This is a genomic window from Fictibacillus sp. WQ 8-8 (assembly GCF_024494405.1).
Taxonomy (GTDB): domain Bacteria; phylum Bacillota; class Bacilli; order Bacillales; family Fictibacillaceae; genus Fictibacillus_C; species Fictibacillus_C marinisediminis.
Genome location: NZ_JAMXKG010000007.1, coordinates 171,606 through 229,276, shown reverse-complemented (window position 1 = coordinate 229,276; position 57,671 = coordinate 171,606). Strand labels below are relative to the sequence as shown.

Below are 57,671 nucleotides of genomic sequence, written 5' to 3'. Positions count from 1 at the left end.
AGGCTCCTCTAAATCGAGGATTTCGATCGTAGAGGAGTAGTTTCCTTTTATGGCCGCGATCCCAATGGACAGCTCGGCCTCATATTTGTTGTCCTCCACCAGGACGAGTTTTTTGCAGCCCATGATACATTTTTCAAGAACGTTGGGATCGAGCAGCACTTCATAAGCTCTTTCCACTCCTGCATCTAAAACTAGCTTTCCTTTGCCTTCCATCAGATGGTCACCTCTTTATGTTTGTTTTTTTTCGCTTGATTCAGCAGAGTCCATATTCGATTTGGACTGAGCGGCAGGGTATCAATCGCCACATTATACGGAGAAAGGGCATCACTTACCGCATTGGCGACAGCAACTGGAGCGCTCATTGTGTTACCTTCTCCAAGTCCTTTTGCACCGAGCGGAGTCATAGGTGATGGCGTTTCAATATGCTTGATCGTGACATTTGGAATTTCAGGAGCGGTCGGGCACAAATAGTCCATGAATGAACCGGTAAGCAGCTGCCCTTTATTGTCATACACGAGCTCTTCAAAGAGCGCTCCACCCAAGCCATGCGCGAGTCCGCCAAATATCTGTCCATCCACGATGAGCGGATTGAGCAGTTTTCCGGCATCATGGATTGTTATATAGTCCAGAATGTTTACCTCCCCTGTCTCGGGGTCAATCTCTACCGTTACCAGATCGGCGACAAATCCATAGGTCACCGATGAGTTGATGAGGTCATTTTCATCAGGAGGCTCTGCCGCTTTTACAGAATAATAGTAAGTTTCATAGATTCCCGGCTCCATTCCCTCCGGAAGGGATAACGGATTCCAGTGCGCGGATCCTGCAGCCCTCTTCAATGCATATTTTTTTGCAGGATCTGCCTTTACATAAAAAGCACCATCCCTTAGTTCGAGTTCATCAGGATTTACATTCAGCTGGTGAGAAGCAATCTTGATCAACTTTTCCTTCACCTTGTGTGCCGCATAAAAGACGGCACTGGATCCTAATGAGGCAAAGCGGCTGGAATAGCTTCCGGATGCAATAGACCATGCGCTTGTGGATGTATCCAGCTCCGCGACAACCTTGATTTTATCCGTTGGGATGCTTAAAACCTCTGAAACAATTTGTGCTGCAACGGTTTCATGCCCCTGCCCGGACGGAGTCGTGCTGATCCTCACATTAACGCTTCCCATCGGATCCATTGAAACAGTAGCAGCCTCCGAACAACCTGATTTGGGCAGGGATTTTGCTCTTTCTTCAGGAGTTAGGGCAACCGTGATATATCCCATGTTGGAACCCGACGGCTCGACGATACAGGCAAGGCCGACACCGAAAATTTTTCCGTTCTTTCTTGCTTCCTCCTGTTTTTTGCGGAATTCCCCATATTTTCCGGTCTCAAGTGCAAGCTCGAACCCCTTGATATAATCGCCGCTGTCGTACAGGCCGCCCGAAGCTGTCTTGTAAGGAAACTGATCCTTTTGGATAAGATTCCTGCGGATCACATCCGCCGGATCCAAGTTCAGCTCGAATGCAACCTTCTGCATGATTCGCTCTAGAGGAAAATACAGCTCCTGGCCTCCATAGCCTCTGATTAATCCTGTGGGAAGCTTGTTGGTCATGATCGCGTACGCATCAATATGAAGATTCGGAATATCATAGGCACCGGTTGAATTGGCATGAGTACGATACAAACAGGCGGGTTCCGGAGCCCGGATGTAGGCACCGACATTGTCAATCATCTTCATGCGTAAGCCGGTAACCTTTCCGTTATTCTTTACCGCCGCTTCAATATAGGTGACCCTGTCCGTCCCGCTGGAGCTTGCCGACAAATGCTCCTGCCGATCTTCAATCCACTTTACCGGACAACCGGCAATTCGGCTCGCTACAGACAGAAGAACCATATATGGAAATGTTCCCGCTTTTATTCCGTAGCTTCCGCCAATATCCTTTGGAACAATGATTCTTAGCTTATTGCTTGGAATTTTCAGCGCTTGAGCCATAATGGCCTGGATTACAAAAGGTCCGTGAAAATTGGCGTGAACTGTATATTGATTTTCACTTGATTCATAATGAGCGATAATACCGTATGTTTCCACAGGTGTAGCGGTATATTTAGGAAAAAGATATTTATGTTTAATGATGGTATCCGCTTCTTCAAAAGCCTGGTCCACTTTTCCGTAATGAAACGTCCGGTGATTGGCTATATTGGATCCCACGTTTTCATGAAGCACCGGTGCATCCTTCTCAAGTGATCCTTCGATATCAACGACAGGCGGAAGGGATTCATACTTCACTTTAATGAGCTCCATCGCATCCTCCGCTAAGTAACGGCTTTTTGCAATCACAACCGCTACAGGCTCTCCTACATATCTGACTTTGTCGATGGCAATAGGATAGTAATGAACTGGAGCACTGACACCTACACTAAATGGTTCGAGATACTCCTTCACCTGTTCTCCGGTAATTACCGCCTTTACTCCGGTTATTCTTTCAGCCTCTGTCGTATCAATCGAGACAATTTTCGCATGCGGACTTGAGCTTCTTAGAATGGCGGCCTGAAACGTCTGGGCCGGTGTACCGATGTCATCGATATATTTGCCCTGTCCGGTTAAAAGTCTCATGTCTTCTACCCTGGTTATCGCTTTACCAATAACCTTGTTCATTTAAGAGACCTCCTTTCTTAAAAGCTTTTTGTAATCGGCAATTGTATCAATATCAAACGGATAGTTTTTCCCCATTTCAATAATCTTTACTTGATCGGTATATTTCTTCACTAAATCTCGGCCGCCTTTGTCACCTTTTATTTCTAGCAGCCTGTTAAACATCCTCCGGTGAAACAAGACAGGATGTCCTCTTTTCCCTATATAAGATGATTGATAAATAAAATGTTCATGGTCAGCATGGAACTCTTCCAGCAGAAGATTGATCTCTCGTGAAGATATCAAAGGCTGATCCCCTAGGAGAAAAATGGCAGCTTCCACCTCAGCAGGCAAAACATAAAGCCCTGATTTTACGGAAGATGATAATCCTTTGTTTGAGTGGTTATTCAAAAAAATCGTATTCACTCCCGCCACCGTAGCCTCGGCAAGCAAACCTTCCACTTCAGGGTTAATAACGACCACAACATCATCTACATCTGAGTCGAGTGCTGCATCGATCACATGGCGTATGAGTGTTTTTTCCTGATAGCGGAGCATCATTTTAGGTGTGCCCATACGCTCAGACTTGCCGGCTCCCAGTATGATGGCCCAGGTCTCCCTCTTTTCAGTTAAAATGCCAGTTCACCCACTTTCTTATGCAGGTACTTAGTGAAGCTTGTCTCTTTCATAACATGAAGGGGTTTTCCGCTCCCCTTCCCTCGATGGACCATTACCATTTCTGCAAGAATACTGAGTGCAATTTCTTCAGGAGTCTGTGATCCAATGTCAAGCCCTATTGGACTATAAAGCCGTGAGAGACATTCCTCATGAAATTCTCTTCCAAGCCTATCCATCAGCTGGTAAGTACGTTTGTTGGGTCCAAGCACTCCAATATAGGGAACATCTGTTTCAAGAATTTGCTCAAGCAACAGAAGGTCCTGATCAAAATGATGGGTCATGATAACAACAAAAGAACAGCTTTCTAACTCCAGTTTTGGCCATTTTCCTTTAGGGATGCAAAGCAGTTGATCAGCCTCAGGAAAATTCTGTTTGTTTACAAAAGACGGGCGATAATCAATTACGGATACGTGCCAATTCAATTGTTTTGCACCATTTACGAGTGGAACAGCATCCGGACCTGCTCCGAATAGCGTTAGTCTGGGAGTGGGTGTAATAGTGTCTGTAAACACAAGGACCTTTTCTTTTTCATAGGTAACAGAATGAAGTCCTGATTTCACGGGATCAGAACTATTATTTTTTACCATCCATTTTTTTCCTATAAGTGATGGAGTTTCTGCTTCGACGATTGTCGCCAAGCTTGTTTCATAGTTGTCGGCTTTTTGATAGATTTCTAAGCTGCGTTCTGTGCTTTCTCGAAGGTGTACAGGGTCAAACGGTTCCAAAAAAATATCAATCGATCCGTTGCAACCAAGCCCAAGCCCCCACAAATCATCGCCTTTGTCTCGAAAATCATAAGCTAGCGTTTTGCAGGAAAAGTGATTCAGAACTTCCCGGGCATGTTCGGCCAAATCTCCTTCCACACAGCCTCCGCTCAATAAGCCTGTCAGCTTTCCGTCTTCTGCCCAAAAACATTTGCTGCCTTCCTTTTGATAGGTTGACCCTTCAGTACGAATAATCGTTCCGAGAACTCCCCGGATGCCATTTTCAGCACACCGCTTCATTTCAAGATAAATGGGAAGCATTTATGCACCTCCTGCTGATATAGTTAATCCCGGCTCTGATTGTAAATGAAATTGCTCACGGTATTCGCTCGGTGTAATACCAAGCAGCTTTTTAAATGTAGTGGCAAAGTATCCTGAATTAGCAAATCCAGAATTATTGGCGATGACTTCGATGGGCAGTGAAGACATTCGCAATAGTCCTTTTGCTTTTTGAACTCTGACAAAAGACAGATATTCAACAAAAGTCATTCCAGTATCTTCTTTAAACATTTTGCTGAAATACGAGGGGCTTAAGTAAACTTTGTCCGCCAGACTCTTTAAGGTTAGCGGCTCACCGTAATAGATTTGCATATATTGGATGGCGCTGCCGATAGGATTTTTTAGATCTGCTGTGAAATGATCTTCCCCCGTTTTCATCACACGGTTCACACTTTTGCCGAGAACCGGGATTAAAACCCTGTCCAGCGTTTCAATTAGTTCATGTTTAGAAAGCGGTTTCAATAAATACCCTAAAAATCCGGAATTAATAGATGACTGAACAAGTTCAAACATCTTTAACTGGGTAATCACGATGATGGGGAGATCTGGATACAATTGAAGGGCTGTTTTGCCAAAAGCCATACCATCCATATCGGGTAAAGAAAGATCAATCATCAGCGCACTCGGTTTACTTTGTTTCAGCAGCAGCATACCCCGGTTAGCCGTGCTCGATTCATAGATCGATAGAAAGCTGTATTTGCTTTCTTCAATTAATGAGCAGACTTCCTTGCGGCTTTGTTTATCATTATCGACAATGAGTAACTCGGACACTTGTGCCCCCCCTCACATATTTAGGTTAACGCGATTGAGTAATAAGCAGTTTTAAAATCTGATAATCATTTTTATAAAATCATGTTATAATTTTCTGATTATTTCCATACTAATTGACAAGGTAAATGCCTGGTTCTAATTTCTTGCTTTGGGACTTATAAAATCTTCTTTTTTTAACCTGAAAATATTATGTAAAGATATAAATAAGCTTGTACTATTCCCCGTAGTATACAATAAAATGACTATTTCAAGGCTGCATTAAAAAAGTATCCCAGGAATATTCCGGGACACTTTGAATGAATTTTCAGTATTAATGGACTGGATTCCACTTCTACAACATCAACCTATGATTTTCTTGATCAATCCATCTAGAAACTGAAGCCCTTTCGACAAACTCTTTCTTACTTGCATAAATTCGGATCACGTCTTTTATTTCTTCAGCCAGGAACGTTTGATTTCTGTTGTTAGCAAGTGATTCATACCCTGAACCCCGATGAAGGTAATCAGATGTAGCCACTGTATACCATTTTTCTTTCTGTATTGATTTTTCTCCAATTAATATATCAATAACTCTTTTTCCATCATGAATGATTTTAGCACCCGCAATATGCAAGCTCCCCGTATACTTACCTCTGAATCCCGGGCCTCTTCCGTCTGACAAACAGTGCTGCGCATCCAAAGATAGTTCTAAAGCGGTTATGATATGTTTCCCATGGACTTCAAATGAAGTTGCATTTAGGGGGGATGGGCATATTTCAATTAGCCTTTTATCAGATACGTGAACGTTCCCGCTCTTGAAAAATTTTCAAAATGGACTGTGAAGGTCGTTCGTATGTATATTGTCTAATCTCATTGCTTCCCCCATTCGTTCGCAAACTCCCTTTTCACTTGCTGCACATTTTCTTCGTGGCAGCTTGAAGTAAAACTTGATTCATACGGCATCTCCTGCCTTAACTGGCTTAATGTTTGTTCATCTTCATTTTCAACAGCCTCTATTAACCGGGAAAGATAGGTTTGGGATGCTTCAATTCTTTGCTTCATCTCTTCTTTACTTTCAGTTGTTTTGCCATGGCCGGGTACCAAAACACTTGGATGATGTTTATCCAATATTGTATTTGCTTTTAGTAGTGTTGACTGATAAGCCTTTACACTATCAAATACAAAAGGAAGTTCAAAATCCGAAAGGGTAATCCCCGGCAATCCAAATCCCCTGAGGCTCAATGATTGTAAATATTCCATCATGAGTATGACCAGGCGATAAATAAAAGGTTAACGTTGTGCTTCCTAATGCAAGCTGCTGGCCATCTTTGTTGATCTCAATATCAACAACTGGAAATTTAGGCTGATAAGGCCTGTCTATGTAATATTTACGATCAAAATCCTTTATAAGACCAAGTTTATAATCTTTAGCAGGATGATTACTCACACCTTCGCTTGCAATGACCTTAGCATTTAAGAACGCTGAGTAACCAATAATATGGTCAAAATCTCCATGGGTAAATAAAAGATATACTTCTTTATTTCGATTAAGCTCCTCAACGTGTTCTTGAATGGCTTTAATTTCATGGGGGAGCCAAGAAGGATCGACAATAAGGACAAACTCATCTTCCTCTACTACTGTACTTGTTGTTTGCCAAAGCGCACTTTGAAAAACGGTCAAACCATTTTTTTGATAGTGAATCATGAATATTCCCCTTACCTATTTAAGAATTTTTTCTTTTTACATTCAATAACAGGAAACTATATCCTATCTCCAATAATATCAAAGTAAGAGATAATTTCAGTCGAAAATTTCCGATGCAACCCCGGGTTTGGTGGAATTGAAGTGCATCATGACAGCAGCTAAATGAAGATGAATCTTAAATGAAAAAAACAGTAACCATAAATTTTGATGGATACTGTTTTAATGTTTTTATTGTTTTACTGCACTTGGCTTCGGCAGAATTCTCTAAGCTCATCTACTTCGTCGTCTTCTAATTCAAAATCAAGAGGATTGTTTGTTGTGTCTTCGTATAAGTGGTATTGAACAATTCGGGGCTCTTGAGGCAGAGCAGCATAAATCAGTTTAATATATACGCCATTTTCCATATACAGTTCATCGTCTTCTTCAACCTCTATATGTATGATAAATTCGTATCGATCCCCTTCGAGAATATTGGTAGGATCCCGAAGCTTATCAAGTGTATGTCTAATTACATTCATAAATACATGTACCTCCTTATAGTGTATTCCTTATTATACCCTTCAAAAAGTATATAACAACAAACAAAAGCAGCGGATATCCGCTGCTCGGTTTCACAACGTCACTTCCTATTCCCGTATCTGTCCGTTTCCTCTGATCACATATTTGCTTGAGGTTAAGGCGGGCAAGCCCATCGGCCCACGAGCGTGAAGCTTTTGTGTACTGATGCCGATTTCAGCGCCAAAGCCGAATTCATGGCCATCGGTGAAACGGGTTGAGGCGTTATGATAAAGCGCGGCGGCATCTACCAATTGAAAAAATGAACGAACGTTATCTTCAGCTTCCGTGATGATGGCTTCGGAATGTTTAGAACCATAGCGGTTAATATGTTCAATGGCCTCCGATGTGCCCGACACGGTTTTTATCGCTAAAATATGATCTAAGTACTCTGTTTGCCAGTCTTCCTCGGTTGCTAATACAATGGCTGGAAAGAGCTCATGAATGTTCTGGTCGACTCGCAGCTCGACCCCTCTCTCTATGAGGTTTTCGACCATCTCATTCATATGTTTTTTCGCCCAGGTTTCATGAACGAGCACGGTTTCTATAGAATTACAAACCGACGGACGTTGGGTTTTGGCGTTGAGAACGATGTCAATCGCCATTTTCTTATCAGCACTTTTATCGATATAAACGTGGCAGTTTCCGGCACCTGTTTCTAAAACAGGAACAGAAGCGTTTTCGACGACGGCCTGAATTAACGCCTTCCCGCCTCTCGGAATCAAAACATCAAGATAGTCGTTCATTTTAAACAGCTTTACAGCTGTCTCACGGCTCGTATCTTCGATTAACTGAACAGAATCTACTGGGAGATCACTAAGTTCCAGTGCACGGTGGATCACAGAAACTAACGCTTTGTTTGAATGGATAGCTGAAGAACTTCCTCGAAGCAGGACTACGTTTCCAGTCTTTAAACACAGACTGGCGGCATCTACAGTGACATTGGGCCTTGCTTCATAAATCATCCCAATGGCTCCTAGCGGGACAGCTACCTTTTCAATAATGAGCCCATTGGGACGTTCAAATCTCTCTAGCACGTTTCCTGTTGGATCGGGTAAAGACGCTAGCTGCACCAGTGCCTTTGACATATCCTTTATTCTTTGCTCATTCAGCATCAGTCGGTCAATTAAGGACTCATGCACACCAGTGTTTCGAGCATGCTCTATATCTCTATTATTTTCCTGCAAGATGTAGGGTATCTCTTGGATCAACTGGTCCTCAATGCGCAGCAACGCTTCGTTTTTTTGTGAAGTCGTTTTTGTGATGAGTTCAGTGACCGCTTTTTTTGCTTTTTTTGCTTTGGTGATTAATTCTTTCATACGATTCTCTCCTTTATCATGGACAGCCATCTGTTGCGATGAACTACTTCAGGGTGAGTATTCTTGGTCTTTTCCATCGCTTCTTGACTCGTTAATCCTTTAATGATTTGTAAGTCTTCAGAGGAATACTGAACCTGGCCTTTACCGATGACTTCTTTTGCGGAATTGATGATTTCTACCACTTCCCCGGTTGAAAACACACCACTGACAGCACGAATTCCCGCTGGCAACAAACTTTTTCCGTCGAACAGAATAGCCTTTGCTGCTCCATCATCAATTTCAATGATTCCGCTGATCGGTGAATGAAAAGCCAACCATTGTTTCTGTGTTTTTAATGGAGTGGCAGGCGAATTGCCGATATATGTTCCGTCGCCCATGCCATCTAAAATATGAAGGAGTTTTTCCTGATGGGAGCCTGTACCGACAAAGACGTTTACCCCCAGCGAGAGAGCGGTTTTTGAGGCCAGGAGTTTTGATTTCATACCTCCTGTACCAAATTTTGATGCCGACGCCAAGTTCGTCATCTGAATATGGTCATCTGTAATGTCGGAAAGAAAATCATACCGGTGAGCTGTTGGAACCGTTCGAGGATCTTGATCATACAGTCCATTGATATCCGTCAATATCATCAAAAAATCTGCATGCACGAGGCCGCTGACAAGGGCGGAGAGCATATCATTATCTCCAAAGGTCAATTCATCTATCGAAACGGAATCATTCTCATTAATGATCGGAAGAACGGAACGTTTTAACAGTTCGGATAACGTCGCATAGGCATTGCTGTACTGCTCTTTTTTATAAAAGTCATTCCGTGTTAACAGCAGTTGGGCAGCAACAATTCCATGTTGTTTAAAGATTTCAGTATAAGCTTGAATTAATAACCCTTGCCCCACAGCTGCAGCGGCTTGTTTCCCGGCTGTTGTTACAGGACGCGCGGGATACCCTAAATCGGCAAACCCCGCTGACACCGCGCCAGAAGAGATCAAGATAACTTCATGTCCCTGTTTTCTTAATTGGACGATTGCTTCCACATGTTCGGTAAGTTTACTCTTACTTAGTCCGCCGTTCTTGTTGGTTAGGGAACTGCTCCCGATTTTTACAACGATTCGTCTTTTGCTCATGTATCCGCCACTCCTTTTGTTTACTAAAAAAGACCCTTCCCATCCTTAAAAAAAGGACGGAAAGAGTCTGTCATCCGCGGTACCACCTTTATTAGTATCATCTAGGCAGATGATACTCTCTTAAAACCCGTAACGAGGGAAACGGCCAGGTTATTCGCCTAGCAGCTCAAGGGGTAGGTTCAATAGTTTCTTCAGCGATGGAATCTCTCAGCCTGATGAATTCCACTCTCTTTCGCCTGATAACATATTTACTGGCCCCTATTAACGCACCAGATAATTTTAAAGAATATTATGCATTACTTCATCAACAAATGTCAAGAAAATTCAGGTAATATTACCGTAAGTAATAAAATCGGGGTTCGCAGCCTTCTATTTTTGCTGGATTTCATACCTTCTGCCCACCTGTTGGTTATAAATATGATTAATGTAAATAAAAAACAACCCACCTGCAACGTAAAATGAAGGTGGGTATGTTCCTTTGGTTCAATATTCATTCTATTAATCATCATCTTTATGATGGAGGTAATTACTTTCGTATTTGATAAACTCTTGTTCCTGAAAAGCGGCTACCATACCGTGGTAGCTAATATCTAATCCAACCTCTTCCTCTTCTTCAGTCGAGCGGACAGGTATCCACAATTGAATCAATTTAAGTCCCATCCAGGTTAAGACAAAACCCCATATGCACAAGACGAGTAATCCTAAAAGCTGAACGCTTAACAGGTGCCAGTTACCTGTCGTAATAAGACCTTTATCTGTTGCAAACAACCCTACCGCTATGGTTCCCCATATTCCTGAAACCGCGTGAACGGGAAACGCGCCTACAGGATCATCAATCCTTTTGATCTCTAACCAATAAGTGGCGAAAAGCATAAGCAGACCAGATACAGCTCCAATAAGGATAGCAAAAGGATCACTGACAAAAGCACATCCTGCTGTGATCCCTACCAACCCAGCCAATGATCCATTAATAACCGAAGGGGCATCAGAGCGCTTATAACGAAAAAGGGTATAAAGCATTGTTGCTGCACCGCCTGATGCTGCTGACAGCATGGTTACAATGGCAATATGTCCAATTCTGGCATCAGTGGCACTTAACGTACTTCCCGCATTAAAACCAAACCATCCAAACCAAAGTAAGAAGGCGCCTACAGATGCTAAGGGAAGATTACTTGGCAAGGAGACTGTACTAACTCCTTGAGGAGTGAATTTTCCTTTTCGAGGACCGATAAATATTGCTGCGGCTAAAGCAGAAAAACCACCTAGTGCATGAATAACCGCAGAACCTGCAAAGTCCTGCATTCCAAGCTTTCCGAGCCATCCTTCGCCCCAGACCCAGTGGCCTGCAACCGGGTAAATAAAGGTTGTCATGATAACGGCATAAAGAATGTAGGCACGGAAATTAATACGCTCAGCAACAGCGCCAGATACAATGGAAATGACGGCAATAACAAACGCTGCTTGGAATAACCAAAAGGTATCAACAGAAATTAAAAAGTGTAAATGTGAGAGATCTCCTTTTATCATAAATCCGTTACTTCCAATTAAGCCCGACAAATCCTTTCCATACATTAAACCAAACCCAATAAGGTAAAAACAAAGGGTACCGATTGTAATGTCTGCAAATACCTTCATGAGAATATTTACGTTATTCTTATGTCTGACGAATCCGGCTTCTAATAGAGCGAAACCACCCTCCATTAGTATAATCATAGCTGCAGTCAAGACAACCCAAATGGTATCTAACCCTGTATTTAGTGTGTGAATGGTCATGTTGTTTCCTTCCCCGATTTCCGATTCATCTTTATTTCCCCAATAATAGAGCGTGAAAGGATAATCTCATCTTTTGATGGTTCTTCTTTTAGACCGTGGATGGAATGATCCAGCTCAAATAAACCTTGTTTTAATTTATCAATTTGTTTAAGTGGTTCTTTTACATGTGCAATGTATTCAACTGCTTGATGATGGCTGGGAGAACGGCCTGTAAATAATTTTCGAAAAGGGGATAGTGATTGATAAAAGGCATCTTCGGCATTTTTCTTTTGGACGTATTTATTAATCTTGTTTTTAATCCGTTCAATTTCTTGTTCTTTTTTTGTTTTCATGAATTGCAGCATTTTTAAAAGTTCTGATGGTGAAATTCGAATGTTAATATTTGGATTTACTTCATCACGTACTAACATGTAAATACCCCTTACAATTCAATGTTATATTTTCTGACATTATATCGATAAGTTACTTGCGAGTCAATGATGGAATGTTGAAAAATATCGATGTAATTGTCAAAATAGGTAGATTTTGAGTTTAGATCTTTAAATATTATTTTTATTTTTTAAATAATTAAAATACGGTACGTGAAATTGTTAAATTTATCTGATTGCCGGAATGTTGGTTTTTACGCATGAAAAAAGAGCATTTCATATACAATGAAAATGCTCTTCGTACAATAATTAAAAATTTGATTAATCCCCAACCCCCAGCACATCTGTATTCGGCGGTTCATAACCCATATGTCTGGCCATCGCCATAATTTGGCCTTTATGATGGTATTCGTGTGTTACCACATGCAGAAGAAGCTGTGCAGCTGAAATAGAAATAGGTTCTCCATGCTCTCTCCAAGGGATGGCTCTTATGATAAGCTCATCCATCTGCCCATCCAAATCATTAAGGACATCATCAACATAGGCATCAGCCTGGATAAATCTCTGTTTAATTTCTTCTAAACTTGTTTTTGAAATGTTTTCTTTTGGTGTCAGAGGCGTTTTCGTCTGCAATAAAATATAGGAACCGAGCCATCCATGATAGCAGTTTGCAACATGAAGCAGTGAATCCCGCACACTTTGGAAGCCGAACCCATCAATGTGTCTTGTGAAATCTTCAGGTTGAAGCTCATCACAAAATTTCAAAAGAATTTCTCTCGTCTGTTTGACCCATTCATATTCGATCCGATTCATTATTATCCCCCTTCATCTTTCATAAAAAAAGAGCCGCTGAAACAGCTCCTCTCACTATATTCTAATTCGCATTCCCATTTACCTTCTCTGCCTTCCAGTAAAAGCTGCTGAACACATCTGCAAAAGCATCTGCGGTTCTGTACAGTTCACGGAAGTCGTTATCGATTCCTCCCATTTCAATCAGCATGGCGTTGTTCGAAAGATCCTGGTTGTAGATGCCGTTGCCTTGGGATTTATTCTTAATAATGACCCCCCGGCTGAGATGAGGATACTTTTTATTTACAAGACTGTTCAGTTCTTCTGCGATCTGAAGGTTCTTTTCAAAAGACGGATGTTCCCTTCCAACGATAAAACATAATCGCGCATAAGGCTGGTTGTTGATAGAGATCGTTGTCATTTTCCTAGGCTGAGAATCACGATGGATGTCAATTAGGTAAGATAGATCACGGTCTTGTGAGACGGCATGCTGGACGGTTTCTCGTGACAGTGCATACGCTCGATTGGTAGTCCACTTTCTGGCATTTAACTTTTCCCCTACGTTAGTGGTGTCATGGTCTACGCCAATCCCTCTGCTCTCCAGATCCTGTTTTAACCGGTCACCTACCGCTATAATGTTGGTCTTTGGATTGGAACTTGTAACTTTGCCTCCTTGCAGGATCGGCCTGAATGATTCATAGCTGTGTGAATGGTAAATATAAACGACCTGTCCTTTTGTTTTAAGTTTTGGCGGAGGAATCTCTTCATTCGGGTTATCGATATTTACATTCTTTTTATTTGGTTCGTTCGGCTTTAGAATTTCCTGAAGGGGCAATGTCGGTTCAATCGGCAATGTAGAATAGGTTGTCCCTTTTCCGGCAATATAAATCTCTGAATCATAGATCGCAAAGCCCGGCAGTTCCGTTCCGATCAAACTTCGCGGGTCCCCTGGCCTCAGGTTGGTCATAAGCTGCAGCATGATGGAAGAAGCGGCTGGCGGTTTGCTCTCTTTTGGAAGTACCTGCGTATAATAAGGATTCTCTGATCCGATGGCATATACCAAGGCTTCCGTTGTAAAGTTATTAAACCACTTTTTAACAAGGGACGAAGATACCTCGAACTTAATTTCTGCGGATGATATAAATCCCGCTACAAAGAATAGAAGAATGCTAAGGAGAGAAACCTTTATACCCGTTGAAAACAAGCCGTTATTGCTGTCTCTCATCCCATTCCTCCTCCTCTTTAAGATCAATGGCAATGTAGGCTAAACACACCATGATGAGCCCGGTAACAAGGAACCCAACAGTAAATAGCGATGATAAATAAAGATAACTGAACCCTGTCGTAGAGATCATGATGAGAATCCAAAAGTACACTGCTTGAAGTCTCATAGAATTCACCTTCTTCCGTCCGTTTCTAGTAAACTATATTCAATCTGAGAGATTTTATTCTGAAAAAGATGGAAGAATGCAAAGAAAAGCGAAAGCGGGCCTGGAACGAAAAAGCAGCTATTCATGCGGCCGGACAATTTTTATTACTTCATAAAATGGTTCTTCTTAACTAAGCAGAGAGTATAGTAATGAAACTATTTTCGCATTGACCAAGTTAAAATTTGATGTGAAAATGATAATCGTTATCATTTGTTGTTTAGGAGGAATTCTATGTTTATTCAATGGTTAAGAGAAAATCGTTTAGCCTCTTATGTGCTTACACTTCTTCGGTTGTATCTTGGAGTTAAGTGGGTTCAGGCAGGATGGGAAAAAATCAGCGGCGGACATTTTGATGCCAGTGGTTTTATGCTGGGGGCTCTTAAGCAAGTTTCTGGTGATCATCCTGCTGTTCAGCCCTGGTGGGGTGATTTCTTGCGGCAAGTCGCTCTGCCGAATGCTGAAATCTTTAATGCGCTCATTCCCTGGGGAGAATTTTTGGTAGGTCTTGGGCTCCTGTTAGGTATGTTTACTAGTTTAGCGGTTCTCATGGGGCTTACAATGAACTTTGCATATTTATTCTCCGGTACAACATCTGTCAACCCGCAAATGGTTCTAGCAGGTATGATCGTTCTGGCTGCAGGAGCAAATGCTGGGCGAATCGGTATGGACCGCTGGGTTGTTCACTATCTGGGATTGAAATTCAAGAAAAGGAAATTATCGAATACTCCTTGTCTAAAAGTGCATAGTTGAATACTTAACAATTACAAAAAAGCAGACCTTGCAATTGAAGGTCTGCTTTTTCTTTTTATTCACTAAGGTCTACGTTGTGGTAAACCTGCTGAACATCTTCCAAGTCTTCGATCGCATCGATCATTTTCTCAAATTGATTCTGTGCATCTTCAGGAAGGGACAGGTCATTTTGTGCCAGCATGGTAAGCTCGGCTACTGCAAATTCGGTAATCCCGACATTCTTGAATGCTTCTTGTATAGCATGGAATTGGTCAGGCTCTGCATACACGATGACAGAACCGTCTTCTTCAATAATGTCACGGGCGTCAACATCCGCTTCCATTAAGATTTCCAGTACTTCCTCTTCCGTTTTATCTTCGATGCCAAATACGGCTGTCGCATCAAACATATAGGCCACTGAGCCGGAAACACCCATGTTCCCGCCATTTTTCGTGAAGGCTGCACGCACATCCGCAGCCGTCCGGTTCACATTATTTGTTAGCGCGTCAACGATGACCATTGAACCATTTGGGCCGAATCCTTCGTAACGAAGCTCGTCATACGTTTCATCCGATCCGCCCTTCGCCTTTTCAATGGCACGATCGATGATATTTTTAGGCACACTGTATGTTTTTGCACGTTCAAGAACGACTTTTAATGCCTGGTTGGATTCAGGATCAGGTTCTCCCTGCTTTGCCGCCACGTAGATCTCACGGCCGAATTTAGCGTAGATGCGGCTCGTATTGGCATCTTTTGACGCTTTTTTCTCTTTAATGTTGTTCCACTTACGTCCCATTATGTTCCACTCTCTTTCAACTTCATTTTCAATAACACAACTTACCGTTCAACACCTCTTATTATACATAAAATGGACTTTTTTCTCTATTCAATGATTCGGTTATAATAGAAATGGATCAACCAAGTAAAGGATGCTGAAAAAATGCAAAGATATGTTATCGTCGGTGCAGGAATCCTCGGGGCGTCTGCCGCTTATCTTTTAAGCAAAAAAGGTGCTGAGGTCATCGTTGTCGACCGGAAACACCAAGGGCAAGCTACAGATGCTGCAGCAGGCATCATCTGCCCATGGCTGTCTCAGAGGCGGAATAAAGCATGGTATGCACTGGCTAAAAACGGCGCAGCCTTTTATCCGGCTTTAATTGAACAGCTGCGAGCAGATGGTGAAACAGAAACGGGCTATGCTCGTGTAGGTGCCGTCAGCCTGCATCATGACCATGAAAAACTGAGGAAGATGGAAGAACGTGCGTTGAAACGGAAAGAAGAAGCACCTGAAATGGGAGAAATAAAAATCCTGACTCCTGAGGCAGCTCAAGCTCTGTTCCCTGCTCTAAAAGAAGACTATGGTGCCGTGCATGTGAGCGGCGCGGCACGGGTTGATGGACGTGCTCTTCGTGATGCTTTGCTTCGCGGCGCACAAAAAAATGGAGCTCTCTTGGTGAAGGAAGATGCCTCTCTCCTATTCAGCGGAAATAGAGTAACCGGTGTTAAAGCCGGTGGCGAATTGATAGAAGCGGACAAGGTTATCGTATGTGCAGGGGCGTGGGCGAATGTGCTGTTTGAACCATTGGGAATCCATATGAACGTAACGTATCAAAAAGCGCAGATCGTTCATCTGCAGTTTCGTGATACTGACACGAGTCATTGGCCTGTTGTGATGCCGCCAAGTGATCAATACGTGCTGGCGCTCGAGGATGGCCGCATCATTATCGGGGCGACTCATGAAAACGATCCTGATGGCTATGACCATCGTATTACAGCCGGAGGTCTGCATGAAGTATTTAATAAAGGATTGGAAACCGCCCCGGGTCTGTCTGATGCCTCATTCACCGAGGCTCGAGCAGGCTTTCGCCCATTCACTCCAGGATTTCTGCCTGTGATTGGGAAACTGCCTGGCTGGGAAGGAATTCTGTTTGCCAACGGACTCGGTGCTTCAGGGCTAACGATGGGTCCTTTTATCGGAGAGCAGCTTGCTAAACTGGCGTTAGAAATGGAACTGGATATTGATCTATCCCTCTATCCTGTTGAAGATGCCATTCAATTATCATAAAAAAGACAGCGGATATCCGCTGTCTTTTCGCATGCTGTTATCAAGAAATGACTTTCTCTGTCACCCCGCTGAAAAGACCTTTGGCATTCTCATTAAACATTTTTTCAAATTGCATAATGGTCACTCCTCTTTCCTTTAATTCAGGCAGGATGTTGAGGAAAAGATGAGCAGGTGTCCAATTCTCCATGAGCAGTGCCTCTTCTTCATTAAATCTCCCCAGAGTTACGTCTCCGTTAAGCCGGGATAGCCAAATATGAAATGCTCATGAATCAATGTCTAACAGAGATAGGACCTGTCACCGTTTCCACCATTGAATTCATCGTCCAGACACTGCCTCATCTTACAATTTTTCTTCTTCCTGAAGCTTTCTTCACAATATCTTTCCGCTGGCCGTTGTTGGGAACGACTCTCTGAATTCAATCTGCCTCGGGGTTAAAATAACAAGATCCCTTATTTGGTTAGTATTAAATATTAGAAGTTGAAACCAGCTCAAACTGGTTATAAACATCCTTAATAGCAGCTTGAATGGCTTGGCTTGCTTTCCCACGGTAATGCTTTTGAATCCTTTCTATAAACTGATCAACACCATCATCCAGACTATAGCCACGGAGCAATTGACGAATATATTCCCTCCCGTGCTCTGTTGCGAGTGTACAAGATGCATCAATGATGACCCCATATTTAAAGTCAAGTTCCAATGTGATCGTTACTGAATCATATAAACTCCTTGCCGCCATACCTTGAGGAAGTTTCGCATGCCCTGCTATAAAATAGGTATTCATAAAACCAGTCCCTTCTTGTTTCGCTGGATTTTACACTAAATTATAGCAGTTTAAGCGTTGTGCAGGTGATTTTTCGTTTTCTTCAAATGATTAATGTACTGAAACTTGCTCGAAAGGCCATGCAGGCAGCTTTTGACGAAGCGGCTTATCATTTCTATAACCTAGGGCGTATTCACCCTGCATGATTGTATGAATTTCTCTTGTCCCTTCATAAATGACGGGAGCTTTGGAATTTCTCAAGTAACGCTCAACAGGGTATTCATCAGAGTAACCATATGCGCCATGGATTTGCACTGCATCATTTGCTGCGTCGAAAGCAGCATCACAAGCAAACCATTTGGCTAGAGAGGTCTCTCTTGTATTACGTTCTCCTTCGTTTTTCAACCAGCCAGCTTTATAAACAAGGAGCCTGGAAATTTCAAGATTCGAGCTCATTTTTGCAATCATTTGCTGTACCAGTTGATGCTTGCCGATTTCCTTTCCAAATGTTTTCCTTTCATGGCAGTATTTTAGACTGGCCTCCAAACTTGCGTTAATGAGTCCACAAGCACCAGCCGCTACCGTAAACCGTCCATTGTCCAACGCAGACATTGCAATTTTAAATCCTTCTCCTTCTTCTCCCAGTCTGTTGGAAACAGGAACTTTAACATCATTTAAAATCACTTCTCCGGTATTTCCGGCTCGAATGCCTAATTTTCCTTTAATTGCTTTTGTTTCTACTCCTTCAAATGTCCGTTCCACAATAAATGGAGTGATTCCTTGGTGCCCCATACTGGAATCAGTTTTGGCGAAAATAAGAAAATGGTCTGCGATGTCACAAAGAGAGATCCAAGTTTTAGCACCATTTAATATATAATGATCTCCATTTCGAACAGCAGTAGAATTCATTGCCGCCACATCAGAACCTGCATTCGGTTCTGTGAGCCCAAATGCGCCAATTTTTCTTCCTTGTGCTTGAGGAACAAGATATTTTTGTTTTTGTTCTTCTGTTCCCCATTGCAATAAAGTCATACTATTCAACCCAGTGTGTACAGAAACAGCCGTCCGATATGCTGTATCTCCGCGCTCCAATTCATCACAAACAATGGCTAAGGTATTATAGTCCATTCCGACTCCGCCGTATTCCTCAGGTATACAGACACCCATAAGCTGTAAATCCGCTAATCTCTTTAATATAGATGGCTGAAACTCACCATTTTTATCCCATTCCCGAATATAGGGGGAGATTTCTTTGTCAACAAATTTCCTAACTACTTTCTGAACACTTCTTTGTTCCTCTGTCAGTTCAAAATTCATCATGTTTTGGTTCCTCCTAAATGATTTTATTTAGTTTAAAATCCGCTATTTCTTCTTTACTGTATCCCATCTGGAGCAGAACAGAGTCAGTATGCTCCCCATATAATGGGGGATATTTTCTCATCGTAACCGGTGTTTTTGAAAGTTTTAAAGGAGAACCAGTTAATCTTAGATTCTTAACTGATGGGTGATCCATCTCTATCACCATATCTCGCTCCTTTACCTGGGGATTCTCAAACATTTCTTTAATGGTGTTAATAGGGCCGCTTGGAATCCCTTCTCTATCAAACTGTTCTTTCCATTCTTTTCTTGTCTTCATCATCAACAGCTCTTCGCATATGGTGATCAACTGTTTTTTATTGCGAATCCGTGCTTCATTAGTTGAAAATTCCTTCATATTCGCTAAATCCGGCCGTTCCAATATTTTAGTGAACCTGCGAAACTGATTGTCGTTACCAACCGCAACTACAAGTTCACCGTCCTTTGCAGGAAACACTTGATACGGCACAATATTTGGATGTTGATTTCCCATTCTCACAGGATCAACTCCGCTGCATAAATAATTACTTGCAACATTAATTAATGAAGAGACCTGGCAATCCATTAAAGAAATATCAATTTCTTGACCCTCACCAGTTCTTTCACGATGGTACACAGCTGTTAAAATCCCTATGCAGGTATATAAACCCGTTAACACATCCGCAATTGCAACTCCTACCTTGACTGGACTGCCCTCCGTTTCACCAGTGATGCTCATTAGTCCGCTCATTGCCTGAATAATGTAATCATACCCAGGTAAATCCTTGTAAGGACCGTTTAAACCAAAACCTGTAATAGAGGCCATAATTAATTTAGGATTACTGGCTTTCAGTTGCTCGAAACCCAGACCCATCTTGTCTAACGTTCCTGTTTTGAAATTTTGTACGACTACATCTCCAGAAGATACTAGATTAGTAAAAATTTCTTTTCCTTTTTCAGATTTTAAATTAAGTGTGATGCTTTGTTTATTTCTGTTCGCACACAGATAGTACGCACTCTCCCCGCTCGTAAACGGGGGACCCCATGACCTGGTTTCATCGCCCGATTCATGGTGTTCAATTTTGATGATTTCTGCTCCCAAATCACCAAGAATCATCGTACAAAAAGGACCTGCTAATACACGGGATAAATCAATGATTTTAATGCCTTCCAGAGCCATTCCCATTGAATCACCTCTTTCTTGTCTTTTGGGTACATAAAAAGAGAGTCAGCAAAAACAAACAATGTCTCTATACATTGAAGGTTTTACTGACTCTTATCCAAGGCTTGTCTTCCTGCAAAAGAAGATCAAGTGAACAAAGTCAATTCTCTGATTTTCACTATAAAACAAACCGGTTATGCAGCAGGGCTTATTACTGTCATCGGATTGATATTATTATCATAGTTAAATATTCAGAATTTTTCAATCTTTCTTGGAATTTTTATTAATTACAATTAAAGGCTAATAATAGAACTGACCGTTTTATTGCACATAATTTCTATAACATATTGGCTTATACTTGCATTTTAATTTCTCTGACACCTACATTTAAAGCAGATAACATCCCCTCATAGGTGGCTTCTTCCAAGGTACGGGGTGCCAGGCAATCCCCTATCTGTTCTACAAACGGGGTTATGCCTTTAACTTGTTCATATAGCTCAATATTGGGGACACGACCTAATGATAAGATAACGTTATCCCAGTCTTCTATCTCTTCTGTATCATGCGTAAATAGATTTCGGATGATTACATGGTCGTTACGAATTCCCCCAAAATCAAAATGTGGCCGGAGATGTACTTTTAGTTGATACAGTTTCTTCAAATATTCATTTCGAAGATACTGATGAACCTCTTGCCCGATATGAAGCTTAGAGGTGATCAGTGTTACTTTATGACCTTTTTCTGCTAAGAATATAGCCGCTTCAATTGCCGGCCAGTCTCCACCAAAATCAAATACGAACAATCGAGATCCAATCGCTTCAGGTTTCCCGCTAAAAAGATTGTCAACCAATATGACACGGGAATCATTGATACCTTCTACGTGCGGCAGATAAGGTCTGGAACCCACTGCACAAATAATAGCTTCAGGTTTAAGCTCAGTTAGATTCTCTGTGGTAACTCTTTGCCCCAGCCGGATATCTACATTACTTGCTGATAACTTTCGTAAATAATTATCCAGCATGGTTTCCGCCAATTCCCGGCGCATGGGAGCTCGACGCATTATGCGCAATAGTCCACCAATCTCCTTGTGTTGATCTACCAGAGTAACATCATGTCCCTGCGCATCGGCCGTGAGAGCGGCTTGCAGCCCTGCCGGTCCTGCTCCTATGACGACGACACGCTGTTTTGATCTTGAACGCTCGATAAGCGGAAGTAACTCCTCCTCTTTACCAGCGATCGGATTTTGTACGCATCCAATAGTAAGCCCTTTATGATAATGGCCGATACATGCCTGAAGACAACCTATACAAGCGTCAATGGCTTGAACGTCCCCCCTGACGGCCTTATTCGGCATATCGGGATCAACAATCAACGCCCGAGTCATCCCTATGACATCAGCTTTTCCGGTTGCCACAATTTTCTCCGCTTCCACAGGGTCAATAATACGCGATCCAATGAAGACAGGAACTGCACCTGCCATTCGAATTTTAAACCCATGAGAGGACAGATAGGCATGCTTTACAGGGGATGGGGGTGCAATATGAGTGGAACCAGAATACGTACTTGAGTCCCCAGCTGTAACATTGATGAAGTCAAGTCGAACCCGATCCACCAAATATTCCACAATCTTTACAGCATCTGTTATTGTCGTTCCGTCCATGGTCATTTCGTCGGAGCTCATCCGGATTCCCACCGTGTAGTCTTCTCCTACTGCCAGCCACACGCGTTCCAATACTTCTATAATAAAGCGCATGCGATTCTCAAAGGATCCGCCATATTGGTCCGTTCGATAATTGGTATGACTAGACCAAAATTGTGATGGTAGGTAGCCGTGGGAACAGCAAACTTCCACCCCATCAAGCCCACCGTCTTTGGCTAATTTGGCCGATATTGCAAATCCATTAATAACTTCCTCGATTTCCTCAAGGCTCATTGGCTTGGGCATAGCCCCAAAACGCAAACTAGGTTCAGCAGAAGGAGACCATGCAGCATTACGGTATTCGCTCGATATCACTTCTCTTCCCCCGTGAAACAACTGGGCGAATACTTTTGCCCCGTATTGTTGTACTTGCTTGGAGATTTTGGAATATGCAGCTACTACGTGTGGATCGTAACCCGCAATTGTTTTAGTGGTCAGCATGCCTGACGTGTGCACAGCAGCTGCCTCAAGAATAATAAGACCCGCTCCTCCTTTAGCACGTGCTTCATGGTAGGCTCCCATTTCCGAAGTTGGGATGCCATTTTTCACATGATTTGTTTGGTGAGCTGTAGTCATAACTCTGTTTTTAAGTTCTAAGTTCCCAATTTCAACACGACTAAATAGGTTCTTGAAATTTGTCATCACAAATTCCTCCTTCGTGTATAACCACGGATAGGTGGTAACAAATACTTCACTTTGATGCAGCAAACAAAAACTAAGCTGGTAGCCAATGAATGAAAAAGGAAGTAGGCTGTGATCCCACTCCCTCAATCTTTTTTGATATTCCATTCTCTATCAGTCGATCCATTAGCTATTGTTTATTACGTGCTTCTGTACGTTTTGCTCTAGTTGCCACCTGATCGAGTTTAAGATCGTCGGTAAGCACCACACCGTAGAGATTACTTGCTTGTGCCCTTGAAACGATCTCTTCACGAACATCTTGCGCCACAAGTTCCGGGTCACGGCTCAGGGGATCGCCCCAGCCGCCACCACCAGTGCTCTCGAAGACAAACGATTCACCTGGTTGAAATTGAATGCCCCCTAGCATTTGAGGATGCCATGTCCCGTCATCTGCTAATCCACCAATCGTTTCTAACTCACCTTGGCGAGTTTTCCGCAGCTGTCTTTGCTGTGCTGAGTGTAGTCCCCCGTTAACTCCTGGCGAGCCTTTGCGGGTTCGGGAGCACTCCATCCAGATCATCTCGCCACGCCCAAGGAACTCTACTTCAACATGTACGCCTACACCACCACGATAGCGTCCGGCCCCAGCTGAGTCAGTCCGCATTTCAAACGAATTGTATCGTATAGGAAATAGGAGTTCAGCTATCTCAGCAGGGAGATTCTGACAGTTTCCGAGAGGGTCCATTGTTACATGCATTCCGTCGTGAGTGGGTGTTCCACCCCATCCCCCGGCAGGCAAATCAGTAAAGATATGCAAATCACCTGTCGCCGGATCAGCGGCACTTGCCACATACCAGTTCGCATCAGAACAAGTTGGAGCCACAATGCGTTCAGGAATCGCCTTGGCCAGTGCCATCCAGATGGCTGCGGTGATCTTTGAAGAGGCTACGGTTGTGCATCCAAGTGTCGGTGATGGCCAGTGGGGATTGAGCCAGGTATTCTCAGGAATAGTCAAATCGATCTGTCTGTACATCCCTGCATTTGCTGGTGCCTCAGGATTGAGAAAGAACTTTAAAGAATAGTAAACCGCCGAGGCCGTGTTAGCGTAAGGAGAGTTAATTGGACCAATTGCGATGGGATCACTTCCTGTAAAATCAACCCCGATCCGATCTCCAGCAACAGTGATTTTGACACGTAGTTGGACAGGATTATCGGTGAATCCATCGCTGTCGATATAATCGCTCGCCTCGTACTCACCATCGGGAATTCGGTTAATTGCTTCTTTGGTCATCTCCTGAGTGTAGTCGAGAACTTCTCGCATCCCTTGCCTTAAAACATCCGTTCCGTACTTGTCTGCGAGTCGCATAAATTCATCGCGGGCGGCCCGCAGAGCACCTAGTTGCGCCTGGATGTCACCCTCAATGTACTGAGGTGTCCGTGTGCTATTCTTGATAATTTCAATAAGTTCTGTATTAGGTTTGCCTTCCTTGTAGAGCATCAACGGAGGCAGACGTAGACCTTCCCCGGCAATGTGGGTGTCAAAACCACCACCGACATCAGTCCAGTGGGCTCGGCTGACTGCAAAGCCAAGCAAAATGCCGTCATAGAACACAGGCATAGTCATGGTGACATCAGGAGTATGAGTGCCTCCATCATAAGGATCGTTCAGGATGATGACATCATCGGGACCTAGCTCTTCTATTGGATATCGTTTGAGTGAGGCACGTGCGCTAAAGTGCATGGCGGCAATATGAACCGGACAGTTAGCTGTCTGACCAATTAAATTGACGTCCGGGTCAAAAATAGCGTTGGAGTAATCCACCATGTCATAAATAATTGGCGAGAATGATGCCTTTTGCAACACCAGGCTCATTCGTTCACAGGTGTATTCAAACGATCGCCGCAGAACTTCAAAGGTAATGGGATCTAGCTGACGCTTTACGGTGTCTGTTTTGATAGTGGTCATTTTACACCCTCCTCTGTAGTAACAAGGATTTTGCCATACTGGTCTACTTTCTCGTCGTTAGTGATAATAATGTTGCCAAACTTGTCGACCTTAGCCAATGCATGATGTGGAAGTACGATCTCACTGTCAGGCTGTTCAATAATGGCTGGTCCTTGAATTAGCTGGCCACTACTGAGATGGGCTGGATCGTAAACTTCCACCATATAGTACTGTCCTCCAAAGTAGACCTTGCGTTGTTCTTTGACTTCGTCACCTTTTTGATTGTTCGTCCCCAATGATGCTTCGAGATCACTGGCCTCTGGTTTGGCTATTTGTCCATATCCCGTAACTCGTAAGGTGACAAAAGCAACGGGGAAGGATTCTGAAGAGACTCCATATTCACGCTTGTGCTCCCTGTGGAAGGCATCAACTACATCGGCCACTATAGCCTCATCAATATCACCGCTTGGAACAGGTGTAGTCACTTCATAGGATTGTCCAATATAGCGCATCAGGGCGTTACGCTCAAACGTCATCTGCTCAGATTTAATTCCGTCATTCTCGAGCAATTCGTTACACTCTTGTTCGAGCTTGTTGAAGGCAAGTGTCAATTTACTCGAATCAAGACCTGCGGCCGGCGCATAAAAGGTCGCTTCAAGGTCGTGGCGTACCTCCATTGTTGTGGCTCCAAAGGCGCACGCAACTCCAGCAAACGGGGGTACCAGGATACGATTAATACCTGCTGCACGAGCAATATTAAAGGCATGTAGCCCGCCGGCGCCTCCAAAGGCAACAAGCGTCTGATCACGTGGATCACGACCGCGATCGGTCGAAACCATACGAATTGCACCTGCCATATTCTCACAGACAATCTCAAGGATGCCTTCAGCGCAATCGAGAACGGATAGACCCAGTGGCTCTGCAATGCTATTTATGGCGGTCACAGCTGCATCGTAATCAAGCTGGAATTTGCCGCTCAACGTTTGGTTTAAGCGCCCAAGCACAAGGTTTGCATCTGTCACTGTTGGGCGGGTGCCACCGCGACCATAGCAGGCTGGCCCAGGATCGGCTCCGGCACTTTGTGGACCAACGCGTAACGATCCGCCCTGATCAATCCATGCAATAGAGCCACCACCCGCACCAATACTGCGGATATCAAGCATGGGAGTGATTATCGGCATCTCCCACTCAAGTTCATATTCGTCTGTTACCAGACCGCGGCCATTCTCCATGAGACATGCCTCAAAACTGGTGCCTCCAACGTCAGTAACAATCATGTTCTGCGTGTTAAGTAAAGTACTCAGAAAGCCTCCTGCTGCAACTCCTCCAGCGGGTCCCGACCCAATCAATTCCTCTGGACGTTCTTTGGCAGTAGAACTTCGCATCATCCCACCATTGCTCTTGACTATGAAAAGCGGGGCGGTTGAGCCAGCTTCAGCCAGGCGTGCTTCTAATCTAGTAAAGTAGTCGCTCACAACAGGGAACAATGAAGCGCGTATCGCGGTCGTGACAAAGCGACCCAGTTCGCGAATCTTAGGGCGTGTTTCAGAGGACAGAGCAACACGTGCGTCTGGAATCACTTCCAGTATGATATCGCGCATCTCTTGCTCATGCCGACCATTTACATAGGAGTTAATAAACGCGATAGCTACGTTCTTGATGCCGAGTTTAGCAATTTTTTCAGCTACTCTGCGTGCTTCGTCCCGACCAAGAGGTTTTACAGTCGTCCCGTCCGCTCCTAGCTTTTCGCTAACAGTGAAACGACGGCTGCGGCTAATCAGCGGCTGAGATTTAACTTGATACGGATCGTAGAGGTGACGGCGACGCTGGCGTCCTATTTCGAGTGTGTCTCGGAAACCTGCAGTCGTCACTAACGCAGGTTCAGGATACTTGCGTTCGATTAAGGCGTTTGTTCCGATGGTCGTTCCATGAATAATCGTTCCAATTTCAGAAGGCTTAATCTCCGCTTCTGAAAGCGCATTCATAAATCCGATTACAGGATCATTTGGCGTCGAAAGTACCTTTGCTGTGCGTACACGCTCAGATTCTGCTCCTTCTTCATCCCAGGCAAAAAGATCAGTAAAGGTTCCACCAACATCAATTCCCACTCGTAACATATGTCTTCCTCCTTCTTCATTGGTTCCTGTTTCGGCTTACAACCCTACGATGGTGTCAAACTAGGAAATCATCCCGTTATAGTACATGCATAAGTTGGTTGTTTCTTCCGAAGGAACTAAACTACTCTACTCCACAACAGCTTCAATAGGTATCATCCTATTAAACGTTATCTTCCGACCCTCCTCACTCGTTCAAGAGTCATGACGATTTACTAGCAATTTACGATTTATTTAGTATAATCGTAATAATCGGTATATTCAGTATATTGTTAATCTTATCTTGGTTGCAATACGTCTATATGAACAAACTTTATGATTAATTTCATACGATGGGATGAATGCTTATGACAATTACTGTTCGTCAACTGGTAAATAATCCGCATTTGAAGACAAAAGTTCTCGCTGGTTCTAACGGTCTTGAACGCGAGATCACTTGGGCACACGTATGTGAATTACAAGACCCTACCCCATGGCTCAATGGTGGCGAATTAATCATGACCACCGGTCTGGCTATTCCGCGAATTGCACAGAAGCAGGAGGAATACTTGCAATGTCTCATAGGTGCAGGAGTTAGTGGAATAGCAATTGCGGAAGGAATGTACGCTCCTGAGTCTACCAATCGTTTACTGTCTGAAGCTGACCGAAACGCATTCCCTGTTTTGTTGACAGCTTATGAGATCCCTTGGCTTGCCATTACACGTACTGTGGCTGATGCGAATACACACGAAGAACACGCGAGAGTGGTACAAACACTGCGCATATACGAAATTGCACGTCAGGCCATTCAGGATCATTCTCCTACTCAAATACTCAATATGCTGGGCGAGATTATTAACTGTACGCTACATGTTGTCCACCCGATTAACAGAAAACCACTATTCTATCATTCCAAGCTGCCCAACAATATTAAGGAAATATTCGAAAAAATATCTCCCGGCGATAAACTTCATTCACCCGCTGTACACCGTATCGAACGAAGTGGAATAACCGTCATACAAGTGTCTGTTCCTGCATCCCGGCCGGCTACCCTACTCGCGATTAGTAATTCAACAATTATCCCTCATAATCTCATACTAGCTCATATCGCCACGATCGTTGGTCTGATAATTGAAAAAAATACGGCTATGCATGAACGCCAGCGACGGTTAGGTGCTGAGATAATGTCAGGTTTGATTGATGGACGACTTACAACCGATGCAGCCTATCTTTTACTGGCTGAGCATGAACTCGGAGAAGAACCACGGTGTATCGTTGCCTGCGCTGCTGGAGATCAACCTTTTGAACATACATGGTTACATCTCCAGTTGTATGCACGAGGCATCCCTCATCTATTAACCCGTCGGGGAAATCTTCTTCTAGTTATGCTTTCTGCAAGCAGTAACGTACTTTCTAGTTTGCAGGCTGAATTGCCAGCAAACGTACGCTTAGGCATAAGTAACACACTGGGGCGCCCTACTCGTACACCAGAAGCGTATCAAGAGGCTTTATGGGCATTGCGTGAAGCTGAGACTCATGAAAAAACTATTGTTTACTATAGCGAAGAGTCACCCGTGTCGCCCTTCATGCCCCGAAGTAGAAGTGAAGCTCAAGAACAAGTAAAGCAGGTTATTCGTGACCTGTTAGCATATGACATCAAACATAACAGTGAGTTCACAATGACACTATATGTTTATTTGTGTGAGAATCGTTCTTGGCAGAGTGCCGCAAAAAAATTACATATCCATAAACAGACATTGGTCTACCGAATTAACAGAATTGAACAAATGACAGGCCGTCGCCTTAATGTCACCAATGATGTTGCCGAACTTTGGTTCTCTTTACAAGCCGCAAGGATGCTGGGTTTGCTTCCAGACTTATCAAAGATAGAGATTATGTAGAATAGATTTTAATCAATCAGGAACGGTTTAAAAATTCTGCTGCCATTGAATATTAGTAAATCAAAAGTTGGCAAAATAATTGCAATAAAATAACTGAGATGGGGAATGGCGAAAAGCATGATAAGGAAAAAACGTGCCGATTCATCTATCCCTCAATGGAATCAAACCAGGATTATTTTTTATATTAATGAAGAGGCATATTTTTCTTTTTTAATTGTATGTTCATCTCTGTTATTATGGCTTTAACAGCAGCTTTCCTTTTGTCTTTCTTGACTGCATGAGGTCATGAACCTGTGCAGCCTCTCTTAAAGGGAAAACTTCACCGATGGTCAGTTTCAGCTTGCCTTGAGCCAGATACGTAAACAGCTCCTGAAGGCTTGGCTTTAACAGGTCAGTCCTTCTCATGATCTGCGGAAGGAAAAATCCTATCACGGATTGATTTTTTCCCATAAGGTTTGAAGGATAAAATTTGCTTGGCTCCCCGCTAGCGACACCATAAACAACAATCCTGCCAAACACAGCGAGACATTTCAGTGTCTTATGGAACACATCGCCTCCTGCCATTTCTAGAGCCACATCTACGCCTTTGCCATCTGTTGCTTCGAGAACTTTATTTTCCCAGCCATCCTCCGTATAGTTGACCGCCACATCAGCGCCCATCTGCCGCGCAAGTTCCAGCTTGTCCTCAGAACTGGCAGTTGCTATGATTTTTCCGGCTCCAAAAAGCTTCGCAAGCTGGACAGCGATCGTTCCGACTCCTCCGCCTGCCGCATGAACGAGCACCGTTTCTCCTTCTTCAAGCCTTCCCATCGTTTTAAGAATATGGTAGGCGCTTAATCCCTGCAGAGGCAATGCGGCAGCCTGCTGAAAATCGAGATGGTCATCAATCGGTATTAAAAATCTTCCATCAGCCAGCGCATATTCTGCGTAGCCACCGGATTCGATTAAGGTCACGACCCTTGTGCCAGGTTTTATGTGAGCGGATTTCTCTCCTGTTTCAACAACGACCCCTGCGACTTCAGCTCCAGGAACAAATGGCAAAGGTGTAGGAATGACATATTGGCCTTCTCTGCGTGCCGTATCTGCATAATTCACGCCGACAGCATGGATTTCAATCAGTACTTCATGTCCTTTAGGAACAGGTTTGTCGAGTTCAACATTCTCCAGCACTTGCGGTCCGCCATATTCTTTAAATCGTACTGCTTTCATCGTCATCCTCCTATTTGCCGGTAAACACGGGCTGTCTTTTTTCTTTAAACGCCGAAATGCCTTCTTGATGATCTTCTGTTGAGATCATAAGTGTCTGGTTTAAACGTTCCTGCTCAAGAATCTCTTCAAGGGTAGATTGATAGGAAGCATCAATAAGTTTTTTCATCTTTCCAAAGGCTGCCACAGGACCGTTTGCCAGTTTAGCAGCCAATTTGAACACTTCAGCCTCCAGCCTTTCAAGTGGAGCCAGGTAATTGATTACTCCTAGTTGGTAAAGCCTCTCTGCTGAAATCGGCTCGGCGCTGAAAAAGAACTGTTTTGCTAGATGTGGCCCGATGAGCTTAGGCAGGAAGTAAGAGCCTCCTCCATCAGAGATCAGTCCGACCTGTGAGAAACTCAGCGCAAATTTGCTGTCTTCTGCAGAGACGATTAAGTCGCAGGCCATCGCAAGGTTAAAGCCGGCCCCCGCAGCAAATCCGTGGACCGCAGCAATGATCGGAATCTCCGTTTCTTTCATCGCCAGGATGCAGCGGTTGAGTTTGCCGATATGCTGATACACATCATTGGAAGTCGCCTGCCCCATCGTTTTGACATCACCGCCTGCACTGAAAGAGCGACCAGCTCCCTTGAGCACGATGACTTTTATATCTTCTCGGTTTTGTGCTTCAGCGCATGCATCGGTCAACCCGGTGATCATTTCCTCGCTGAAGGAATTTAAACTCTCCGGTCTGTTTAAGGTGAGGATCATTATCGGACCCTCGAATTCTACTAAAAGGTGTTCTTGATTCATTATTTTCTCCTCCTTTAATTACATAATGAGCCAGCCGCCGTCAGCTAGTACGTCTGACCCTGTCATATAAGAAGCTTCACTCGATGCTAGAAAAGATATAATATTGGCGATCTCCTCCGGCTTGCCGACCCTTTTTAATGCGGTATTTTTTTTGATGGCTCTTACAAATTGTTCATTCTCAAGGCCTTCTTCTGTGAGCGGTGTTTCAATAAAACCGGGAGAAACAGAGTTGACCCGGATGCAATAAGGGGATAGTTCCAAGGCAAGTGCTCTCGTAAAATTGATGACACCGGCTTTTGCAGCACTGTAATGCGGAATATGGGCACCTGCCTGATGTCCGGAAAGGGAGGCTACATTAACAATGGCCCGGTTCTGCCGTTTTGTTTCTTTTTTGGCACCATCAATCATGATTTTTCCTAGCATACGAGAAACGAGAAACACGCTCTTTAAGTTGGCGCTTTGTACGTGATCCCATTCACTGGCAGCAGTTTCCATGATTCTTGTTTGGGAGCTGCCACCTGCATTATTGATCAGCACGTGCAGCTCACCAAATTGCGATTGGACGTGTTCTGCCAATCCCTTAACTTCTTTTTCACTCGTTACATCTGCTGTGAAAATTCCCGCTGCCTGAGCATTGGGAATTTTGCTGATCTCTGCCGACGTGTTTTCCAGTTTAGACTTTGTCCGGCCGACTAAAATCACTTTGGCTCCCTCTTTCGCCAGTTTGATTGCAGCGGCTTGCCCTATTCCGCTGCCGGCTCCGGTGATTAGGGCAATAGAGTGCGTGAACTTCATAACCCTGCTCCTTTAGCAAATAAAAGTATTTGCTTCATATTGTTTCTCTGCGATCATGCGGTTTCTAGCGACACTTTTCCCAAATTGATGACAGCAGTTACAAGATTGCGTGATCAACAATACAAGCTGATTTGTTTTCTCACCATCCGTCAGTTCGTGGACAAGCTTGCGTGCCAGCATTTCAGCTTCCCACAGACTGTCTTCTAATATCGTGTGGGTCAGGGCTGTTTTGAGGGCTGCCTTTTCAGCCCCGCTTTTCTTGACGGCTTTCAAAGTACGGAATACAGAAGATTCAGCTGCATAAAGGTTTATGGCTAAATCAGCGAGTGCCATTAAAGCCTCCTGTTCCTGAATCAGTCCATCACCAAATGCTTCATAGGCTATACCTGCAGAGAGAAGGAACAGATGGCGTATGGTTTCTATAGCGTGCCGTTCTGCAGCCATAAGGGAGGTGCCTTGTTCCTTCGCCTGCTGCAAGGACCGGACTGCACCTTGGATAGAGGTTTGAAGGTCGATCTCCCCTTTTATTGCCTTTCTAAAAAGGTGGGTTGGAATGAGCAGCCGGTTAATTTCGTTCGTACCTTCAAAGATACGGTTGATCCTTGAGTCTCTGTACATCTGTTCAATCCCGTATTCTTTTATAAATCCTGCACCGCCATGCAGCTGAAGCGCTTCATCAGCGATATAATCCAATGTTTCCGATCCATAGACTTTACAGATCGCACATTCTGTGGAGTATTCACTCAACCGTGTTCCTACAGTTTTCAAATCAGAAGAATCATTCAGATCTCGAAGAGCATCTTCAATTAAGCTTGCCGTCCGGTACTGGAGAGATTCTGCCGCATACAGGCGGGCAGCCAGTTTGGAGATTTTTTCTTTCGTAGCTGGAAAGTCAGCGATCCGCTGCTTAAATTGTTTACGTTCCTGAATAAACTGTACCGCTTTCTGGTACCCGTATTTTGCAGCTCCCATGGTGGCGGATCCGAGATTAAATCTTCCAAGGTTCAGGACATTTAAGGCGATAACATGGCCTTTTCCGATATCGCCAAGCAGGTTTTCCACGGGTACGAGACAATCTTCAAGAATAACCGACCGGGTCGATGAACCTTTGATCCCCATTTTATTTTCTTCGGGTCCAAGTGCTAAGCCTGGAAAATCCTTTTCAACAATAAAAGCTGTAAATTTCGATCCATCCACTTTGGCATACACGATAAAGGTGTCTGAAAAAACAGCGTTGGTAATATAGATTTTTGTACCGTTTAAAACATAATGAGTGCCTTCCTCGTTCAGGACTGCTGTCGTTTGCGCGGCCAAGGCATCTGAGCCGGCATTCGGTTCTGTCAGACAATAGGCACCTAGGAATTCACCTGATGCCATTTTCGGAAGGTATTTTTTCTTTTGGTCTGGTGTACCGAAATAGGTGATTGGCAGTGTGGCGATACACGTATGATTGGAATGCGCTACGCCGTATCCGCTTGAAGGGCCGACCATCTCACCGACGATGCCCTTGCTGATCTTATCGAGGCCAAGCCCGCCGTATTGTTCAGGAATACTGTGAGCCAAAAGGCCAAGCTCCCCTGCTTTTTTTAATAAAGAAACAATCCGTTTAAAATCCTGGCTCTCGATGTTTTCACGATAAGGTCCGACTTCTTTTTCAATAAATTGCCTGGCCGTTGCCTTGATCATCACATGTTCTTCAGTGAAATCCTCCGGGGTAAACAAGTGCTCCAAATCTATGGATGAAAATAAAAATCCGGAGCCTTTCACTCTCGTACCGGTTTGTGCCATGAAAATTCCCTCCCTTTCTGTGTTTAAGATTGCTGTTGGGCGTGCGCTTGTTCAATGGTGGCTTTCCCATCCTTCAGCACCGCAACAACAGGGGCTGCATCGACAGCAGAGGCAAAATCCAAGTCGTCAAATAAGCCGTATCTGGCAAATAAATTTCCAACATAGGACGACTGAAGAACCTGATAAGCATTCTGTCTGTTTCCTTTATACAGATAGTAGGCCGTTTGGGCAGCGTCACTCAGCTGCAGCGGTTCTCCACCCAGCTCAACTAACGCCGTAATGAGATGTCCTGCTCCATATACATCCTCGAGGCTCACCTCTCCGGAATTGCCGGAGCAGATGATAACGATCGTACTCGAACTATTGTGATGTAACAAAGCCTTAGCAGTCGCTGTATTATTCAGTAAAGAAGAAATATATACTTTTTGTGCCCCTGCTGTTTTTCGAAGAGCCACTGTGCCGTTCGTCGTGGATAAGATAAGTGTTTTTCCCTGGACTTGGCGGCTGAGCAATAAAGGGCTCGGATATAGAAAACCGTCAATTGGTTTGGCATGCAGCTCTCCGGCCAGAAGGTAATCTCCCTTTTGGAACATTTTTGATAACTCCCGCGCTTCTTTGTGGTCTTTCACAGGAATTACATCTTTTGCTCTTTGATACAACGCAGATACGATGGTCGTGGTCGCCAACAAGACATCAAGTACCACGGCAATCTTGTTATTTTCAGCCATCTTTTCAGAATGGATCTCTTCCTTTTTCAAAAGCAAATGGACTTTCATCTCTTCACCTCATTGTCCAAAAGCAGTATGGGAGGCATGCAGGATCAAGCTTTTGACAAAGTGATGAAATTGTGAAAAGCGGGCATCCTCGGTTTGCCCTTTTTTATACCGGTAATAGATTTGCTGGCAGATAACAGCTAGTTTGAAATAGGCGAACGTTAAGTAAAAATTGATTGCGCTAACGTCTCTACCGCTTTTTTTAGCATATTCCTCTATAAACTGTTCCCTCGTAAAAAAACCTTCCATAGTGGTTACAGGCGGTTTTCCCAGTCCCGTTTTCAAAAGGTCGGGATCATCGGCTTCAATCCAGTATCCCATGGCGACTCCAAGATCGGCGAGAGGGTCTCCAACCGTACTCATCTCCCAGTCAAACAATCCTGTCATGTGGTTCAAGCGCTGATCAAACATACTGTTATTGAGCTTGTAATCATAATGGATCATGGAAGCGGGCTGCTGTGTTGGGATATGGTCCGCAAGCCATGTGGTCAAATGCTTCACTTCCGGAATATCATCGGTTTTCGAACGATCATATCTGGATATCCATCCATGCACCTGCCGTTCCATGAACCCATCAGGCTTGCTGATTTCAGATAATCCTGTTTTTTTGTAGTCAATGGCATGCAGCTGGACAAGCTGATTCACCATCTCACTGGAAATCTGGCCGCATAGATGCCGAGTCACCTGGACTCCCTTCGGAAAAGAGGTATCAACTACGATTCCATGTTTTCTTTCCATCAAGAAAAACGGTCGGCCAACGATCTCCTCTCCTTTTGAAAAAAGAAGAGGCTTTGGAGCAGGCGGGAACATTTCATGAATCTCAGACAGAATACGGAATTCCCGCTCCATATCGTGGGCTTTTGGCGCAACGGGGCCAAGCGGCGGCCTCCGCAGAACGGCTTCCCATTCTCCCATTTTGAGCTGATACGTCAAATTGGAATGGCCACCGGAGAACTGCAGGATTTCCAGCGTCTCTTCCGGCAATTCATCCATAGAATGCCTAAGGAAACGCTCAAGAGCAGCAAGATCCAGTTCTTCTCCCTGGCGAACGGCTATCGTATCCTTACTCATGTCTTCCTCCTCCTCGATTCATTTATTTCAAGATTCTGACTCTTGAGTCTGCAATACTAGATTCTCTTTCAATGCGTCGCGCAGAAATTCTGGTATATGAGCAGTCTGCTGTGTTTTAAAGTCAAAATACACAATGACTGCATTTCCTCTCGCAACTAACTCCTTGGTTTCTGCTTTATAGATATCGTGTTCCAATGTAAAGCTTTTTGTTCCGATTTTTGATACCCCGGTCCGCACCACTAGTCTTTCGTTAAAATAACCTTGTGCCATGAAGTCACATTTTGTGGAAGCAAGAATAAAGCTCCATTCGTTCGTGTTCATTTCAAGGCCGAGGGTTTCAAAGCAGCGGACCCTCGCTTCTTCCAGATAAATAAAATAACTCGTGTTGTTAATGTGGCCCAGGGCATCCGTTTCACAGAACCGTACCGTCAGTTCAATTTCATGCATGTCTTTCCTCACTTTCTGCCTCTTACCGATCAACGATGCTGAAAGGCAGGTTTTCTTTTTTCAAAAAATGCCTGAACGCCCTCTTTAATATCTTCCGTTTGGAACACTTCCTGAAACAGAGAAGCTTCCACTTCGATGCCTTCATTCAAGGATTTGTTAATGCCTACATCAACCGATTGTTTAATTCGTGATAGAGCCTGAAGCGAGTGGCGCGTGATTTTACTTGCCAACTGTTTGGCACTGACCAGTCCTTCACCGGAAGGAACTACCTTATTGACCAGTCCGATTCGTTCAGCTGCGGCTGCAGAAATCGGTTCCCCTGTAAACATCATTTCTTTTGCTTTCGCTTCTCCCACTAAGCGGGGAAGACGCTGTGTTCCTCCCCCGCCAGGAAATAATCCGAGGGTAACTTCAGGCAATCCGATCTGGCTGTGTTCCTCCGCAATCCTCATATCGCATGAAAGGGCAAGTTCGCAGCCGCCTCCGAGTGTCAAGCCGTTCAAGACAGCGATCGTAGGCTTTGGAAAAGAATCAATTCGGTTTAGGATATAATGGACCTCCATCACTTGTGCCCTCATATCAGGGTTCCCCATCATCTGAGGAAACTCTTTAATGTCGGCTCCAGCAACGAATGCTTTTTCTCCCTCTCCCGTTAGTACAACAGCTACCGTTTCCCGGTCATGTTCCAACTCCATGAACGTATCATCAAGCTCCTGGAATACGGCTCTGCTCAATACATTCAGCGGCGGATTGTTTATCGTAATGACAGCGAGATGATGGTCTTTTACTACCTCAAGATATTTTCCCATTATAGTTTCACTCCTTCAGTTTCATAGTTGTACCAGCCTTTGCCGGTTTTTCTCCCTAAATGGCCTTGCTTCACCTTCTCTTCAATGCAGGCAAACGGCTTGTCTTCTGGATCGCCCGTCTCTTTATAGCGCTGTTCCATGACATAGTAGCCGACATCGATGCCGGATAAGTCCATAAGTTCAAATGGTCCGATCGGGTGGTTCAATGCTTTACGGCAGATGATATCGATGTCTTTATAGTCAGCGATTCCTTGTTCATACAGGTAAACGGCTTCTTTCTGCAGCGCACCCAAAATACGGTTGGCAATAAAACCCGAAATCTCTTTTTTAAGCAGAACTGCGGTACGGTTGATCCGCTTGCAAATCTCCATCGTCAGCTGAGCCGTTTCTTCGGATGTTTGGTCACTCATCACCACTTCCACACAATCCATCACGAGAGGCGGGAAAAAGAAATGCATGTTAACTACCTTCTCCGCACGGTTTGTCTCTGAAGCAATCAGACTATTGACGATTGTTGAACTGTTGGTTGCAAAAATGGTATGCTCAGGCGCCAACTGCTCAAGCTTCGCAAACACTTCTCGCTTCACATCCAGTTTTTCCACAACAGCTTCAATCACAAAATCGGTATTTCTGACCGCATCTTCAAAGCTTGTTGTGAAACGAAGGCGCTGAAAAGCCGCTTCTTTCTGATCGTCAGAAAGCTTTCCTTTAGTCACCCATTTGTCCATAATGGCATTGAGTTTGCTCTCTGCTTTGGAAAGCGCCAGTTCCTGCACGTCCTGTATGACAGTTTCAAATCCGCCAAGCGCGCACAGCATGGCGATCTGATGTCCCATTTGGCCTGCACCTAATACAGTAATCTGCTGTACATCTTCTACTTTCATCGTATAGCCTCCCGTTATTTAGTATCAATTTCTATGTGCTATGCCATTTAGAATCATTTCTACAAATATTTCGGCTACTTCTCTTTCTGACATCATTCCATCCGGATTGAACCATTGATAGCTCCAGTTAGCTGCGCCAAGAATTCCAAACGTAACGATTGATTCGTTCAGGTCAGAACGAAATTCACCGTTTTCAATGCCGTCATGGATCAACTGCTCCAGATTAAAGCGGAAACGGTCCCGTTTAGGAATAATCAGGGAGAGGCGCTCTTCGTTCAGGTTTTTGATTTCCCTGAAGAACACTTTTGCACTGGCTCCGGCCTGTCTGATGTTGCCGATTAACGCATAAACGATCTCAAACAGCTTTTCTTTGCTTGATTTCGTTTCATCAGAGATGATTCGTTCCTGCTGGTTTAATAGTTCATCAATATATCTGTTGTGAATGTTCATCAGCAGTTCTTCTTTGCTTGCAAAATAATAATAAAAAGTCCCTTTTGTTACGCCAAGAGCATCAACAATATCCTGTATGGATGTTTCACTGAATCCCTTTTTCTCAAATAAACGGATGCTGCATTCCGTAATTTTTTCCTTCATGTCTGTGTCCTCGCATTCTTTAATCAATTTCAGGCAAAATTATATCATTCTCTTTCTCTCCTTTTCTTTTTTTCTCAATGAATCTATAAAATTGTCCCTACCTTGTCTTTATTCTTGCTTCTTCCCGCAAAGCTCTGCGCAGAATTTTACCGACATTCGTCTTTGGCAGCTGCTCGCGAAACTCGATGATATGCGGGATCTTATACGCAGATAAATTTTGTTTGCAATAGTAAATAATCTCATCCTCTGTCGCGGTTTTCCCTGCTTTTAATACGACGATAGCCTTCACATCCTCTCCTCTGTAAGCATCAGGTACACCAATCACAACGGCCTCCTGAACGGATGGAAATTCATACAGCACTTCTTCTACTTCCCTTGGATAGATGTTGTAGCCGCTCGCGATAATAAGATCCTTCTTGCGATCCATGATGAAGACATAACCGTCATCATCCATCTTGGCTATATCTCCGGTGTAGAGCCAGCCGTTGCGAAGGGTATGTTCTGTCTCCTCCGGCATGTTCCAATAACCCTTCATGACTTGCGGCCCCTTGATAATGAGCTCGCCAAGTTCACCTGTCTTTACGTCTTCAGTTCCTGTTGCCAAGTCCACGATATGGTAATCTGTCGACGGCAGACCAATGCCTACGCTCCCTTCTTTTTGTTCAGAAAACATCGGATTGCAATGTGTGGTCGGTGAGGCTTCTGATAATCCGTAGCCTTCTAGAATCTTTGAACCTGTCTTTCTCTCAAAATCCTGAAGCAGTTCGACAGGCATCGGAGCACTTCCGCTGTTGCACACTTTTATACTGTCTATACCGAAGTTTTCAGCTTCCGGATGGTTGGTGATCGCAACATACATCGTCGGAACACCGGGAAAAACGGTCGGTTGTTCTTTTTTAATTGTTTGAAGAACCTCATTGATGTCGAATCTCGGGAGCAGGATTGATTCTGATGCGGTATAGATTGCGAGATTCATACAGGAAGTCATGCCAAACACATGGAAAAGAGGAATGACCGTTAAATACTTTTCTTTCCCGATCTCAATGTTATATTTAAAAAACTCATGTGATTGAAGGACGTTAGCGATAATATTTTTATGCGTCAGCATGGCGCCTTTGGAACGTCCAGTTGTCCCTCCGGTGTATTGTAAAACCGCAACATCCTGTTCAGGAGCGATCACTGCAGGATCGATCCGTCCGGTGCCGCTTTGCAAAAACTGAGAAAAAGACCAGTCAGGTGAAAGATCTTTTGGGTTTTCATCAAAACTAACCGAGATGATCCGTTTTAAAGGAGAAACATGCTGTTGCTTTTTCACCTGTTCATAAAGCGGTTCATAGACGACGATGGTCTCAGCTCCGCTGTCGTCGAGGATATGCTGCAGTTCCCGCTCAACGAGCATCGGATTAACCTGGGTAACGATCGCTCCGGCAGTCAGGACTCCATAGTATGTAATCACATATTGAGGACAGTTCGGCAGCATGATGGCCACACGGTCTCCGGCTTTCACTCCCGACTGCTGCAAAGCGGATGCAAAACCGTTTACGAGATTCTGCAGTTCACCGTACGTGGTCTTTTGGCTATAAAAGGATAAAGCGTTGTAATTAGGATATCGTTCTGCTGTCTGTTGAAGCAACTGCGGGATGGACAGGTCAGGAATCTGTATATCTGGTTGAATGGTTTCAGGATAATGGCTTTTCCAAACTTTGTTTTCGCTCATTATTAACCCTCCAGATTTTTAAAAGTTGATGAGATGGCTGTTTTGGCGGTAAAAACTTTATTATCGATCAGATGATACTCGACAGAAGTCAACCAATTTTGACGTCATGAGTTTGTCGGAAAAATACCAGTGAAGCCCGTTCTAAAAAACACTCAAAAAATCAGCCCACCGCCATCCACAGATAAAGTGGCTCCTGTAATAAATGATGCTTCATCTGAAGCGAGGAACAGCACCGCTCTTGCCACTTCTTCAGGTTTTCCGATCCTCCCGAGAGCATTGGCGGTAGAGATGATCGGCCATTTTCTTTCATTGTTCTTCCAGTTATCGATGATGCTCGTATCGATAACTCCTGGAGCAACGGCATTCACTCGAATGTTATGTCTGCCATATTCAAGTGCGGCGTTCTGAGTGAGCAGGAAAACTCCGCCTTTTGATGCATTATAAGCGGATAAGTATTTCTGCCCTTTAAGTCCAAGCAAGCTCGAAGTATTGATGATGACTCCTCCTCCGGCTTTGATCAGTTCCGGAACGCCATGTTTGATTCCGAGGAAGACCCCTTTTAAGTTGATATCAACAATGCGGTCCCATTCTTCTTCAGGAAGATCTGTACTTTTTACCTCAGGGTTTCCGATACCGGCATTATTGAACAAAATATGCAGAGCCCCAAACTCGCTAATGGCCGCGTCGATCACCTTTTTTACCTGCTTAGAGTCTGTAACATTTGTTTTGATAAAAATGGCCTGTCCACCTTGTTCTCTAATTAAACGAACGGTCTCTTCCCCAAAGTCTTCTTTCACGTCAGCGATGGCCAGCTTGGCGCCTTCCTTGGCAAAAAGAAGAGCAGCAGCCCGGCCGATGCCCCCTCCTCCGCCTGTAATCACCGCTGTTTTTCCCTGCAGTCTCATAACTTCAACCCTTCCCTGCTTCTGTCTTTACAAGGCATGTGCCCCGCCGTCTACAATCAGCACGTCTCCTGAAACATAATTAGAAGCATTTGATGCAAGGAAAAGAGCGGCTCCTTTAAGATCATCATCACTGCCAAAACGGTTGAGAGGCGTCCCCTCTAGAATGGCATCTTTTCCGTGTTCAATGAGCACTTTCGACATTTTGGTTGGAAAAAATCCTGGAGCTATCGCGTTCACATTAATATTGTGCTGCCCCCATTTCACGGCAAGATCCTTTGTGAAAGTTATGACTGCTCCCTTGCTCGTGTTGTAGCCGATCGTATCCATATAACGCGGATCTGTGCCCCCAAGTCCCGCAACAGAGGCAATATTGATGATTTTGCCTGATTTCTGTTCTATCATCACTTTCCCTGCAGCCTGGCTCATTAAAAATGTGCCTGTCACGTTTACGTCGATCACCTTTTTCCATGCTTCATATGGCATTTCTGCGGCGGGTGCGCCCCATGTCGCTCCGCTGTTATTGACGAGAATATCGATGGAATCAAATTCCTGCAGCGTTCGATCGATCACAGATTGAACATCTTCCGGATTTGAGATATCGCACTTCAAGGCGAGTGTCTTTATTCCGAGTTGCTTTAACTTCTGAGCTGCTTCCTCACAGGCCTCAACTTTTCTGGAACAGAGAACAACGTTGGCGCCTGCTTCAGCGAACGCTTCGGCAATCTGTTGCCCTAATCCCCTTCCTCCGCCTGTAATGATCGCTGTTTTACCTGTTAAATCAAACAGCTTGAGTACATTCATGTTTCTGCCCTCTTTCTTTGAAAATTCTAATGGACCAACAGTTCTTGCGGGTATTTTTTAAGTTCTAGTCTGGCTAGCTGTGCTCGGTGGACTTCATCCGGACCGTCAGCAAGCCTTAATGTTCTTGCATTCGCCCACTGGGCAGCAAGTGTAAAGTCGTCAGAGACCCCTGCTCCTCCAAAAGCCTGAATGGCGCGGTCCAGCACGCGCAGCGCCATTGAAGGTGCGACAACTTTGATCATAGCGATCTCTGTCTTGGCTTCTTTATTGCCGACGGTGTCCATCATATATGCTGCTTTTAAGGTCAGGAGCCTGGCTTGTTCAATTTCAATCCTTGAATCAGCGATCCATTCACGGATTACTCCTTGGTTTGCAATTGGTTTTCCGAAGGCTGTCCGTTTTTGAACGCGCTTACATAATTCTTCAAGCGCTCTTTCTGCTGCTCCGATCAGCCGCATGCAGTGATGGATCCTTCCCGGTCCAAGCCTTCCTTGAGCGATAGCAAATCCTTTCCCTTCACCCCAGATGATATTCTCAGCCGGCACTCGTACATTTTCATATGTGATTTCTCCATGTCCATGCGGAGCATGATCATAACCGAAAACGGAAAGCATCCTTTCCACCTTCACCCCAGGGGTATCCAAAGGCACAAGAATCATGGATTGCTGCTCATGCCGGTTCGCACCTGGATTGGTCTTTCCCATCACGATAGCAATTTTGCATCGAGGATCCCCGGCTCCGGATGACCACCATTTCCGTCCGTTGATGACATATTCATCTCCATCCTTTTCAATACGTGCTTCAATATTCGTGGCATCCGAGGAAGCGACTTCGGGTTCTGTCATGGAAAAACAGGATCTGATCGTCCCTTCTAAAAGGGGCTTGAGCCACGACTCTTTCTGTTTTTCCGTTCCATAGCGGACAAGTACCTCCATATTTCCTGTATCAGGTGCACTGCAGTTAAAGGCTTCTGGCCCAATGAGGGATCTTCCCATAATTTCACATAGCGGGGCATACTCCTGACTGGTAAGTCCAGCTCCATCTTCACTGTCAGGCAAGAACAGATTCCATAGGCCTTCTTTTCTCGCTTTTACTTTCAATTCTTCCATTATCGGCGGAACTGCGCTCCATCGGTCCTTTTGCTTATTAAGCTGTTCTTCATAAAGAGCCTCATTCGGATATACATACTGTTCCATAAAAAAGATGATCCTTTTCTGCAAGTCTTTCACTTTTTCAGAATACGAAAAATCCAAAATCTTCATCTCCTCTCAACTTACTAACCGGTCGGTATGTTAGATTATCTAAAGTATACTCTTTTCGGTAAAATTATCAATAAAATAAACTTATTATTCAAAAAATTAATAAAAAAGTCCTTTATGTAATTAATTCAAGTATAGGAAATACTAATCCCGGAGGTGGAAGCTTTGAGCAAACCAAAGATCATCATTCTGTGGACCGTGGCTGTCTTCTTTCTTTATTTCGCGTGGTCAGACTTTGTACAGGGACAGTTTAAATTTTCTAAATTTGAAGGCCGTGTGCTTGAAAAGGATTACTCAGAAAAAGCGGTAGAAAGAGGAACAAATATTCAAAGCCTGCCCAACTATACCATTCGCCTTTCATCAGGCCAGGCTGTTTCTGTTTCGTCACTGGATTTTAATTCTATAAAGAAGGGAGACCATGTCTTCTTCATCAAACAAAATGGAAGCATAAGTCTCTATAAAAGAGAAAGCCAATCCTAAAAAGGACTGGCTTTTACACGTTTTCTTTCACTTTTTTCGTTAAAAAGAAATATAAAACAAAAGCTATTGCTTCACACAGTGCAATGATAAAAGCCATTGAACCAGCAGGATTACTTCCCCAGAGCCCAACCAATGGTGCTGCAATACCACCAAGTATAAAAGGCAGCAGCCCAAGCAGCGCAGAAGCACTCCCTGCTGCCTTTTGCTGATTCTGCATAGCGAGTGAAAAACTGGCCGTACTGACGATTCCTACGCTGGATACCGTTAAAAATAAGGAAATGAGCAAGCCGAATAAGCTTTTCGTTGCAAGACTTACGATGACCATTAGGATACTGCCTCCTAACGCAATCAGCAACCCGCTTCGCAATAGTGCCGTTTCGCTGACTTTTCCTGCAAGTTTTCCAGCAATCTGGCTGGCGATGATAATTCCAACTCCATTGATTGCAAAAAACACACTGAACGCTTGTGGTGAGGCACCGAACACATTTTGAATGACGAAAGGAGATCCTGAAATATAGGCGAACATAGCTGCCATGACAAGCCCCTGTGAGGCTGCATACCCCATAAAAACACGGTCACTCAGCAGTTTTTTGTACGTCGTAAGCGTCTGTTTGATCCCGCCAGATGTCTGATTCTCTGCTGAAAGCGTTTCTTGCAAACCAAAGAAGGCAGCAAGCAGCATAAGCAGACTTAAGGCACAAAGAACAATAAACACGCCTCTCCATGAGGTGAACTGCAATAATTGTCCTCCTGCCACAGGAGCCAGGATCGGAGCGATACCGTTAATCAGCATCAATAAAGAAACGAACTTCGTCATATCCGGGCCGGAAAAAAGATCTCGGACCATGGCTCTGGATATGACAATGCCACCGGCTCCTGAAGCTCCCTGAACAAATCTAAGGAAAATGAGAATACTGATATTTGGAGCAAAAACACAGAGCAAAGAAGATACGGCATATAGCCCCAGGGCGATCTGCAGCGGGCTCTTCCTTCCTCTTCTGTCACTGATAGGACCTACAAACAATTGCCCCACGGCAATCCCCAACAAGCAGGCAGTGAGACTGAGCTGTGCGGCTGAAGAGGTGGTACTCAGCTCTTTTGTTAGATTAGGTAAAGCAGGCAGATACATATCAATGGATAATGGACCGATGGCCGTCATCGAGCCTAAAATTAATGCAAGCCATAGCCTTTTGGATGTGCTGGATTGTTGAATAGCTGAATAAGGTGAATTTTCTGGATTAGTTTGATTCATGGCTCTTCCCTTTCGATTCGGTTATTCGGTGTTCAAGCCTCTTACTGATCGATTCCAGCTCTCTTATTTTTTCTTCAGCATCTTCTTTGTGTTTCTGAAGAATGTCCAGGAATGAATCCAGGTTTCGTTTTTCGAGCTGGAGCTTGATCTGCTTGAGTGGGACTCCCATAGATTTTAAATAATAAATGATGTCCAACAGTTCGAATTGCTCAATGGAGTAGTAGCGATAACCAGAAACGGGATCAACGTTAACTGGCGTAAATAAACCGATTTCGTCATAATAGCGCAGCGTTTTAACGGGGATGTTGTGAAGTTTAGCCATCTGGCCAATGGAGAATCTGTTTTTCATGAAAACACCTGCTTTATAATAATGAACCTATCTTAACATAAAAATGGCAGCTCCTCCTTATGAAGTAAGCCGCCATTTATTTGCGTACTCTGCTTTATAGGTTCACACCTTTCATTCCGGCTTCAGGATATCGTTCACCTGCAGCCGCTCCCCTTGGTGCCGCCTCATTGATCCGGTTTAGGTCATCTTGTGTCAGTTCAACCTTTATTGCCCCAACATTTTCTTCTAAATAACGGGTTTTCTTTGTTCCGGGAATTGGGACGATATCATTACCTTGTGCAAGCAGCCAGGCTATAGCCAGCTGTGATGTACTGCAGTTTTTTTCTAAAGCGATCTCTTTTATTTTTTCAACAAGATCTAAGTTCTTTTGAAAGTTTTCTCCTTGAAACCTTGGAGAAAACCGGCGGTAGTCATCCTCAGCCAAGTCTTCAAATTTTTTGATCTGACCTGTTAAAAAGCCTCGGCCAAGCGGGCTGTAGGGAACAAATCCGATGCCAAGCTCCCGGATCGCAGGCAGAATTTGTTCTTCAACATCCCGGCTCCATAATGAATATTCTGTTTGTACGGCTGTAATGGGATGGACATCATGTGCGCGCCGAATGGTTTCAGGAGAAGCTTCTGAAAGGCCCAGATAGCGTATTTTTCCTTCCTGAGCAAGAATCGACATTGCCCCTACCGTTTCTTCTATAGGGATCCCTGGATCGACTCTGTGTTGATAGTAGAGATCAATGTAATCCGTGCCAAGCCGCCTCAAACTGTTTTCACACGCTTCTTTCACATATTTCGGATGTCCGTTTACACCTAAAAAGGAACCGTCTTCTCCCCTTACATTGCCAAATTTTGTAGCAAGGATGACATCCTTCCGGCAATCACTGATCGTTGTACCTACCAATTCTTCATTTTTGCCAACACCATACATATCAGCGGTATCCAGGAAGTTTACACCTAATTCAAGTGCATGGTGAATGGTTTTTAGTGACTCCTGATCATCTTGTCCGCTGTAAAAGTCCGACATGCCCATGCAGCCCAATCCAAGGGATGAGACTTCCAAACCCTCATTGCCTAGTTTTCTTTTTTGCACATTGTTCATCCTCTCTCATTTAGTCAAACCAATTCATACAAAGTACCTTTACCCTGTTTTCCTCCATAAAAAAACGAAGAGAAACGTGTTGGCTTCTCTTCGTGTTGTAATCGACTATTTTAACCACTCGGTGATTTCCTGATAGGGTTGTTTTTTGATAGCCGCAGGCGCTTTATTTGGATAGCCAAGATAGATAAATCCAGCCATTTCACCTTTGTCTGAGAGGCCGAAATAAGACCTTACTCTGTCGTCATAACAAATCGTGCCTGTGCGCCAAACTGCCCCAAGACCGAGCGCATGGGCAGCAAGCAGCATATTTTGAATAGAGGCACTGACAGCTGCTGTTTCCTCCTTATGAATCACTTTTTGGTGATCTCCCGGCTCTACTCCTACCGCAATAATAACCGGTGCACGAAGAGGTTTTTTCTTTACCCTCTCCAATTTTTGCTGATCCTCTTCTGACAGTGGTTCATTCATTGCAGACTTTGTGATTTCTGCCAGAAGCTCTCCCAGCTTGTTTCTCCCTGCTTCGCTGATGACAAAGAATCTCCAAGGATTCGTACGGTGGTGGTTTGGAGCATATGTTCCTGCTTCTAAAATTTTTTCGATGAGATGATCGGGAACTGGATCATCCTTAACCGAACCTATGCTTCTCCTTGTTTTAATCGCTTCAAAAATATCCATACTGCATCATCCTTTTTAACTACCTTATGCTTATTTATGAATCCATTATAACGCTGCTGATTTTCAGGAGCCAATGTTTTACTTTTAAACAGTTGCAAGGATCTGAAAAACGAATGCCTTTTTTCAGTTTCGGAAACCTTAATAGACGAGCAGCATTGTCTGCTCAATTCTATGTGGGGGTGTTGCATCATGGCAAGAAACAAACTTTTGGTACCTGGTTCTGAGAATGCGTTAAACCGGATGAAAGAGGAAATCGCCAATGAGTTTGGAGTGAAGCTTGGTGCAGATACGACCGCACGGGCTAATGGATCTGTAGGCGGAGAGATGACAAAACGTCTCATTGCTATGGCAGAACAGCAGCTTGGAAATCAGCCCCGATAGTGTTGATTTCAAAAAAAGAGACCCCATTCGGGTCTCTTTTTCACTTTAACGCTTTGTTAACAATGATGTTGGAATTAAGGTTGATAGAAGAAGGCCTGATAAAATCAACAAAATGCTTTTACAAAACCTACTTTAAAAACCGATTCATATTTCTTCCAAAATAGATCTCATCCATCTCCTCGGTAATTCTTTTGGTGATTTCCGCTTGTTCCTGTTCGGTCAGTGTATCCCTTGAGTACCCGAATAAGTAATTGTTCAGGTCAAAATTTTTCAGCTTGCATTTCGTATGAAAAATATTTTCCTGATAGATGTTTGAATCAATCATATCAAATTCGTTTTTAAAATCCTCGCTGATAAAATTTTGTATGGAAGATATGTCATGATCAATAAAAAGCTTTTGGCCATTAATATCTCTTGTGAATCCTCTAACCCGGTAGTCGACGGTCATAATATCGGTATCAAAGGAATCGATGAGATGATTTAAAGCTTTTAAAGGAGAAATCTCTCCGCAAGTTGAAACATCAATATCCGCTCTAAAGGTGCTGATTCCTTCGTCCGGATGATACTCGGGATACGTATGAACGGTTAAATGGCTTTTGTCCAGCTGCATGACTACAGATTCAGGCATGGCTGCCGGTGTTTCATCAATATTTTCAGTAGGCACTTCGACAATTGGGCCTTCAGAAACTAATAATGTTACACTGGCTCCTTGGGGAACATAGTCTTGTTTAGCGATATTTAATACGTGCGCGCCAATCGTGTCGGACACTTTCTGAAGAATGCCGGTTAACCGCTCAGCGCTGTATTCTTCATCGATGTAATCAATATAGGCTTCCCGCTCTTTCCTTGTCTTCGTGTAACAAATATCGTACATATTAAAGCTTAATGATTTGGTCAGGTTATTAAAACCGTGCAATTGAATTCGCTGCTCATGTGTTCGGCTCATGAATGATTTCCCCTTATTAGCAAAGTATTGTAATTAAGCATTTACTCCATCAAATATTGTTAAGATACCCTCCATTCGACATAAAAAAACAGCCCTATTGTAAATAAGGCTGTAAAATAGCTCGTCCTAAAACATACTTAGATCGTATCGTTTAGAAAGCATCTCCAGAATTTTAAGTCCGGCTATGCTATTTCCTTTATCATCAAGTGCCGCACCAAAGATCCCGATACCGAACCGATTGGGCACGGCACCCATGATTCCTCCAGAAACACCGCTCTTCGCGGGAATCCCAACTCTTACGGCAAATTCGCCGGAAGCATTGTACATGCCGCACGTCACCATTAAAGTCTTGCAGATCCGAGCGATATGCGTGGGGATTAACCGATTATTCGTCAATGGGTCAATACCATCAAGGGCAAGAACAAGGCCAATTTTCGCTAAATCAAGGCAATTCATTTCTATTGCGCATTGCTTTGTATAAAGGTAGATGAGATCATCCACATCTTCATTAATGATGCCGTGCTGCTTCATAAAATAACAAAGTGAACGGTTTAAATGTGCGGTCTCAAACTCTGATAGAGCAACTTCTTCACAATGAGAGATGGAAGGATTCCCAGCCAGCTTCCTGACAAATTGAAGAAGACGTTCAAACCTCTCATGGACCGAATGTCCTTTAACCATGTGAGTTACGACCAGTGCTCCTGCATTGATCATAGGATTTAGCGGTTTCGAAGGTTTACTGACCTCCAGCTTTACGATGGAATTGAAAGGATCTCCAGTAGGCTCATACCCGATTTTACAAAATACCTCATCTTCGCCGCAGTCCATTAATGCGAGGGCGAGAGCCAGCACTTTAGAAATGCTTTGAAGCGTTATCTTCAATTGTACATCTCCTGCGGATAAACATGTACCATCAGGGTGATAGATGGCGACAGATAAGTCATCAGGATCTGCTTTTTTCAGTGCAGGTATGTAATCCGCTACTTTACCGAACTTCGTGCAGTCCTTGGCTTCCAATACTAATTGATTAAGCTCTTTACTAGAACGACAAATCATGGCAGCTCTCCGATTGTTCAACATATGGGTAGTTTGAGCAATCGTAAGCCGGATAATACTCCTATCATCCGGTGAAACATAATTCTTAAGCTCGTACATATGGTAGTAAAAAACCATTGTTCGGAGATGAAAGATAATATGATGAAATGGCTCGCCATCGGCTGGCAGTACTTTATTGGGAATTGGCATTAATGGCTTCATCCTGCCCATGCATATCTTGAACGGAGGATTTATTGGTTTGGCACTGCTTCTGAACTATACACTTGGTGTAAAAGTTGGCTTGACCATTATTATTCTAAGTGCACCGGTTTTTCTGTTAGCCCTTCGATTTGATAAGTGTCCTATTTTTTTAACAGCCTGTTTGGAATGCTCATTTCTTCGATTATTATTGACTTCCTGCTTCCCATACAGCAAATGTTTCATTTGCGGATTTTTGTGAGTGCTTTGATCGGCGGGTCTTTAATCGGAACTGGAATCGGTATCATGATGAGGCACAATACGTGTGTAGGAGGCTTGGATCTTTTAGCACTTCTGCTTTCAAAATGGTATCTCGTTAACGCTGGGTTCTTAATGATCATCATGGATGCTGTCATTATTTCGGCAGGTATGATCATTCTCCATGACAGCCGCCTGCTTTTTTCTTTTATCACCATTTTGACCACCGGAGCTGTAACAGCCTTTTTGACCTCCTTTAAGTCCATCGTCGTATGGGACACAAAATGAAGAAACCCACCGTCTGCAAAAAGACGATGGGTTGATTTACTTTATGTTAATCTATCGCTAATTCCATCAGAGTACCTGAAGGATCTTTTACAAAAAGAGATTGATCAAGTTGCTGGACATGATAACCTAATTTTCCAAGCCGGTCTGCGGCTTCATCTCTTGCTTCAGCTGACGGATAAACCACAGTAAACTGTTTCAATCCTGCGCGGTGTTCATCGGGAGCAGGTGCACCTTGGCCGTTCCAGATGTTTAAACCGAGATGGTGATGATAACCGCCGGTTGAGATAAATAATGCATGGTTGCTATAACGAAGAACAACTTCGAAACCTAACCCTTTACAATAAAATGATTCTGCTTCTTGTAAATCAGATACATGCAGATGCAGATGGCCCATTATGGTTTCTTTTGGCAGCCCTTCATAGGTGGAGCCGTCACTCTCAGCTAACAGCCCTTTTGCATCAAGAGGCTCCGTAGTCATCTCCACTTGTCCATTTTCCCATTTCCATTCATTTGAATCACGGTCTACGTATATTTCAATTCCGTTGCCATCCGGATCAGCCAAATATAAAGCTTCGCTCACAAGATGGTCCGATGCGCCCTGAAGTGGATAACCAATATTAATAAAGTGATGCAGCACTTTGGCTAATTCTTTACGGTTTGGGAGAAGCAGTGCAAAGTGATACAATCCTGTTGTTCGGGGCTGTTTTGGTTTCGCATTTTCAGGCTGTACGACAGATAAGATAGAGTTGTGGCCATCCAGTGTTAAGAAAACGATTCCCCTTTCTTCTTTAAGAACAGAAAAACCTAATATATCTTGATAAAAAGATAGGGATCGATTCAAATCCTCCACGATTAATTGAACGTGTTCTACAAAAGTGTGCGGACGTGTGTGAAAGTTCATCTTATATGCTCCTTTATGTTTTGTAACATACAAAAAGTAAGTTTGTTACTATTATTATATATTTAGAAGAAAATATCAAGTTATAAACGGATTTTTTCATTCCATCAATACTGCATAATTTTGAGATCCTTCATCTTCAAGATAATTTTTTACCAATTTAACTGAAGTACGCCTGCATTGTAGCAAAACGTATGATTGCAGAGACAGGCTGATGGTTATGAATTATCAAAAATTTTTGGTGATACATTGAAAATCTCATCTCCCTTTTTTGTAGTATTACGGTGTAAAGTTTTCATTTACCCTATGAAATCAATACGAGGTAAAAGACAATGAAGATTTCCTTTGATACACTTGTTGTAACTAAATTTAGTGGAATGGGAGGCTATCATGAAAGCACTTGTTCATAAAAATCAAAAAGGTTTATCAGGACTCGTCTTTACTGAATTTGAGGAAAAAGGCCCAAAACCTGGAGAAGTAAGAATTAAATTAGTAACCGCAGGCTTAAATCACCGTGATTTGTTTGTGATGGAAAGACACCAGCCATCGGATCCCCCTTTAATCATAGGATCAGACGGAGCAGGAATTGTTGAAGCTGTTGGAGATGGCGTAAACAACGTGATTGTCGGAGATAAGGTTATTATTAACCCGGGGCTCGGCTGGAAGGAAAAAAGTGATGCACCGCCGGAAGGTTTTGAAATACTAGGACTCCCCTTTCACGGAACCTTTGCAGAAAAGGTGACTGTTCCGGCTGAAAATGCCGTGCCTAAACCAGCACATTTAACGTGGGAAGAAGCGGGAGTCTTATCATTAGCCGCGTTGACGGCATACAGAGCTCTTTTTACCAGAGGTAGACTGAAAGAACATCAAAAGGTTCTTATACCCGGGATAGGCAGCGGTGTGGCTACCTTCCTGCTGCAATTTGCAAAAGCAGTTAATGCCGAAGTATATGTGACTTCCCGTTCTGAAGAAAAAGGCCAAAGAGCACGCAAATTAGGTGCCGTTCAGGCGATAAACAGCAATGAGGATTGGAACCGGCAGCTTGATAACCAAAAGATGGATCTTGTGATTGAAAGTGTGGGTGCAGCAACTTTTAACAAATCATTGGATCAGTTGCGTACAGGAGGCACAATCGTAACATTTGGTGCATCAGCCGGTGACCAGATTCAGTTTGATTTAAGAAAATTCTTCTATGGACAATATAGCTTCTTCGGAACTACGATGGGCAGCAGTGAAGAATTCAATGAAATGATTCAATTTATTAACAAACATAAAATCAGGCCGATTGTTGATAAAATGTTTGATTTAAATCAATTTGAGCATGCTTTTGAGCGTTTGAATAAAGCTGAACAATTTGGAAAAATAGGATTTAGGATCAACAGCCTATCCAATTAAAAAAGAAGCCCCGGAAATCAATCCGGGGCTTCTTTTTATTTTGCGCATAAAGATGCTTAAAAGAGGCCCTCAAGTCTTTTTCTCCAATAAGAACTGATTTGTGAAACAAATGAAGCGCCCGAAAAGCAGAAAGGAAAAAGCTTGCTTATTCCCTTCTGCTTTTCAGTAGGCTGTTCAATCACACCCCACTAAAAATCAACAACATGGACTAACAGAGCTTTTATTTTAATTTTCTATTGGAAACCACCCTGGTGTATTCATGATGGCCTGCCAGAGTGGTTCAGGAACGACGAGCTCTTCTTGAGCGTCTTTTCTTAATTTCGTTTCAATCTCAGAGGCTCTTCCCTCTTCGATCTTTTGTACCCAATCAGGATCAATGATTAATTCTCTGCCTAAAGCAATAAAGGGGACTCCGGTATTCAAGGCTTTTAACGCATCCTCTGCTGTATAAATGGAACCCACCCCAATCACGGGAACCTGATCTCCGACTCTTTCCTGGATGATCTCCATTCGAGAGCGATTATCGTCTACACCTCTTCTTGGAACAGACCAGAAATCCATAAGTGATACATGAAGATAGTCCAGTTTCTTTTTCACAAGTTCATCCATTAATCCTAACGTTTCATCCATCGTAATTCCAGGGGTTTCAGGTTCTTCAGGTGAAAGTCTGTAACCCACCAGGAAAGGCTCTTTGGCATGTGTCTGGACAGCGGCTGTTACTGCATCAATAACTGCCAGCGGAAACGCCATACGTTTTTCCAAACTTCCTCCCCATTGGTCATCACGCTGGTTTGAATGCGGAGAAAAGAACTGTTGAATTAAATATCCGTTTGCTCCATGAATTTCGATTCCGTCAAAGCCCGCCTCAATCGCTCTGCGTGCAGATTCGCCAAAGTCACGGATGATTTCTTCGATCTCTGAATGGGTCAATTCACGTGGTACTGGCTGTTCACCAGTAGGTGTTTTCTGTTCTGGAGGAACAGCACTGGCACTTACCACATCTCCATTGGGTACCAGCGAAGGAGGACACATTCGCCCGCCATGGAAAACTTGAAGAATGGCCTTTGCTCCCTGTTTTTTTATGCTGGAAGCAAGCTTTCTTAAACTTGGAATCATATCATCACTATGGCTTCCGAACTCACCATGAAATCCCTTGCCGCTTGGTGTAACATATGCGCAGGCTGTAATCACCAAGCCTGCTCCCTTTGAACGGCGTACATAATAGTTAACTTCCTCATCAGTCACTGTTCCGTCTGGATTGGAAGAAAAATTGGTCATTGGAGCCATAACGATACGGTTTTTCACTGAAAATCCCTCTGCAAATGTATAAGGCTCTAATAATTTTTGGTATGTGTTGTTCATGAGCGCACTCCTTTTCTTGTTTCTTGTTTCTTCTTTCCTACCCATCATACTTTTAAAAAGTAATTTATGCATTAAAAGTGCCCGGAGTTAAATTTACATGGCTTAGTATGCCTTTCTTATTTCGTGAAATACTAAAAACGTTTTTAGTAAGAGCTAATAAGGTGTAAAGGAGCAGTCTCTGTGAGAAAAGCAATTTCAATACCGATGGCCTTCTTATGTATTCTTGTTTTCAGCAGCGGATGCAATAACATGAAGAAGAATGAACTGGGCCAGGATCAGCAGCATAAAAGAATGGCTAATAAAAATATGATGAAAACAGGAAATGGATATTTAACGAAAGAAAAGATACCGTACCAGTCGAAAGCTGGACGAAAGAAAGAAATGGTCCAAAGAGAAAACATTTCCTACAACAATCCAGATATGAGCATGGAAACCAACCCGGACATTAATGGAACAGTTCCTCCGGCAGCTCCTCCTTCAGGAAATCAGGGCTATAGCCAGGAGATGATTCAGAGGGTCGTAGAGCTAACGAATCAGGAGAGAAGAAAGTATGGGCTTTCAGATTTAAAATGGGATCCTTCATTAACCAACGTTGCGCAAGTAAAAGCAAACGATATGGAGAAGAATAATTACTTCTCACATAACAGTCCGACATATGGATCCCCTTTTGAACAGATGGATAAAATGGATATCCCGTACAGTTCTGCCGGAGAAAATATTGCTGTCGGGCAGCAGTCTCCAGAACAAGTGGTCAATGACTGGATGAACAGTGAAGGACACCGCAAGAATATCCTTAATCCCGACTATACTCATATTGGTATTGGATATACGGATAATGAAGATTTCTGGGCCCAGGAGTTCATCAAAAAGTAAAAATAAAAGAGAACAGCCTATCGGCTGTTCTCTTTGTTATATTTGATTACTCATTTTATCATCGTGCTGGCACATCTTGGTTGGGTAGCCTCGTTCATCTGTACACCATGATTGGGATAAGAAGGCAAGAAAAATGGCCGTCCATTGATTCTCGAATTGCAGGAATAACGCCCCATCGTGCCAAGTTCCGTTATCCCCTGCCCAATCTCTTTGATTCTGCTTGTCTTCATTCCCCTGGTTCATGTGTATGTTGTGCATCCCGTTTGTTGGCTGAAAACCAAATACTTTATCCCGCTGTGATTCAGGTCCGAATTTGGACCCATATACATAGATGAATGCTTTTTCAGAAATGGCTTTCTGAATGTAATGATCAAGTATATCGTTTAAATCGTTGTCTGGTCCTGTCGCGTCGCTTGGCAGGGGTTTCATTAAAGAAGGATCAAAGAGCCCGTCCCTGATGTAATCAATAGCAAGTTCCCTGTTTTCATTCCCAAGCGGCAAATAGGTTTCAGGAAGCTGTGTTAATTTTTCAGTAAGAGATGAATTGAAATTTTCATTAACCAGATAAAGAACCTCGGAGTTTTCTGAGCTGGACATGACGTTAACCGCTATACGATAATGCACACTGTTTTCGTCCACTGCATGAATCTGATAATGAGGAGTATCTAAATCCCTTTCCATTCGAGACTCTATGACCGTTCCCTTCAGCAAGCCGTAGTTTTTAACTGCCATGAGAAACCTCCCGCCTCTTGGGCCATAAATTTTGTCCTTTAATCCTTTCGCCAAGTTGCATTGCAATCCCTTTATTGACTAGACAAAAAACAGCATTACACCTAGGTGTAACGCTGTCTTATCATATTTATTGGATACGGCTGAAGGCATCTGTTAAAACTGGAACGATTTGTTTCTTTCTGGATACTACACCTTTAAGAACAGCTGTATTATGTTCAAGGTTCACATTATAAGCTTGTTCTACGGCTGCAGCTTTTCTTCCGATTGCAAGCCCTGTTGAATCGTTTGTTAAAATATCAGTCACAACGAACAAGAACAGATCGAGTCCTTTATCTTGGACAACTTGGCTGATGGCTTCCTCGATTTCTGCCTTGCGCTCAAATACCTCAGCTGTATCAACCGTATTTACTTGTGCAATTTCTACTTTGCTGCTGCCCATCTGAAATTCCTTGGCATCTAAAGTGATGAGCTGGCTTACAGATTTGTCGCTTAAGTCTGCTCCCGCTTTCAGCATTTCCAAACCATAACTTTCTGCATCTACACCCGCGATTTCCGCAAGTTCCTGTGCAGCAGCGATATCTTGCTCTGTGCAGGTTGGAGATTTAAAAAGAAGGGAATCAGAAATGATAGCGGACAGCATTAGGCCTGCGATGTCTTTTTCAACAGCAACCCCATGCTCTTTGTACATTTTGTTTAAAATGGTTGCGGTACATCCTACAGGTTCAGCGCGGTAATAAAGTGGATCACTTGTTTCAAAGTTTGCGATGCGGTGGTGGTCAATGACTTCAAGCACGCGGACTTTTTCGATATCAGATGCACTTTGCTGGCGCTCATTGTGGTCAACGAGAATAACTTGATTCGTTTCGTTTGCTACAGTTTCAACCAGACGAGGCATTTCCGCCTTAAATTGCTCAAGGGCATATTGTGTTTCACCATTAATTTCTCCTAAACGCACAGGTTCTGCATTAAATCCCAGTTTCGTTTTAAGATCAGCATACACGATAGCTGAGCAGATGGTATCGGTGTCCGGGTTCTTGTGTCCAAAAATCAATACTTTTTCCATAATCCTTCTCCTTTATCAATAATTCTCGGTATACTTTCCCTTTTCGTTTTATATTTTAGCATTTACTGACGTAAGGGTAAAACAGAACTTACAAATAAGCTAATATGGAATATCTAGGAGTTTAGTAGTGTTTCAAAATAATTCTATAACAGATGTTGACTATTTATATCTGTTATAATACAATGAATTTAATTCAAAAACAGGAGGTAATGCTGAATGTTGACGTTGGAATTTTATCGTAATTTACCTAAGAAGCAATGCCGGGAATGTGGAAAAACGATTGAAGAACAGCATGAATCATACGTTTATGAATGTGAAAGATGCATGGGACTACATGAAGCATAGGTGATTGTAAATGATGAATGTGCGTTACGGATAATACCCTGATTACCGAGGAAAAGGTGAACAGGGTATTTTTTGCTGGTTAAACAGTTTTACTAGAAAAATAGATTCTTATCCACAGGAAAAACCGCCTGCCTTAAAAGGAAGACGGTATTCTAAACGATATTCATTACACCAATACTGTGCTGCCCATCAAATACTTATCTACTTCGCGTGCAGCTTCTCTGCCTTCCTGGATCGCCCATACGATTAAGCTCTGTCCGCGTCTTGCATCACCCGCGGCAAACACACCTTCTACGTTTGTGCGATAATCACCATGTACTGCGGAAATCTTTTGATTCTCTGTTTTCACACCGAATTGCTGAAGCAGCGGCTGTTCAGGCCCATCAAAACCAATCGCTATAAATACGAGCTGGGCTGGCCATACTTTTTCTGTACCAGGAACTTCTATTAGTTCGGGCTGTCCATGCTCGTTCGTTGTATATTGCATTTGAACCGTATGAAGTTCTTTTAAGTTTCCATCCCCATCTGCCACGATGTTTTTCGTCTGTACCGTATATTGCCGCGGATCTTCACCGAATTTCGCCTGTGCTTCTTCATAGGCATAATCCATTGTAAAAATGTTAGGCAGTTCAGGCCACATGTTATCAGGTGTCCTTGCTTCTGGAAGTTTAGGATACTTTCCGAACTGAACGATGCTTCTGCACTCTTGACGCAGAGCTGTTGCAACACAGTCTGCACCTGTGTCGCCACCTCCAATTACGATAACATCTTTGTCTTTAGCATCGATGAATGCTTCATCAGATTGACGCTGATTCAGCAGATGCTGTGTTGACTTTGTAAGATAGTCCATAGCGAAGTGAACACCTTTCGCTTCTCGGCCATCGAGTTCCAGATCTCTTTGCTTCTGGGCACCGACACAAAGTATGACCGCATCGTACTGATCTTTAAGTTCTTCAGAAGTGATGTCTTTTCCAATCTCCGTATTCAGCACAAAGTCAATTCCTTCTTGACTGAGTAACTGAATTCGGCGTTCTACGATATCTTTTTCAAGCTTCATATTTGGAATACCATAGGTAAGCAATCCTCCGGCACGTTCTGCTCTTTCATAGATTGTGAGGGAATGTCCTGCTTGGTTGAGCTGATCTGCGGCAGCCAAACCGGCTGGACCGGAGCCCACAACAGCAATCTTTTTGCCGGTTCGTCTGTGAGGGATCCGGGGTTGGATCCAGCCGTTTTCGAAACCTTTATCAATGATGGCCTGCTCAATGTTCTTAATGGTTACTGCAGGTGAAGAGATTTCAACTGTACATGAACCTTCACATGGCGCTGGACAGACGCGACCGGTAAATTCCGGAAAGTTGTTCGTCTTAATTAACCGGTCAAGCGCTTCTCTCCATCTGCCGCGGTAGACCAGGTCGTTCCATTCAGGAATGAGGTTATGGATGGGACAACCAGAGGTCATCCCGCTAATCTCCATGCCAATATGGCAAAATGGTGTTGCACAATCCATACACCTCGCACTCTGACGGTGAAGGGTATCATCACTCATCAGTTCTGTATGTTCATTCCAGTCTTTTAAACGTGTGAGAGGATTCCGTTCTTTGGCTTCTTCTCTCGCATATTCCATAAATCCTGTTGTTTTTCCCATTCGTCCTCTCCCCTTTCCTAATTAAGAATTAACTGAGTCTTTTTTTTGACCGGGGTACTTTTTTTTAGAGATGATGTTTCTAAAAAGGCACTCATTACGGC

Annotated in this window: 59 protein-coding genes and 2 pseudogenes (2 of these 61 cut by a window edge); 10 read left to right on the top strand and 51 right to left on the bottom strand. The window is 43.5% G+C overall.

The genetic code is table 11. The features are described 5' to 3' along the window. The 16 genes and pseudogenes from M1K46_RS17225 to M1K46_RS17150 all read right to left on the bottom strand — a co-directional run. On the bottom strand, positions 1-213 hold the 5' end (the start) of the coding sequence (locus tag M1K46_RS17225; RefSeq protein WP_091005838.1) for an SRPBCC family protein. 243 nt of this gene lie to the left of the window's left edge; 213 of the gene's 456 nt are visible here — the first part of the coding sequence; its start codon is at positions 211-213; the stop codon falls past the left edge of the window. Beyond that, positions 213-2,642: a xanthine dehydrogenase family protein molybdopterin-binding subunit gene (locus tag M1K46_RS17220; RefSeq protein WP_256226980.1), complete on the bottom strand. Its 2,430-nt coding sequence runs from the start codon at positions 2,640-2,642 to the stop codon at positions 213-215. Before M1K46_RS17220 ends, M1K46_RS17225 begins: the two co-directional genes overlap by 1 nt. Continuing rightward, the gene (locus M1K46_RS17215; protein WP_256227003.1) at positions 2,643-3,218 is read right to left on the bottom strand and encodes a nucleotidyltransferase family protein; all 576 of its coding nucleotides are present in this window, start codon (positions 3,216-3,218) and stop codon (positions 2,643-2,645) included. It abuts the gene before it with no gap. Between the two features lie 29 nt (positions 3,219-3,247). Beyond that, entirely contained in the window at positions 3,248-4,321 is a 1,074-nt protein-coding gene (locus M1K46_RS17210; RefSeq protein WP_256226979.1) for an XdhC family protein, read from the bottom strand. Then, complete coding sequence (locus M1K46_RS25745; RefSeq protein WP_053354204.1) at positions 4,322-5,110, bottom strand: response regulator transcription factor; 789 nt, start codon at positions 5,108-5,110, stop codon at positions 4,322-4,324. It lies immediately after the preceding gene. A gap of 331 nt (positions 5,111-5,441) precedes the next feature. Further along, positions 5,442-5,876 (bottom strand): annotated as a pseudogene (locus tag M1K46_RS17200) (5'-nucleotidase C-terminal domain-containing protein); the annotation flags it as partial. An 83-nt stretch (positions 5,877-5,959) separates the two neighbouring features. Beyond that, positions 5,960-6,310 carry a hypothetical protein gene (locus tag M1K46_RS17195; RefSeq protein WP_256226978.1) on the bottom strand — a complete coding sequence of 117 codons (351 nt, stop codon included), beginning with the start codon at positions 6,308-6,310 and terminating at the stop codon, positions 5,960-5,962. Further along, a complete protein-coding gene (locus tag M1K46_RS17190; RefSeq protein ID WP_256226977.1) occupies positions 6,282-6,794 on the bottom strand; it encodes an MBL fold metallo-hydrolase in 513 nt (170 codons plus the stop codon). Before M1K46_RS17190 ends, M1K46_RS17195 begins: the two co-directional genes overlap by 29 nt. Before the next feature lie 236 nt (positions 6,795-7,030). After that, positions 7,031-7,312, bottom strand: coding sequence for a DUF6509 family protein (locus M1K46_RS17185; RefSeq protein ID WP_256226976.1), 282 nt, complete (start codon positions 7,310-7,312; stop codon positions 7,031-7,033). Positions 7,313-7,420: 108 nt separating this feature from the next. After that, a complete protein-coding gene (locus tag M1K46_RS17180) occupies positions 7,421-8,668 on the bottom strand; it encodes a glutamate-5-semialdehyde dehydrogenase (protein WP_256226975.1) in 1,248 nt (415 codons plus the stop codon). Next, a complete protein-coding gene (gene proB, locus M1K46_RS17175; RefSeq protein ID WP_062232269.1) occupies positions 8,665-9,789 on the bottom strand; it encodes a glutamate 5-kinase in 1,125 nt (374 codons plus the stop codon). The genes M1K46_RS17180 and proB overlap by 4 nt, the downstream gene beginning before the upstream one ends. Positions 9,790-10,287: 498 nt before the next feature. Then, positions 10,288-11,562: an ammonium transporter gene (locus M1K46_RS17170; RefSeq protein ID WP_256226974.1), complete on the bottom strand. Its 1,275-nt coding sequence runs from the start codon at positions 11,560-11,562 to the stop codon at positions 10,288-10,290. After that, positions 11,559-11,972, bottom strand: a complete 414-nt coding sequence (locus tag M1K46_RS17165) for a hypothetical protein (protein ID WP_256226973.1) — start codon at positions 11,970-11,972, stop codon at positions 11,559-11,561. Before M1K46_RS17165 ends, M1K46_RS17170 begins: the two co-directional genes overlap by 4 nt. A 279-nt stretch (positions 11,973-12,251) precedes the next feature. After that, entirely contained in the window at positions 12,252-12,743 is a 492-nt protein-coding gene (locus tag M1K46_RS17160) for a DinB family protein (protein ID WP_053354211.1), read from the bottom strand. A gap of 61 nt (positions 12,744-12,804) precedes the next feature. Continuing rightward, the gene (locus tag M1K46_RS17155; protein WP_256226972.1) at positions 12,805-13,944 is read right to left on the bottom strand and encodes a stage II sporulation protein P; all 1,140 of its coding nucleotides are present in this window, start codon (positions 13,942-13,944) and stop codon (positions 12,805-12,807) included. Continuing rightward, a complete protein-coding gene (locus M1K46_RS17150) occupies positions 13,928-14,110 on the bottom strand; it encodes a hypothetical protein (RefSeq protein WP_053354213.1) in 183 nt (60 codons plus the stop codon). Before M1K46_RS17150 ends, M1K46_RS17155 begins: the two co-directional genes overlap by 17 nt. Positions 14,111-14,380: 270 nt before the next feature. On the opposite strand from M1K46_RS17150, the gene M1K46_RS17145 reads away from it, so the two are divergent. Further along, a complete protein-coding gene (locus tag M1K46_RS17145) occupies positions 14,381-14,899 on the top strand; it encodes a DoxX family membrane protein (RefSeq protein ID WP_256226971.1) in 519 nt (172 codons plus the stop codon). A 55-nt stretch (positions 14,900-14,954) separates the two neighbouring features. Here the strand turns inward: M1K46_RS17145 and M1K46_RS17140 are convergent, their stop codons facing one another. Continuing rightward, positions 14,955-15,674, bottom strand: coding sequence for a YebC/PmpR family DNA-binding transcriptional regulator (locus tag M1K46_RS17140; protein ID WP_062232264.1), 720 nt, complete (start codon positions 15,672-15,674; stop codon positions 14,955-14,957). Positions 15,675-15,818: 144 nt separating this feature from the next. Here M1K46_RS17140 and M1K46_RS17135 point away from each other — a divergent pair, with 144 nt between their 5' ends. Beyond that, positions 15,819-16,943 (top strand): NAD(P)/FAD-dependent oxidoreductase, encoded by a 1,125-nt coding sequence (locus M1K46_RS17135; protein WP_256226970.1) that lies wholly within the window; start codon positions 15,819-15,821, stop codon positions 16,941-16,943. 40 nt (positions 16,944-16,983) lie between these two features. On the opposite strand, the gene M1K46_RS17130 is transcribed toward M1K46_RS17135, so the two are convergent. From M1K46_RS17130 to M1K46_RS17100, 8 genes and pseudogenes are all read right to left on the bottom strand, one after another. Further along, complete coding sequence (locus tag M1K46_RS17130; RefSeq protein WP_256226969.1) at positions 16,984-17,130, bottom strand: hypothetical protein; 147 nt, start codon at positions 17,128-17,130, stop codon at positions 16,984-16,986. A 3-nt stretch (positions 17,131-17,133) separates the two neighbouring features. Continuing rightward, a pseudogene (locus tag M1K46_RS25875) lies at positions 17,134-17,263 on the bottom strand (phosphotriesterase family protein); the annotation flags it as partial. Positions 17,264-17,407: 144 nt separating this feature from the next. Continuing rightward, positions 17,408-17,725, bottom strand: coding sequence for a DUF3870 domain-containing protein (locus M1K46_RS17125; RefSeq protein ID WP_256226968.1), 318 nt, complete (start codon positions 17,723-17,725; stop codon positions 17,408-17,410). A 90-nt stretch (positions 17,726-17,815) separates the two neighbouring features. After that, the gene (locus M1K46_RS17120) at positions 17,816-19,021 is read right to left on the bottom strand and encodes an acyl-CoA dehydrogenase family protein (RefSeq protein WP_256227002.1); all 1,206 of its coding nucleotides are present in this window, start codon (positions 19,019-19,021) and stop codon (positions 17,816-17,818) included. A 16-nt stretch (positions 19,022-19,037) separates the two neighbouring features. Then, positions 19,038-20,225, bottom strand: coding sequence for a CaiB/BaiF CoA transferase family protein (locus M1K46_RS17115; protein WP_256226967.1), 1,188 nt, complete (start codon positions 20,223-20,225; stop codon positions 19,038-19,040). A 328-nt stretch (positions 20,226-20,553) separates the two neighbouring features. Continuing rightward, a complete protein-coding gene (locus M1K46_RS17110; protein WP_256226966.1) occupies positions 20,554-22,542 on the bottom strand; it encodes an FAD-dependent oxidoreductase in 1,989 nt (662 codons plus the stop codon). 169 nt (positions 22,543-22,711) lie between these two features. Then, a complete protein-coding gene (locus M1K46_RS17105; RefSeq protein WP_256226965.1) occupies positions 22,712-24,487 on the bottom strand; it encodes a hydantoinase B/oxoprolinase family protein in 1,776 nt (591 codons plus the stop codon). After that, complete coding sequence (locus tag M1K46_RS17100; protein WP_256226964.1) at positions 24,484-26,583, bottom strand: hydantoinase/oxoprolinase family protein; 2,100 nt, start codon at positions 26,581-26,583, stop codon at positions 24,484-24,486. The genes M1K46_RS17105 and M1K46_RS17100 overlap by 4 nt, the downstream gene beginning before the upstream one ends. 344 nt (positions 26,584-26,927) lie before the next feature. On the opposite strand from M1K46_RS17100, the gene M1K46_RS17095 reads away from it, so the two are divergent. Further along, positions 26,928-28,460, top strand: a complete 1,533-nt coding sequence (locus tag M1K46_RS17095; RefSeq protein ID WP_256226963.1) for a PucR family transcriptional regulator — start codon at positions 26,928-26,930, stop codon at positions 28,458-28,460. Positions 28,461-28,694: 234 nt separating this feature from the next. Here M1K46_RS17095 and M1K46_RS17090 read toward each other — a convergent pair whose 3' ends face one another. The 14 genes from M1K46_RS17090 to M1K46_RS17025 all read right to left on the bottom strand — a co-directional run bounded on the left by M1K46_RS17090 (position 28,695) and on the right by M1K46_RS17025 (position 42,296). Further along, positions 28,695-29,669, bottom strand: coding sequence for a quinone oxidoreductase family protein (locus M1K46_RS17090; protein WP_256226962.1), 975 nt, complete (start codon positions 29,667-29,669; stop codon positions 28,695-28,697). A 10-nt stretch (positions 29,670-29,679) separates the two neighbouring features. Continuing rightward, positions 29,680-30,459, bottom strand: coding sequence for an enoyl-CoA hydratase/isomerase family protein (locus M1K46_RS17085; protein WP_062232258.1), 780 nt, complete (start codon positions 30,457-30,459; stop codon positions 29,680-29,682). Between the two features lie 18 nt (positions 30,460-30,477). Then, complete coding sequence (locus M1K46_RS17080) at positions 30,478-31,254, bottom strand: SDR family NAD(P)-dependent oxidoreductase (protein ID WP_256226961.1); 777 nt, start codon at positions 31,252-31,254, stop codon at positions 30,478-30,480. 12 nt (positions 31,255-31,266) lie between these two features. Beyond that, a complete protein-coding gene (locus tag M1K46_RS17075) occupies positions 31,267-33,042 on the bottom strand; it encodes an acyl-CoA dehydrogenase family protein (protein ID WP_062232254.1) in 1,776 nt (591 codons plus the stop codon). Between the two features lie 23 nt (positions 33,043-33,065). Continuing rightward, positions 33,066-33,818, bottom strand: a complete 753-nt coding sequence (locus tag M1K46_RS17070; protein WP_091005811.1) for a 2-phosphosulfolactate phosphatase — start codon at positions 33,816-33,818, stop codon at positions 33,066-33,068. Between the two features lie 9 nt (positions 33,819-33,827). Beyond that, the gene (locus tag M1K46_RS17065) at positions 33,828-34,886 is read right to left on the bottom strand and encodes a phosphotransferase family protein (protein ID WP_091005809.1); all 1,059 of its coding nucleotides are present in this window, start codon (positions 34,884-34,886) and stop codon (positions 33,828-33,830) included. Between the two features lie 27 nt (positions 34,887-34,913). After that, positions 34,914-35,333 (bottom strand): acyl-CoA thioesterase, encoded by a 420-nt coding sequence (locus tag M1K46_RS17060; protein WP_256227001.1) that lies wholly within the window; start codon positions 35,331-35,333, stop codon positions 34,914-34,916. 29 nt (positions 35,334-35,362) lie between these two features. Then, positions 35,363-36,142, bottom strand: a complete 780-nt coding sequence (locus tag M1K46_RS17055) for an enoyl-CoA hydratase (protein ID WP_062232250.1) — start codon at positions 36,140-36,142, stop codon at positions 35,363-35,365. Further along, positions 36,142-37,026, bottom strand: coding sequence for a 3-hydroxyacyl-CoA dehydrogenase family protein (locus M1K46_RS17050; protein WP_256226960.1), 885 nt, complete (start codon positions 37,024-37,026; stop codon positions 36,142-36,144). The genes M1K46_RS17055 and M1K46_RS17050 overlap by 1 nt, the downstream gene beginning before the upstream one ends. Positions 37,027-37,050: 24 nt before the next feature. Next, positions 37,051-37,620 (bottom strand): TetR/AcrR family transcriptional regulator, encoded by a 570-nt coding sequence (locus tag M1K46_RS17045; RefSeq protein WP_053354223.1) that lies wholly within the window; start codon positions 37,618-37,620, stop codon positions 37,051-37,053. Positions 37,621-37,717: 97 nt separating this feature from the next. Continuing rightward, the gene (locus tag M1K46_RS17040; protein WP_256226959.1) at positions 37,718-39,337 is read right to left on the bottom strand and encodes a long-chain-fatty-acid--CoA ligase; all 1,620 of its coding nucleotides are present in this window, start codon (positions 39,335-39,337) and stop codon (positions 37,718-37,720) included. A 152-nt stretch (positions 39,338-39,489) separates the two neighbouring features. Beyond that, positions 39,490-40,242 carry an SDR family NAD(P)-dependent oxidoreductase gene (locus tag M1K46_RS17035; protein WP_256226958.1) on the bottom strand — a complete coding sequence of 251 codons (753 nt, stop codon included), beginning with the start codon at positions 40,240-40,242 and terminating at the stop codon, positions 39,490-39,492. 27 nt (positions 40,243-40,269) lie between these two features. Further along, positions 40,270-41,043: an SDR family oxidoreductase gene (locus tag M1K46_RS17030; protein WP_062232244.1), complete on the bottom strand. Its 774-nt coding sequence runs from the start codon at positions 41,041-41,043 to the stop codon at positions 40,270-40,272. Between the two features lie 26 nt (positions 41,044-41,069). After that, complete coding sequence (locus M1K46_RS17025; RefSeq protein ID WP_062232242.1) at positions 41,070-42,296, bottom strand: acyl-CoA dehydrogenase; 1,227 nt, start codon at positions 42,294-42,296, stop codon at positions 41,070-41,072. A gap of 171 nt (positions 42,297-42,467) precedes the next feature. Here M1K46_RS17025 and M1K46_RS17020 point away from each other — a divergent pair, with 171 nt between their 5' ends. Continuing rightward, complete coding sequence (locus M1K46_RS17020; RefSeq protein WP_256226957.1) at positions 42,468-42,782, top strand: hypothetical protein; 315 nt, start codon at positions 42,468-42,470, stop codon at positions 42,780-42,782. Between the two features lie 13 nt (positions 42,783-42,795). Here the strand turns inward: M1K46_RS17020 and M1K46_RS17015 are convergent, their stop codons facing one another. From M1K46_RS17015 to M1K46_RS17000, 4 genes are all read right to left on the bottom strand, one after another. Continuing rightward, on the bottom strand, positions 42,796-44,034 hold the full coding sequence (locus M1K46_RS17015; RefSeq protein WP_256226956.1) for a multidrug effflux MFS transporter: 1,239 nt from the start codon (positions 44,032-44,034) through the stop codon (positions 42,796-42,798). After that, on the bottom strand, positions 44,021-44,383 hold the full coding sequence (locus M1K46_RS17010; protein WP_256226955.1) for a MerR family transcriptional regulator: 363 nt from the start codon (positions 44,381-44,383) through the stop codon (positions 44,021-44,023). The genes M1K46_RS17015 and M1K46_RS17010 overlap by 14 nt, the downstream gene beginning before the upstream one ends. Before the next feature lie 94 nt (positions 44,384-44,477). Further along, a complete protein-coding gene (locus tag M1K46_RS17005) occupies positions 44,478-45,464 on the bottom strand; it encodes an aldo/keto reductase (RefSeq protein WP_053354231.1) in 987 nt (328 codons plus the stop codon). Between the two features lie 114 nt (positions 45,465-45,578). Further along, positions 45,579-46,148 carry a nitroreductase family protein gene (locus M1K46_RS17000; RefSeq protein WP_062232237.1) on the bottom strand — a complete coding sequence of 190 codons (570 nt, stop codon included), beginning with the start codon at positions 46,146-46,148 and terminating at the stop codon, positions 45,579-45,581. A 189-nt stretch (positions 46,149-46,337) separates the two neighbouring features. Between M1K46_RS17000 and M1K46_RS16995 the strand changes: the two genes are divergently transcribed. Then, a complete protein-coding gene (locus M1K46_RS16995; RefSeq protein ID WP_053354233.1) occupies positions 46,338-46,529 on the top strand; it encodes an alpha/beta-type small acid-soluble spore protein in 192 nt (63 codons plus the stop codon). Positions 46,530-46,656: 127 nt separating this feature from the next. Here M1K46_RS16995 and speD read toward each other — a convergent pair whose 3' ends face one another. Continuing rightward, the gene (gene speD / locus M1K46_RS16990; protein ID WP_053354234.1) at positions 46,657-47,475 is read right to left on the bottom strand and encodes an adenosylmethionine decarboxylase; all 819 of its coding nucleotides are present in this window, start codon (positions 47,473-47,475) and stop codon (positions 46,657-46,659) included. Positions 47,476-47,601: 126 nt separating this feature from the next. Then, positions 47,602-48,531: a glutaminase A gene (glsA, locus tag M1K46_RS16985; RefSeq protein WP_256227000.1), complete on the bottom strand. Its 930-nt coding sequence runs from the start codon at positions 48,529-48,531 to the stop codon at positions 47,602-47,604. Positions 48,532-48,739: 208 nt separating this feature from the next. On the opposite strand from glsA, the gene M1K46_RS25870 reads away from it, so the two are divergent. Beyond that, complete coding sequence (locus tag M1K46_RS25870) at positions 48,740-48,970, top strand: YitT family protein (RefSeq protein WP_375162215.1); 231 nt, start codon at positions 48,740-48,742, stop codon at positions 48,968-48,970. After that, a complete protein-coding gene (locus M1K46_RS16980) occupies positions 48,868-49,254 on the top strand; it encodes a YitT family protein (protein WP_256226954.1) in 387 nt (128 codons plus the stop codon). Before M1K46_RS25870 ends, M1K46_RS16980 begins: the two co-directional genes overlap by 103 nt. A 46-nt stretch (positions 49,255-49,300) precedes the next feature. Here M1K46_RS16980 and M1K46_RS16975 read toward each other — a convergent pair whose 3' ends face one another. Beyond that, the gene (locus M1K46_RS16975) at positions 49,301-50,155 is read right to left on the bottom strand and encodes a VOC family protein (RefSeq protein ID WP_256226953.1); all 855 of its coding nucleotides are present in this window, start codon (positions 50,153-50,155) and stop codon (positions 49,301-49,303) included. 387 nt (positions 50,156-50,542) lie between these two features. Between M1K46_RS16975 and M1K46_RS16965 the strand changes: the two genes are divergently transcribed. Further along, entirely contained in the window at positions 50,543-51,547 is a 1,005-nt protein-coding gene (locus M1K46_RS16965; RefSeq protein ID WP_256226952.1) for a zinc-binding dehydrogenase, read from the top strand. Between the two features lie 225 nt (positions 51,548-51,772). Here M1K46_RS16965 and M1K46_RS16960 read toward each other — a convergent pair whose 3' ends face one another. After that, positions 51,773-52,909: an NADH-dependent flavin oxidoreductase gene (locus tag M1K46_RS16960; protein WP_256226951.1), complete on the bottom strand. Its 1,137-nt coding sequence runs from the start codon at positions 52,907-52,909 to the stop codon at positions 51,773-51,775. Between the two features lie 180 nt (positions 52,910-53,089). Here M1K46_RS16960 and M1K46_RS16955 point away from each other — a divergent pair, with 180 nt between their 5' ends. Further along, positions 53,090-53,782, top strand: coding sequence for a CAP domain-containing protein (locus tag M1K46_RS16955; RefSeq protein ID WP_256226950.1), 693 nt, complete (start codon positions 53,090-53,092; stop codon positions 53,780-53,782). Between the two features lie 36 nt (positions 53,783-53,818). Here the strand turns inward: M1K46_RS16955 and M1K46_RS16950 are convergent, their stop codons facing one another. After that, positions 53,819-54,514 (bottom strand): YukJ family protein, encoded by a 696-nt coding sequence (locus M1K46_RS16950; RefSeq protein WP_256226949.1) that lies wholly within the window; start codon positions 54,512-54,514, stop codon positions 53,819-53,821. 127 nt (positions 54,515-54,641) lie between these two features. Next, on the bottom strand, positions 54,642-55,577 hold the full coding sequence (locus tag M1K46_RS16945; protein ID WP_256226948.1) for a manganese-dependent inorganic pyrophosphatase: 936 nt from the start codon (positions 55,575-55,577) through the stop codon (positions 54,642-54,644). Between the two features lie 216 nt (positions 55,578-55,793). Between M1K46_RS16945 and yhfH the strand changes: the two genes are divergently transcribed. After that, the gene (gene yhfH / locus M1K46_RS16940; RefSeq protein WP_082315898.1) at positions 55,794-55,922 is read left to right on the top strand and encodes a protein YhfH; all 129 of its coding nucleotides are present in this window, start codon (positions 55,794-55,796) and stop codon (positions 55,920-55,922) included. Positions 55,923-56,088: 166 nt separating this feature from the next. Here the strand turns inward: yhfH and M1K46_RS16935 are convergent, their stop codons facing one another. Together M1K46_RS16935 and gltB are read right to left on the bottom strand one after the other, a co-directional pair. Next, a complete protein-coding gene (locus M1K46_RS16935; protein ID WP_256226947.1) occupies positions 56,089-57,570 on the bottom strand; it encodes a glutamate synthase subunit beta in 1,482 nt (493 codons plus the stop codon). Between the two features lie 17 nt (positions 57,571-57,587). Then, positions 57,588-57,671 carry the 3' portion of a glutamate synthase large subunit gene (gene gltB / locus M1K46_RS16930; protein WP_256226946.1) on the bottom strand. Its footprint extends 4,482 nt past the window's final position, so the window shows 84 of its 4,566 coding nt (coding positions 4,483-4,566); its start codon lies off the right edge, out of view; it ends in the stop codon at positions 57,588-57,590.

Coding starts and splice junctions, on each gene's coding strand:
- M1K46_RS17135 (WP_256226970.1), top strand. CDS start 15,819: ATGCAAAGATATGTTATCGTCGGTGCAGGAATCCTCGGGGCGTCTGCC.
- M1K46_RS17060 (WP_256227001.1), bottom strand. CDS start 35,333: ATGCATGAAATTGAACTGACGGTACGGTTCTGTGAAACGGATGCCCTG.
- M1K46_RS16965 (WP_256226952.1), top strand. CDS start 50,543: ATGAAAGCACTTGTTCATAAAAATCAAAAAGGTTTATCAGGACTCGTC.
- M1K46_RS17165 (WP_256226973.1), bottom strand. CDS start 11,972: ATGTTAGTACGTGATGAAGTAAATCCAAATATTAACATTCGAATTTCA.
- M1K46_RS17030 (WP_062232244.1), bottom strand. CDS start 41,043: ATGAATGTACTCAAGCTGTTTGATTTAACAGGTAAAACAGCGATCATT.
- M1K46_RS17100 (WP_256226964.1), bottom strand. CDS start 26,583: ATGTTACGAGTGGGAATTGATGTTGGTGGAACCTTTACTGATCTTTTT.
- M1K46_RS17145 (WP_256226971.1), top strand. CDS start 14,381: ATGTTTATTCAATGGTTAAGAGAAAATCGTTTAGCCTCTTATGTGCTT.
- M1K46_RS17150 (WP_053354213.1), bottom strand. CDS start 14,110: ATGAGACTTCAAGCAGTGTACTTTTGGATTCTCATCATGATCTCTACG.
- M1K46_RS17040 (WP_256226959.1), bottom strand. CDS start 39,337: ATGAGCGAAAACAAAGTTTGGAAAAGCCATTATCCTGAAACCATTCAA.
- M1K46_RS17095 (WP_256226963.1), top strand. CDS start 26,928: ATGACAATTACTGTTCGTCAACTGGTAAATAATCCGCATTTGAAGACA.
- speD (WP_053354234.1), bottom strand. CDS start 47,475: ATGAGCCGAACACATGAGCAGCGAATTCAATTGCACGGTTTTAATAAC.
- M1K46_RS17155 (WP_256226972.1), bottom strand. CDS start 13,944: ATGAGAGACAGCAATAACGGCTTGTTTTCAACGGGTATAAAGGTTTCT.
- M1K46_RS17055 (WP_062232250.1), bottom strand. CDS start 36,142: ATGGGAAAATATCTTGAGGTAGTAAAAGACCATCATCTCGCTGTCATT.
- M1K46_RS17000 (WP_062232237.1), bottom strand. CDS start 46,148: ATGGATATTTTTGAAGCGATTAAAACAAGGAGAAGCATAGGTTCGGTT.
- M1K46_RS17010 (WP_256226955.1), bottom strand. CDS start 44,383: ATGAAAAACAGATTCTCCATTGGCCAGATGGCTAAACTTCACAACATC.
- M1K46_RS17110 (WP_256226966.1), bottom strand. CDS start 22,542: ATGACAAATTTCAAGAACCTATTTAGTCGTGTTGAAATTGGGAACTTA.
- M1K46_RS17120 (WP_256227002.1), bottom strand. CDS start 19,021: ATGAATTTTGAACTGACAGAGGAACAAAGAAGTGTTCAGAAAGTAGTT.
- M1K46_RS17035 (WP_256226958.1), bottom strand. CDS start 40,242: ATGAGACTGCAGGGAAAAACAGCGGTGATTACAGGCGGAGGAGGGGGC.
- M1K46_RS17085 (WP_062232258.1), bottom strand. CDS start 30,459: ATGAATCAAGAACACCTTTTAGTAGAATTCGAGGGTCCGATAATGATC.
- M1K46_RS17130 (WP_256226969.1), bottom strand. CDS start 17,130: ATGGAGAATTGGACACCTGCTCATCTTTTCCTCAACATCCTGCCTGAA.
- M1K46_RS17190 (WP_256226977.1), bottom strand. CDS start 6,794: ATGATTCACTATCAAAAAAATGGTTTGACCGTTTTTCAAAGTGCGCTT.
- M1K46_RS17185 (WP_256226976.1), bottom strand. CDS start 7,312: ATGAATGTAATTAGACATACACTTGATAAGCTTCGGGATCCTACCAAT.
- M1K46_RS17125 (WP_256226968.1), bottom strand. CDS start 17,725: ATGAATACCTATTTTATAGCAGGGCATGCGAAACTTCCTCAAGGTATG.
- M1K46_RS17045 (WP_053354223.1), bottom strand. CDS start 37,620: ATGAAGGAAAAAATTACGGAATGCAGCATCCGTTTATTTGAGAAAAAG.
- M1K46_RS16995 (WP_053354233.1), top strand. CDS start 46,338: ATGGCAAGAAACAAACTTTTGGTACCTGGTTCTGAGAATGCGTTAAAC.
- M1K46_RS17050 (WP_256226960.1), bottom strand. CDS start 37,026: ATGAAAGTAGAAGATGTACAGCAGATTACTGTATTAGGTGCAGGCCAA.
- glsA (WP_256227000.1), bottom strand. CDS start 48,531: ATGATTTGTCGTTCTAGTAAAGAGCTTAATCAATTAGTATTGGAAGCC.
- proB (WP_062232269.1), bottom strand. CDS start 9,789: ATGAGCAAAAGACGAATCGTTGTAAAAATCGGGAGCAGTTCCCTAACC.
- M1K46_RS16960 (WP_256226951.1), bottom strand. CDS start 52,909: ATGAACAACACATACCAAAAATTATTAGAGCCTTATACATTTGCAGAG.
- M1K46_RS25870 (WP_375162215.1), top strand. CDS start 48,740: ATGCATATCTTGAACGGAGGATTTATTGGTTTGGCACTGCTTCTGAAC.
- M1K46_RS17210 (WP_256226979.1), bottom strand. CDS start 4,321: ATGCTTCCCATTTATCTTGAAATGAAGCGGTGTGCTGAAAATGGCATC.
- M1K46_RS17140 (WP_062232264.1), bottom strand. CDS start 15,674: ATGGGACGTAAGTGGAACAACATTAAAGAGAAAAAAGCGTCAAAAGAT.
- M1K46_RS16945 (WP_256226948.1), bottom strand. CDS start 55,577: ATGGAAAAAGTATTGATTTTTGGACACAAGAACCCGGACACCGATACC.
- M1K46_RS17105 (WP_256226965.1), bottom strand. CDS start 24,487: ATGACCACTATCAAAACAGACACCGTAAAGCGTCAGCTAGATCCCATT.
- M1K46_RS17180 (WP_256226975.1), bottom strand. CDS start 8,668: ATGAAAGAATTAATCACCAAAGCAAAAAAAGCAAAAAAAGCGGTCACT.
- M1K46_RS17075 (WP_062232254.1), bottom strand. CDS start 33,042: ATGGCACAAACCGGTACGAGAGTGAAAGGCTCCGGATTTTTATTTTCA.
- M1K46_RS17170 (WP_256226974.1), bottom strand. CDS start 11,562: ATGACCATTCACACACTAAATACAGGGTTAGATACCATTTGGGTTGTC.
- M1K46_RS17160 (WP_053354211.1), bottom strand. CDS start 12,743: ATGAATCGGATCGAATATGAATGGGTCAAACAGACGAGAGAAATTCTT.
- M1K46_RS17070 (WP_091005811.1), bottom strand. CDS start 33,818: ATGAAAGTCCATTTGCTTTTGAAAAAGGAAGAGATCCATTCTGAAAAG.
- M1K46_RS16950 (WP_256226949.1), bottom strand. CDS start 54,514: ATGGCAGTTAAAAACTACGGCTTGCTGAAGGGAACGGTCATAGAGTCT.
- M1K46_RS16975 (WP_256226953.1), bottom strand. CDS start 50,155: ATGAACTTTCACACACGTCCGCACACTTTTGTAGAACACGTTCAATTA.
- M1K46_RS16935 (WP_256226947.1), bottom strand. CDS start 57,570: ATGGGAAAAACAACAGGATTTATGGAATATGCGAGAGAAGAAGCCAAA.
- M1K46_RS17090 (WP_256226962.1), bottom strand. CDS start 29,669: ATGAAAGCAGTACGATTTAAAGAATATGGCGGACCGCAAGTGCTGGAG.
- M1K46_RS17015 (WP_256226956.1), bottom strand. CDS start 44,034: ATGAATCAAACTAATCCAGAAAATTCACCTTATTCAGCTATTCAACAA.
- M1K46_RS17065 (WP_091005809.1), bottom strand. CDS start 34,886: ATGAGTAAGGATACGATAGCCGTTCGCCAGGGAGAAGAACTGGATCTT.
- M1K46_RS17115 (WP_256226967.1), bottom strand. CDS start 20,225: ATGGGAATGGCTCTGGAAGGCATTAAAATCATTGATTTATCCCGTGTA.
- yhfH (WP_082315898.1), top strand. CDS start 55,794: ATGTTGACGTTGGAATTTTATCGTAATTTACCTAAGAAGCAATGCCGG.
- M1K46_RS17080 (WP_256226961.1), bottom strand. CDS start 31,254: ATGAAGTTCACGCACTCTATTGCCCTAATCACCGGAGCCGGCAGCGGA.
- M1K46_RS17220 (WP_256226980.1), bottom strand. CDS start 2,642: ATGAACAAGGTTATTGGTAAAGCGATAACCAGGGTAGAAGACATGAGA.